General features: G+C 44.8%; 61 protein-coding genes and 1 riboswitch (2 of these 62 cut by a window edge). Of the genes, 6 read left to right on the top strand and 55 right to left on the bottom strand.

Annotated elements, in window-relative coordinates; all coding sequences use genetic code 11:
• Both CEF13_RS11315 and CEF13_RS11310 read right to left on the bottom strand, forming a co-directional pair.
• Positions 1 to 92, bottom strand: partial view of a genetic competence negative regulator gene (locus tag CEF13_RS11315; RefSeq protein WP_102710776.1) — the 5' portion only. The gene continues 523 nt to the left of window position 1, outside the view; 92 of the gene's 615 nt are visible here — the first part of the coding sequence; it begins with the start codon at positions 90 to 92; its stop codon lies off the left edge, out of view.
• A 202-nt stretch (positions 93 to 294) separates the two neighbouring features.
• A complete protein-coding gene (locus CEF13_RS11310; protein ID WP_102710775.1) occupies positions 295 to 618 on the bottom strand; it encodes a hypothetical protein in 324 nt (107 codons plus the stop codon).
• Between the two features lie 170 nt (positions 619 to 788).
• On the opposite strand from CEF13_RS11310, the gene CEF13_RS11305 reads away from it, so the two are divergent.
• Positions 789 to 1622: a polysaccharide deacetylase family protein gene (locus tag CEF13_RS11305; RefSeq protein WP_102710774.1), complete on the top strand. Its 834-nt coding sequence runs from the start codon at positions 789 to 791 to the stop codon at positions 1620 to 1622.
• Here the strand turns inward: CEF13_RS11305 and CEF13_RS11300 are convergent.
• Together CEF13_RS11300 and CEF13_RS11295 are read right to left on the bottom strand one after the other, a co-directional pair.
• Complete coding sequence (locus CEF13_RS11300; RefSeq protein ID WP_102710773.1) at positions 1612 to 1842, bottom strand: hypothetical protein; 231 nt, start codon at positions 1840 to 1842, stop codon at positions 1612 to 1614. The genes CEF13_RS11305 and CEF13_RS11300 overlap by 11 nt on opposite strands.
• The gene (locus CEF13_RS11295; protein ID WP_102710772.1) at positions 1839 to 2432 is read right to left on the bottom strand and encodes a CPBP family intramembrane glutamic endopeptidase; all 594 of its coding nucleotides are present in this window, start codon (positions 2430 to 2432) and stop codon (positions 1839 to 1841) included. The genes CEF13_RS11300 and CEF13_RS11295 overlap by 4 nt, the downstream gene beginning before the upstream one ends.
• Positions 2433 to 2535: 103 nt before the next feature.
• Here CEF13_RS11295 and CEF13_RS11290 point away from each other — a divergent pair, with 103 nt between their 5' ends.
• The gene (locus tag CEF13_RS11290; protein WP_102710771.1) at positions 2536 to 3450 is read left to right on the top strand and encodes a hypothetical protein; all 915 of its coding nucleotides are present in this window, start codon (positions 2536 to 2538) and stop codon (positions 3448 to 3450) included.
• Positions 3451 to 3471: 21 nt separating this feature from the next.
• Here the strand turns inward: CEF13_RS11290 and CEF13_RS11285 are convergent, their stop codons facing one another.
• Positions 3472 to 3798: a rhodanese-like domain-containing protein gene (locus CEF13_RS11285; protein WP_102710770.1), complete on the bottom strand. Its 327-nt coding sequence runs from the start codon at positions 3796 to 3798 to the stop codon at positions 3472 to 3474.
• 238 nt (positions 3799 to 4036) lie between these two features.
• On the opposite strand from CEF13_RS11285, the gene serA reads away from it, so the two are divergent.
• The gene (gene serA / locus CEF13_RS11280; protein ID WP_102710769.1) at positions 4037 to 5626 is read left to right on the top strand and encodes a phosphoglycerate dehydrogenase; all 1590 of its coding nucleotides are present in this window, start codon (positions 4037 to 4039) and stop codon (positions 5624 to 5626) included.
• A 136-nt stretch (positions 5627 to 5762) separates the two neighbouring features.
• Here the strand turns inward: serA and CEF13_RS11275 are convergent, their stop codons facing one another.
• The 35 genes from CEF13_RS11275 to CEF13_RS11105 form a co-directional block, all read right to left on the bottom strand.
• Entirely contained in the window at positions 5763 to 7226 is a 1464-nt protein-coding gene (locus CEF13_RS11275; RefSeq protein ID WP_102710768.1) for a HAMP domain-containing sensor histidine kinase, read from the bottom strand.
• A complete protein-coding gene (locus tag CEF13_RS11270; protein WP_102710767.1) occupies positions 7227 to 7943 on the bottom strand; it encodes a response regulator transcription factor in 717 nt (238 codons plus the stop codon).
• A gap of 26 nt (positions 7944 to 7969) precedes the next feature.
• Entirely contained in the window at positions 7970 to 9229 is a 1260-nt protein-coding gene (gene ccsA / locus CEF13_RS11265) for a cytochrome c biogenesis protein CcsA (RefSeq protein ID WP_102710766.1), read from the bottom strand.
• Entirely contained in the window at positions 9226 to 10884 is a 1659-nt protein-coding gene (gene resB, locus CEF13_RS11260; protein WP_102716344.1) for a cytochrome c biogenesis protein ResB, read from the bottom strand. The genes ccsA and resB overlap by 4 nt, the downstream gene beginning before the upstream one ends.
• A gap of 17 nt (positions 10885 to 10901) precedes the next feature.
• Positions 10902 to 11429: a redoxin domain-containing protein gene (locus CEF13_RS11255; RefSeq protein WP_102710765.1), complete on the bottom strand. Its 528-nt coding sequence runs from the start codon at positions 11427 to 11429 to the stop codon at positions 10902 to 10904.
• Between the two features lie 88 nt (positions 11430 to 11517).
• Positions 11518 to 12261: a pseudouridine synthase gene (locus CEF13_RS11250; RefSeq protein WP_102716343.1), complete on the bottom strand. Its 744-nt coding sequence runs from the start codon at positions 12259 to 12261 to the stop codon at positions 11518 to 11520.
• A gap of 55 nt (positions 12262 to 12316) precedes the next feature.
• Positions 12317 to 12853: a spore maturation protein gene (locus CEF13_RS11245; protein WP_279588887.1), complete on the bottom strand. Its 537-nt coding sequence runs from the start codon at positions 12851 to 12853 to the stop codon at positions 12317 to 12319.
• Entirely contained in the window at positions 12846 to 13505 is a 660-nt protein-coding gene (locus CEF13_RS11240) for a nucleoside recognition domain-containing protein (RefSeq protein WP_102710764.1), read from the bottom strand. The genes CEF13_RS11245 and CEF13_RS11240 overlap by 8 nt, the downstream gene beginning before the upstream one ends.
• A 71-nt stretch (positions 13506 to 13576) precedes the next feature.
• Positions 13577 to 14770: a D-alanyl-D-alanine carboxypeptidase family protein gene (locus CEF13_RS11235; protein WP_102710763.1), complete on the bottom strand. Its 1194-nt coding sequence runs from the start codon at positions 14768 to 14770 to the stop codon at positions 13577 to 13579.
• Positions 14771 to 14900: 130 nt separating this feature from the next.
• On the bottom strand, positions 14901 to 15335 hold the full coding sequence (ytfJ, locus tag CEF13_RS11230; protein WP_102710762.1) for a GerW family sporulation protein: 435 nt from the start codon (positions 15333 to 15335) through the stop codon (positions 14901 to 14903).
• A complete protein-coding gene (locus CEF13_RS11225) occupies positions 15308 to 16003 on the bottom strand; it encodes a DUF2953 domain-containing protein (protein ID WP_102710761.1) in 696 nt (231 codons plus the stop codon). Before CEF13_RS11225 ends, ytfJ begins: the two co-directional genes overlap by 28 nt.
• A 61-nt stretch (positions 16004 to 16064) precedes the next feature.
• Positions 16065 to 16667, bottom strand: coding sequence for an SMC-Scp complex subunit ScpB (scpB, locus tag CEF13_RS11220; RefSeq protein WP_102710760.1), 603 nt, complete (start codon positions 16665 to 16667; stop codon positions 16065 to 16067).
• Positions 16636 to 17415, bottom strand: a complete 780-nt coding sequence (locus CEF13_RS11215) for a segregation and condensation protein A (protein ID WP_102710759.1) — start codon at positions 17413 to 17415, stop codon at positions 16636 to 16638. Before CEF13_RS11215 ends, scpB begins: the two co-directional genes overlap by 32 nt.
• A gap of 34 nt (positions 17416 to 17449) precedes the next feature.
• Positions 17450 to 17920: a 6,7-dimethyl-8-ribityllumazine synthase gene (ribH, locus tag CEF13_RS11210; RefSeq protein WP_102710758.1), complete on the bottom strand. Its 471-nt coding sequence runs from the start codon at positions 17918 to 17920 to the stop codon at positions 17450 to 17452.
• A 21-nt stretch (positions 17921 to 17941) separates the two neighbouring features.
• Positions 17942 to 19177, bottom strand: coding sequence for a bifunctional 3,4-dihydroxy-2-butanone-4-phosphate synthase/GTP cyclohydrolase II (locus CEF13_RS11205; protein WP_102710757.1), 1236 nt, complete (start codon positions 19175 to 19177; stop codon positions 17942 to 17944).
• Between the two features lie 740 nt (positions 19178 to 19917).
• The gene (ribE, locus tag CEF13_RS11200) at positions 19918 to 20577 is read right to left on the bottom strand and encodes a riboflavin synthase (RefSeq protein ID WP_102710756.1); all 660 of its coding nucleotides are present in this window, start codon (positions 20575 to 20577) and stop codon (positions 19918 to 19920) included.
• Positions 20578 to 20742: 165 nt separating this feature from the next.
• Positions 20743 to 21846, bottom strand: coding sequence for a bifunctional diaminohydroxyphosphoribosylaminopyrimidine deaminase/5-amino-6-(5-phosphoribosylamino)uracil reductase RibD (ribD, locus tag CEF13_RS11195; protein ID WP_102710755.1), 1104 nt, complete (start codon positions 21844 to 21846; stop codon positions 20743 to 20745).
• Positions 21847 to 22066: 220 nt separating this feature from the next.
• Positions 22067 to 22274, bottom strand: a riboswitch (FMN riboswitch).
• Between the two features lie 33 nt (positions 22275 to 22307).
• Positions 22308 to 22739: a peptidylprolyl isomerase gene (locus tag CEF13_RS11190; RefSeq protein WP_102710754.1), complete on the bottom strand. Its 432-nt coding sequence runs from the start codon at positions 22737 to 22739 to the stop codon at positions 22308 to 22310.
• Between the two features lie 53 nt (positions 22740 to 22792).
• Positions 22793 to 24124, bottom strand: coding sequence for a diaminopimelate decarboxylase (gene lysA / locus CEF13_RS11185; protein WP_102710753.1), 1332 nt, complete (start codon positions 24122 to 24124; stop codon positions 22793 to 22795).
• 138 nt (positions 24125 to 24262) lie between these two features.
• Positions 24263 to 25894 (bottom strand): spore germination protein, encoded by a 1632-nt coding sequence (locus CEF13_RS11180; RefSeq protein ID WP_102710752.1) that lies wholly within the window; start codon positions 25892 to 25894, stop codon positions 24263 to 24265.
• A gap of 23 nt (positions 25895 to 25917) precedes the next feature.
• The gene (locus CEF13_RS11175) at positions 25918 to 26346 is read right to left on the bottom strand and encodes a stage V sporulation protein AB (protein ID WP_146022701.1); all 429 of its coding nucleotides are present in this window, start codon (positions 26344 to 26346) and stop codon (positions 25918 to 25920) included.
• Positions 26339 to 26992, bottom strand: coding sequence for a stage V sporulation protein AA (locus tag CEF13_RS11170; protein WP_102710750.1), 654 nt, complete (start codon positions 26990 to 26992; stop codon positions 26339 to 26341). The genes CEF13_RS11175 and CEF13_RS11170 overlap by 8 nt, the downstream gene beginning before the upstream one ends.
• A 114-nt stretch (positions 26993 to 27106) precedes the next feature.
• Positions 27107 to 27862, bottom strand: a complete 756-nt coding sequence (gene sigF / locus CEF13_RS11165) for an RNA polymerase sporulation sigma factor SigF (protein WP_102710749.1) — start codon at positions 27860 to 27862, stop codon at positions 27107 to 27109.
• 19 nt (positions 27863 to 27881) lie between these two features.
• Positions 27882 to 28328 (bottom strand): anti-sigma F factor, encoded by a 447-nt coding sequence (gene spoIIAB, locus CEF13_RS11160; RefSeq protein ID WP_102710748.1) that lies wholly within the window; start codon positions 28326 to 28328, stop codon positions 27882 to 27884.
• The gene (gene spoIIAA / locus CEF13_RS11155; protein ID WP_102710747.1) at positions 28325 to 28678 is read right to left on the bottom strand and encodes an anti-sigma F factor antagonist; all 354 of its coding nucleotides are present in this window, start codon (positions 28676 to 28678) and stop codon (positions 28325 to 28327) included. Before spoIIAA ends, spoIIAB begins: the two co-directional genes overlap by 4 nt.
• A 154-nt stretch (positions 28679 to 28832) precedes the next feature.
• Entirely contained in the window at positions 28833 to 30008 is a 1176-nt protein-coding gene (locus CEF13_RS11150) for a D-alanyl-D-alanine carboxypeptidase family protein (protein WP_102716341.1), read from the bottom strand.
• A gap of 274 nt (positions 30009 to 30282) precedes the next feature.
• Complete coding sequence (locus tag CEF13_RS11145; RefSeq protein WP_102710746.1) at positions 30283 to 31614, bottom strand: pyrimidine-nucleoside phosphorylase; 1332 nt, start codon at positions 31612 to 31614, stop codon at positions 30283 to 30285.
• A gap of 23 nt (positions 31615 to 31637) precedes the next feature.
• Complete coding sequence (locus tag CEF13_RS11140) at positions 31638 to 31808, bottom strand: aspartyl-phosphate phosphatase Spo0E family protein (protein WP_102710745.1); 171 nt, start codon at positions 31806 to 31808, stop codon at positions 31638 to 31640.
• A gap of 108 nt (positions 31809 to 31916) precedes the next feature.
• On the bottom strand, positions 31917 to 32756 hold the full coding sequence (locus tag CEF13_RS11135) for a purine-nucleoside phosphorylase (RefSeq protein WP_102710744.1): 840 nt from the start codon (positions 32754 to 32756) through the stop codon (positions 31917 to 31919).
• A gap of 51 nt (positions 32757 to 32807) precedes the next feature.
• Positions 32808 to 33698: a site-specific tyrosine recombinase XerD gene (gene xerD / locus CEF13_RS11130; protein WP_102710743.1), complete on the bottom strand. Its 891-nt coding sequence runs from the start codon at positions 33696 to 33698 to the stop codon at positions 32808 to 32810.
• Positions 33699 to 33808: 110 nt separating this feature from the next.
• Positions 33809 to 34042, bottom strand: coding sequence for a DUF4227 family protein (locus tag CEF13_RS11125; RefSeq protein ID WP_102710742.1), 234 nt, complete (start codon positions 34040 to 34042; stop codon positions 33809 to 33811).
• A 91-nt stretch (positions 34043 to 34133) separates the two neighbouring features.
• Positions 34134 to 35264 (bottom strand): alanine dehydrogenase, encoded by a 1131-nt coding sequence (gene ald, locus CEF13_RS11120; RefSeq protein WP_102710741.1) that lies wholly within the window; start codon positions 35262 to 35264, stop codon positions 34134 to 34136.
• 777 nt (positions 35265 to 36041) lie between these two features.
• The gene (gene fur, locus CEF13_RS11115) at positions 36042 to 36521 is read right to left on the bottom strand and encodes a ferric iron uptake transcriptional regulator (RefSeq protein WP_102710740.1); all 480 of its coding nucleotides are present in this window, start codon (positions 36519 to 36521) and stop codon (positions 36042 to 36044) included.
• Between the two features lie 90 nt (positions 36522 to 36611).
• Positions 36612 to 37229 (bottom strand): stage II sporulation protein M, encoded by a 618-nt coding sequence (spoIIM, locus tag CEF13_RS11110; protein ID WP_243864589.1) that lies wholly within the window; start codon positions 37227 to 37229, stop codon positions 36612 to 36614.
• 310 nt (positions 37230 to 37539) lie between these two features.
• Positions 37540 to 38103: an NUDIX hydrolase gene (locus CEF13_RS11105; protein WP_102710738.1), complete on the bottom strand. Its 564-nt coding sequence runs from the start codon at positions 38101 to 38103 to the stop codon at positions 37540 to 37542.
• 97 nt (positions 38104 to 38200) lie between these two features.
• On the opposite strand from CEF13_RS11105, the gene mciZ reads away from it, so the two are divergent.
• Positions 38201 to 38365: a Z-ring formation inhibitor MciZ gene (gene mciZ / locus CEF13_RS11100; protein WP_102710737.1), complete on the top strand. Its 165-nt coding sequence runs from the start codon at positions 38201 to 38203 to the stop codon at positions 38363 to 38365.
• A gap of 96 nt (positions 38366 to 38461) precedes the next feature.
• Here mciZ and CEF13_RS11095 read toward each other — a convergent pair whose 3' ends face one another.
• Positions 38462 to 39595, bottom strand: coding sequence for a M20/M25/M40 family metallo-hydrolase (locus CEF13_RS11095; protein WP_102710736.1), 1134 nt, complete (start codon positions 39593 to 39595; stop codon positions 38462 to 38464).
• Between the two features lie 76 nt (positions 39596 to 39671).
• On the opposite strand from CEF13_RS11095, the gene prli42 reads away from it, so the two are divergent.
• Complete coding sequence (gene prli42, locus CEF13_RS29675) at positions 39672 to 39788, top strand: stressosome-associated protein Prli42 (RefSeq protein WP_424991970.1); 117 nt, start codon at positions 39672 to 39674, stop codon at positions 39786 to 39788.
• Here the strand turns inward: prli42 and lipB are convergent.
• From lipB to lpdA, 5 genes are all read right to left on the bottom strand, one after another.
• Positions 39777 to 40484 (bottom strand): lipoyl(octanoyl) transferase LipB, encoded by a 708-nt coding sequence (gene lipB, locus CEF13_RS11090; protein ID WP_102710735.1) that lies wholly within the window; start codon positions 40482 to 40484, stop codon positions 39777 to 39779. The two genes, prli42 and lipB, sit on opposite strands and share 12 nt — an antisense overlap.
• A 16-nt stretch (positions 40485 to 40500) precedes the next feature.
• On the bottom strand, positions 40501 to 41835 hold the full coding sequence (locus CEF13_RS11085; protein WP_424991969.1) for a dihydrolipoamide acetyltransferase family protein: 1335 nt from the start codon (positions 41833 to 41835) through the stop codon (positions 40501 to 40503).
• A gap of 105 nt (positions 41836 to 41940) precedes the next feature.
• Entirely contained in the window at positions 41941 to 42924 is a 984-nt protein-coding gene (locus CEF13_RS11080) for an alpha-ketoacid dehydrogenase subunit beta (protein WP_102710733.1), read from the bottom strand.
• On the bottom strand, positions 42924 to 43958 hold the full coding sequence (locus CEF13_RS11075) for a thiamine pyrophosphate-dependent dehydrogenase E1 component subunit alpha (RefSeq protein WP_102710732.1): 1035 nt from the start codon (positions 43956 to 43958) through the stop codon (positions 42924 to 42926). Before CEF13_RS11075 ends, CEF13_RS11080 begins: the two co-directional genes overlap by 1 nt.
• A gap of 96 nt (positions 43959 to 44054) precedes the next feature.
• On the bottom strand, positions 44055 to 45482 hold the full coding sequence (lpdA, locus tag CEF13_RS11070) for a dihydrolipoyl dehydrogenase (RefSeq protein WP_102710731.1): 1428 nt from the start codon (positions 45480 to 45482) through the stop codon (positions 44055 to 44057).
• A 227-nt stretch (positions 45483 to 45709) separates the two neighbouring features.
• On the opposite strand from lpdA, the gene CEF13_RS11065 reads away from it, so the two are divergent.
• Positions 45710 to 46003 (top strand): DUF2627 domain-containing protein, encoded by a 294-nt coding sequence (locus tag CEF13_RS11065; RefSeq protein WP_102710730.1) that lies wholly within the window; start codon positions 45710 to 45712, stop codon positions 46001 to 46003.
• 12 nt (positions 46004 to 46015) lie between these two features.
• On the opposite strand, the gene coaD is transcribed toward CEF13_RS11065, so the two are convergent.
• The 9 genes from coaD to essC form a co-directional block, all read right to left on the bottom strand.
• The gene (gene coaD, locus CEF13_RS11060) at positions 46016 to 46492 is read right to left on the bottom strand and encodes a pantetheine-phosphate adenylyltransferase (RefSeq protein ID WP_102710729.1); all 477 of its coding nucleotides are present in this window, start codon (positions 46490 to 46492) and stop codon (positions 46016 to 46018) included.
• Positions 46493 to 46667: 175 nt separating this feature from the next.
• On the bottom strand, positions 46668 to 49415 hold the full coding sequence (locus CEF13_RS11055) for a hypothetical protein (protein WP_102710728.1): 2748 nt from the start codon (positions 49413 to 49415) through the stop codon (positions 46668 to 46670).
• 9 nt (positions 49416 to 49424) lie between these two features.
• Positions 49425 to 50258 (bottom strand): copper amine oxidase N-terminal domain-containing protein, encoded by an 834-nt coding sequence (locus CEF13_RS11050; protein ID WP_102710727.1) that lies wholly within the window; start codon positions 50256 to 50258, stop codon positions 49425 to 49427.
• 49 nt (positions 50259 to 50307) lie between these two features.
• The gene (locus CEF13_RS11045) at positions 50308 to 52239 is read right to left on the bottom strand and encodes an Mbeg1-like protein (RefSeq protein WP_102710726.1); all 1932 of its coding nucleotides are present in this window, start codon (positions 52237 to 52239) and stop codon (positions 50308 to 50310) included.
• Positions 52239 to 53072: a hypothetical protein gene (locus CEF13_RS11040; protein WP_146022700.1), complete on the bottom strand. Its 834-nt coding sequence runs from the start codon at positions 53070 to 53072 to the stop codon at positions 52239 to 52241. Before CEF13_RS11040 ends, CEF13_RS11045 begins: the two co-directional genes overlap by 1 nt.
• A 34-nt stretch (positions 53073 to 53106) precedes the next feature.
• Positions 53107 to 54369 carry a lipase family protein gene (locus tag CEF13_RS11035; protein ID WP_166742829.1) on the bottom strand — a complete coding sequence of 421 codons (1263 nt, stop codon included), beginning with the start codon at positions 54367 to 54369 and terminating at the stop codon, positions 53107 to 53109.
• Between the two features lie 83 nt (positions 54370 to 54452).
• Positions 54453 to 54752, bottom strand: coding sequence for a WXG100 family type VII secretion target (locus CEF13_RS11030; RefSeq protein WP_102710723.1), 300 nt, complete (start codon positions 54750 to 54752; stop codon positions 54453 to 54455).
• A gap of 29 nt (positions 54753 to 54781) precedes the next feature.
• A complete protein-coding gene (locus CEF13_RS11025; protein WP_102710722.1) occupies positions 54782 to 55114 on the bottom strand; it encodes a WXG100 family type VII secretion target in 333 nt (110 codons plus the stop codon).
• A gap of 56 nt (positions 55115 to 55170) precedes the next feature.
• Positions 55171 to 57671, bottom strand: the 3' portion of a protein-coding gene (essC, locus tag CEF13_RS11020; RefSeq protein WP_102710721.1) for a type VII secretion protein EssC. It continues 1351 nt past the right edge of the window; only the last 2501 of its 3852 coding nucleotides appear in the window; its start codon lies beyond the right edge, outside the window; its stop codon occupies positions 55171 to 55173.

Here is a 57671-nt window from a genome sequence, read left to right as displayed (position 1 = left end):
CACATGTCGTCCTTCTGGATCCCTCGTTCCAGCAGGTCGTCGAACGTCAGGAAAATCCGTATCTTGTCCTGACTCAGCCGTTCGATTTTCATGACAGGATCCTCCTCTGCAGCATCTGTTGTAACAGCGTATGAAATTTTTAGTAAGATGTGATCGAAATGATCAAATCGTGCTATGTAACTACTTTATCATGTCTTTTGATCGAATGCACTAGCATTGAATGAAAAAAAGAATCGCGGAAGCGCTTCGCATCACTGCCAAACGTTACTGCGATTCCAAAATACATTGCCGCTATTAATGAGCGAATGCAGACGATTCCGCTTTTATCTTATCTGCTTCTTTCTTCAATTCAGGGTCGCTGTTCACGATGGACTCAATTTGACCCCATGCAGCTTCGGATTTTTCGGCGGTACCGTCTGAGTGCTTTGGGGCTAGAGCTGTTGCCTTTGATGTAAAGCTTTTACTCATTATTTTGGACATTGATTTTTTCGCAACGGATGAGCCAACCTCAGAAGCAGCGTTTGCTGCCCATGTGACAAGGCCCGGCTTCCTGCGAGACAAATACACAGTTGCTGCGGCGCCAATTATTCCACCAATTAATAATCCCCTTAATCTCATGACCCTTCGACACCTCTTTCCTATTCGTGTTCATGAATTAGTTTGACCGGGTTCATGTACAGTCATTCCATATAAAATAAGGAAATCATTCAGGCCCCATATTTGGGCAAATATGATACAATGATGTCGATTTAAGACGACCACATTCACAACAACGGAGGCACACCATTATGAATCGTATAGCCTATGGATTCGTTTTACTTTTTCTTGGAGCGCAGTTGACCGCCTGCAGTTCTTCCAGCCAAGGCGTTAACCTTGACCATAGCGCTTCAAACCGTCCGGCAGCAGAAGCTGCATTAGTTCAGCCCGTGACAACACCAGAAGCATCCGAAGAGGCAGCGCCTGTTATCGAACAGCCGCAAGAAGCTGCTCCCCTTTATCGCATGAACAATGTATATCGCTTTGAACCAATAACTGATGGAACAACCGACAAGGTTGTATTACTCACCTTTGATGATGGTCCAAAGGACGAAACCGTAATCAGGAGCATTCTTGATACCCTCGACAAGCATCACGCAAAGGCTATCTTTTTCGTTAATGGTTATCGGGTTAAGCAGAATCCAAAGCTTCTGGAACTAATCCATGAGCGTGGTCAAACGATTGGCAATCACTCCTGGGACCATATTAATTTAAAGAACGAAAAAGACGATGTTATCGAAAAGCAGATTGGTGATTTGCAAACAGAAATCCAAACGCTCATTGGCGAGAAACCTTTATTTTTCCGTCCGCCATACGGTTCGGGTGGCGATTCCGTCAAAACCATTGCAAAAAACCACGGCATGCTTTACATGACGTGGTCTAACGGTTCGCTTGATTGGGATAAATCCGCAAAAGGCAAGCCAGATGAAGTGATTCGCAATGTAATGGAGCAGCTTCATCCCGGCGCCAACATCCTTATGCATGAACTGCAATGGACAGCTGATGCCCTTGACGAATTATTAACTAAGCTCGAAGACAAAAACTATGGGTTTATCGATCCAGCAACCATTGAGATTACTCACTGAATTTCCAGCCATACCAGAACAAACCGACTACCAAAAAAACAAACATAAAGAATAGAAGATTATAATACCATTTTGTTACCTTATGAGCACTTGAAGGAAACTTCTTGCTGCGAGGCGGCAGTCCCCCTTCATTGGAACCCGTTCCGATGCTGGACGGTTCTGCCGTCCTTTCTTGTTGTCTAGCTGCTGACGAGCTTCCAAACTTTTCTTTCCTGCTCATGGCTCCCTCCTAAAGCGAATGATTAATCCCATTATTAAATCAATTAAGAAATGAGCAATAATTGGTGCTAATATGGAACCGGATTGGATATAAATCCAGCCTAGTCCATAGCTGATCGAAAAAACTAAGCCTGTTGGTATCCAGTGTTTCAAATAACGGACATGAATGGTCGCAAAAACGATGCTTGTCCAATATGGACCCATAGCATGCTGCAATGCTCCCCTAAAGAGCAGCTCCTCGCAAATGGCGACGACCAATGAAATTACTGCTATATGCCAAATGGGGCGAGTTCGGAAAATACGTTCATTTACACCGCCGTCGTCACTTGCTTCTTCCGGTACAAAGCGAGAGATCAGCAAATCAACAATTATAACAGCAGCTGCTAGTCCAATGCCCCACCATAGAAATTCAAGTTCCTTTGGAGGAGTAAATAATGAAATTACATTTTGGCGCTGAAATAAAACCCATATCAAACCGATAATAAGAGTAAAAGCTTGTGTTGCATATAAATTAATAAGGAGCATGCGGTCGTCAAGCTCGTCAACGGACACCTTGCGAACGCGAATTTTTCGAATATCAAACTTCTTCATAGCTTCCCGCCTGTCTGCAACATTCGTATTTTCTTTTTTTACCGTTTCCCCTATACTGGTAGACAATTCGACAACATATTTTTTTACATAGAAGGAGATAACAATGGAAAAGCGTTTAACAACAACAGCAATGTTATTTAGTGTAGGATTTGTATTCATGCTCATATGCATGGTAGGTGCATTCTTCTATGGGCTTCAGCTTGGCACTGAGAAGACTGAAGCAAAGTATAAGGTCGATGATAGCACTCATTCATCTACAGCAGCTAGTCCCTATCAGCAGCAAGACTTAGTATCTTTCTATCATACTGTATTTTTACCTTATCGTGAATTTCAAAACGAATGGTTTGCAGCTATGAACAAATTATCGCAAGGAAAAGCAACGGAAGCAACCTCAAGTTTCAAGGATTTGTCACATCTTGCCGAATCGAAAGCCAAGGAAGCAAGCTCAAATGATTTGCAGAAATCTCCTTTGCTTGGACAAGCGCAGCTAAACTACATTAGAAGCCTGAAGCTATTTAAGGAAGCAGCCGATAAAGCAGCAGCAAGCGCTAAGACGCTTACATCCAATGACCTGAAGCTGCATATTGAACAAGAAAAAACGTATCTCTCAGCCACTTCATTTGCTTTGACTGCCCAGCAGGACTATTATTCCGCAATGCTGAAATGGGCTGCCACTGTTGATTTAGCAGTGCCATCGGAATATAAGGCACCTGCCCAATTAGAACTTGCACAATGGAAACAGCTGCCCCTTACTGTGAAAAATAAATTAATGGCCGACCAGCTTGTCGCTCATAATAACCTTACTGCTTATTATCCGCAGGATCTAACTAGTAGAGTCGATGAATTTGTTGCATCTGGACAAGCAGCCAGCATGAAGCTGCGAACGATGTCTGACGTTGTCGATCTGCTTATCAATACGAAAGCCATTCGAACTGGCGATTTCATGGAAAGCAAGTCCCGGTTGTATAAGCAAGCGTTATTGCCTCAGCTCCCGTTTTTCTCCAATGATGCAGGCTGAATGACGTCTAGTCTACTACTTTTAATCGTACTGGAATCCTTTCAATAAGGCTATGGCAGCCATCCCGCCGGAAACGTTGTGGAGGTTGCTATAGCCTTGTTCTTCTAAATAGTCGCATACTGCTACGCTGCGGACGCCATGGGCGCAAACGATATATAAAGGCCTCGTGTCATCCAGCTCACTTAGTCGAGCCGGTATCGTATTCATCGGGATATGATCAGCTGCTGCTATATGATAGAAGTCCCACTCAAATTGTTCTCTCACATCTATGAGCTGGATTGATTTAAATTGTTCTCCCTCTAGCAATTCAAGCATCGCTTGGGGAGTCACATCCTGCCATTTCATCATTTCAAAAAACCTCCATGTCGCTTTTTGTTGCTTATGATGCTTGAATCATAACTAAATTTTCAAATTTGATCAAGTTTGAGCATTGCATTTGTCCACTCCCTTGCTATAAAATAGAAAGGTCAATGTTTTAAGATCAAACTCTCGACCCGCTGCTGCACAACGGTGCCGGGTCGAGGGTTTTTCTGTACATATTAATCGGAGCTATAAGCTTCGACCCACTTTAGGAGGCATAATTCTCATGTTTAAAGTGTTAGTTTCAGATCCAATCAGCGATCTAGGCATCCAGCAGCTTGTTGATGCAGCAGATATCGCAGTCGACAAAAAGCCTGGACTAAGCGAAGACGAATTGGTTGCCATTATTGGTGAATACGATGCATTGCTCGTACGCAGCCAAACGCGTGTAACAGCAAAAATTATGGAGGCTGGCAAACAGCTGAAGGTTGTTGGACGTGCTGGCGTAGGCGTAGACAACATCGATTTGGATGCTGCAACACAGCGCGGTATTATTGTAATCAATGCGCCTGACGGCAACACAATTACGACATGTGAGCATACATTTGCTATGATGATGGCTGTTGCCCGTCATATTCCGCAAGCGTATATGAAAACCGTTAATGGCACATGGGATCGCAAATCTTTCCTTGGCGTTGAGCTCCGCAACAAAACGCTTGGCGTTCTTGGCATGGGCCGTATCGGAAGCGAAGTAGCGAAACGCGCGAAAGCTTTCGGCATGGAAATCATGGGTTATGATCCGTTTATGACTGAGGAAAGAGCAGAGAAAATCGGTGTTAAGCTTGCGAGCGTAGATGATATTGTCCGCAATGCAGACTTCATGACCGTTCATACACCACTTACTCCAGAAACTCGCCATATGATTGGCAAAGCGCAATTTGGAGTCATGAAACCAGGCATGCGCATTATTAACTGCGCACGCGGCGGCATTATTGACGAAATCGCACTAGTTGATGCGATCGACCAAGGCATTGTAGCCGGAGCTGCTTTTGACGTCTTTGAAGTCGAGCCTCCAGCTGAGGATCATCCATTCCTGACTCATCCGAAAATTATCGTAACACCTCACCTTGGCGCTTCCACTGTCGAAGCACAAGAAAACGTAGCGATTGACGTATCCGAGCAAGTAATTCATATTTTGCGTAATGAGCCGTTCAGCAACGCTGTTAATATGCCTCCGATTCCAGCTAACCTGCAAAGCATTCTACAGCCGTATTTCACGCTTGGCGAGAAGCTTGGCAGCTTCATAGCACAATCTACAGACGGTGCTGTGACTGAAATTGTTGTCGGCTACGCTGGCGAGCTTGCAGAAGTGGATACACAGCCTCTCACCCGTCATATTGTACGCGGTGTACTTGCACATCATCTTGGCATTGAGCAAGTTAACGTGGTTAACTCCCTCCACCTTGCGAAAGTTCGTGATGTGAACATCGTGATCCAGAAATCGCATGCATCGAAGGATTTCACAAATCTTGTAACGGTTGCACTTCGCACGAAGAAAGAGGAGCGCATCGTTTCTGGAACACTGTTGACTGGCTATGGCCCTCGAATTGTTAATATCGATAAGTTCCCTGTTGATGTAACGCCGGAAGGCAATCTGATTCTTATTTCACATAACGACAAGCCCGGAATTATCGGTCGTGTCGGCACGCTGCTTGGCAGCAACGATGTGAACATCGCTACGATGCAAGTTGGTCGTCAGCTTGAAGGCGGATCAGCAATCATGGTACTTAGAGTAGATAAACGCACACCAAAAGATGTGTTAGAACAGCTTGCTAGCTTGCCTGAAATCAACACAGCGCAAGAAATTATTGTTTAGTGCTAAAGTAACTAAACATCTCTTAAAATAATAAAGAGCCAGCCGGTAATCCGGCTGGCTCTTTATGTTTCACGAACAACAATAATAATCTGCTGTTTTCTACAAAAAAAGCGCTCCATAGGGAGCGCTTTGACAACTACTGATGAGCTTCGACAGGGAGTACCAGCGTAAATGCTGTGCCTGTGCCGGCCGAGCTCTCAACTACAATTCTGCCGTGATGAAGCTCGATTAAATTTCGAACAATCGCAAGCCCAAGGCCAGTGCCGCTTGAGGAACCCCGTTTGCGTGATTTATCCGCTTTATAGAACCGTTCAAATATATAAGGAACATCTTCTGTTGGTATGCCTTGTCCCTCATCCTTCACCATAAGCTGAACATATTCAACATCATTCTCAATCACTAGTTTGCCTGATATGGTTACCGCTTTACCAGAGGGCGTATGACGAAGCGCATTATCCATTAAATTCGTCAGCACTTGTTCCAGCCGATCCTCATCCGCTTCCTTAACCAGCAGCGGCTGGTCAGGCAGTTCAGCGAACAGCCTGACTTCCCGTTCCTTAGCAAATACTTGAAATTTACGGTGTACACGTTTCACAACATGTCTAAGATCGATTTCTTGAAAATTCATGTCGGTATGTCCAGCTTCCATTCGAGCGATATCCAGAAAATCATTGACCAGCCTTCCCATTCGAAGAGATTCATCGTGAATCACTTGAACAAGATCTTTCCGATCTTCCGGCGAGACGACGATGTCATCAAGAAGCGCCTCGCTATAGCCCTGGAGCATGGAAAGCGGTGTTCGGATCTCATGAGATATATTTGCTACGAAGTCTCTTCTCAGCTTCTCAAGCTTGTGCTCCTCGGTCACATTACGCATAACAGCAACAGCACCGCGAACAACGCCTTTCGATTGAAGCGGGGCCATAACGACTGACCACACACTGCTCAGCACATTTATTTTATCGGTGCCATCACAGCCCTCTTCCATTACTTTATGAAACAATTCTCGTAGCGGAATAGGTACCTCTGAGTTGGAAGCTCCATTATCGAATAAATCCTCTTGCCAGGCGAACTCGATTCCCGACCATTGATTAATAAGCAGATGCCCGCTTGGATTTGTTAGAATAACCTTCCCCTCAGCATCAAAAGTGATAACCGAATCACCCATGCTTCGCAAAATACTGGATAAGTGATTCTTCTCATGATTAATATCATGAATCAGCTTATCGAGCTGCTCCGTCATATGATTGAAGGTATTCGCTAATTCGCCTATCTCATCGGAGGAGCGAATGTTTACCCGTGTGCTGTAATCTCCTTGCGACACAGAATCAGCAGCCTTCTTTAGCTGAAGCAGCGGTTGCTGAATCTTCGTAGATAAGAAAAAAGCAAAGAAGGTGGATAACAGAAATCCAATGACGGCAGTAAGAATGAACAGAAACTTTACTTTATAGGCATCGTCGAACGAAATAATATCGACATATTGGATCAAGAATCCTCCGACGATAAGCAAAACAACGGCAACAAGCAGCATAATGCCGCCCCACAGCTTCACCACTACACTGCGGAGCAGCTTTCCGAACGTACGGTGCCACAAGTTCATTTACTTAGGCACCTCAAGCTTATAGCCGACGCCCCATACGGTTGTAATCATTGCAGCAGCATCAGGGGATACTTTGTTGAGCTTCTCGCGAAGCCGCTTCACATGCGTGTCCACTGTGCGTAAATCGCCGAAAAACTCATAATTCCACACATCTTTGAGCAATTCCTCACGAGAGAACACTTTATCCGGCGATACGGCCAAGTAATGAAGCAGCTCATATTCCTTCGGAGTGAGACTTACCTCTTGTCCTCCTGCCGATACTCGGTGCGCATCATGCTCAATGACCAAATTCGGAAAAACGATATTATTGCTTGAATTAATTTCTTTCGTCAGAAACGCAGTTGCTGAAGAACGTCGCAAAATGGCTTTGACGCGATAAATAACTTCACGCGGACTAAATGGCTTTACAACATAATCATCTGCTCCAACCTCAAACCCTTGCACGCGATTCATTTCTTCGCCTTTTGCCGTGAGCATAATGACAGGTGTTGCCTTGACCTGACGCAGACGAGAGCACACCTCAATACCATCGATGCCCGGGAGCATCACATCAAGCAATATAAGGGCGTAATCTGTACTTGACGCTAACCGCAGCGCCGTTTCGCCATCTTCGGCCTCATCAATCGTGTAGCCTTCCTTCTCTAAATACATTTTGAGAAGTCGACGAATTCTTTCTTCATCATCTACCACTAGAATACGACTTGAATAATCAGACATTCGGCATTACTCCTCTTCATTTTGGATTATGTTCCGGAATACGAGTGCAATCCAGCAATTACCAGGTTAACCCCAACTAGGGTGAACAATACAATGACAAACCCTATTACTGCAAGCCATGCGGAGCGGCGTCCTTGCCAGCCGCGCGATAAGCGGAAATGCAGATAGGCGCTATAGTACAACCATGTAATAAGAGCCCATACTTCCTTCGGATCCCAACCCCAGAAACGTCCCCATGCGATATTCGCCCAAATCATCGCAAATATGAGTGCACCAAGCGTAAAGATTGGATAACCAATAGCTATCGCGCGATTGCTAATTTCATCCAAGTCTTCAGGGTCAATACCCTCCATCATCGGATGAATAACAGCACCAAGCGGTTTACGGAACACGAGACGCAATAAACCATACAAGATTGAGCCGGAAATGATGGACCAAATGACTGTGTTCAGCTTACGGCCTGAGTTCACGCCAGTCATCCAACTAGGTGCTTCAAACAACGGCTTATCCATTCCAAGGAATGACTCATATTTGACGATATCACTATTATACGGCTTAACAATAGACGGCATGTAATAAATAACCGTTTCCGATACGGTTGACTCTATCCCTTTAGCGTCAATCGTCGATTTTTCTTGAATAAACTCCGTTTCATAGCCCATACCGCGGAAAGCGAATACGGCAATGATGAATCCAACAAGAAGTACAATGGAATACAAGGAAAACTCTACCCAAAATTCGGCTCTTTTTTCTTCTTTTGTTTTCCCTTTGAAATCAATGACCCGAAGCAGATACATCAATCCAGCGGCAAAGCCGACTGCAAAGAATGCTTCACCAAGCGCTGCCGTCGTAACATGCACCTTCAGCCATACCGAGCTAAGCGCTGGAATAAGCGGCTGCACATCCTGAGGAAAAACGGATGCATAAGCAACAATGATAATCGTTAAAGGCAAGGCGAACATACCAAGCAGCGCTTTTCTGTAAATAGCGTATACAATTGTAAAGGCAATCATAATGGCCATCCCTAGAAAAGTCATAAATTCATACATATTACTTGTTGGAATTTGACCGCTGCCCGCCCAGCGAGTGAAGAAAAATGTAAGATGTGCGGCTAATCCAAGACTTGATGTAATGAAAGCAATTCTACCCCAGCGCTTCTCATGCTTTAGCGGGTCACGGTTGCTCCATTTCTTGCCTGCAATGGCAAGCACATAAAAAAGAAATGCAAAACAATAAAGAAAAAATGCGGTTATAAACGCATCACTGCTAAAATCAACTAAACTCACGCGTTGTTCCCTCCGTTATCAAGCGACTTCGAATCTACGGTTATTCCTATTTTTTGAAGCGCCCATGCAACATCAGAGCGCATACCGTACCAGTTTTTATTTGTATGTGCTCCTAAGGAAAGCTGCCCGTCATCCACACGAAGCCAAATTCTACGATGCTGCCAATAGGAACCCATTAGAAGGCCAATCATAGAAAAGGTTGCTCCAATCCATACATAAGGAAGTGCCTTGTCCATTCGTACATTTAAATAAGTGGACGCTTCTGAAAAATCGACATTTTCCATCCCATCGACTTTAATTTCGATTTTGTCAGATATCGCTTGATTTAAAGTATCCTGCGAGAATCTCACTTTATCCTTCTGCATTGGGAAATAGATGTACGGCTCTCCTTCAGGAGCAAGACCCGGCCCTCTAACCGTAAAAATAAATGCAGGTGCAACAGGATCCCGTGACAAGGTTGTCGGTTCACCGTCGTCGCCTATTGCAAACTCCATATAATTGGCATACAAATCAAGCGTATAAGGCCCAAGCTTATGCTGCAGAGCAGAGTCCTTCATAGGCAGGTCCATCGGACCATACGTTTCGCCAGTTACTTTATTCACAAGTACAGGATGAACGGCGTTTAAACGAGGTGTCAAATCGAAATCAAATTGGTACAGCTTTAGCCCTTTGTATTTAAGCGGGTCGTTCACAACAATGTTGTGGCGCTTCACTTCGGCTAGAACCGGCTTTTCCTTTGGATCATTACAGTTGCTTGTACATTCGTATAGCACCGCTTTGGTCTCAAACAGCTTGGCTCTCGCTTTACCCTTCAGCTTCTCAGGCAATTCCTCATCTTTATAAAATTCAACCGTAAACTTTTCGTTTTTCACAAAATAATTCGTTTCCGGTATTTGAACTGTATCCCCGTCCGATATCGTTATGTAGCTGTCCATTTGCCAGTCAGGAATACTGCGCGCCAATATCGCGAGTAGAAACAGAATGAGACCAATATGATTAATATAAGGGCCCCAACGGCTAAATCGATTTTTCTCCGCCAAGAGCGCTGTTCCTTCTGTATGAATACGGTAGCCTTTTCTTTTCAGCTGTGCGCCAAACTTCTCAACCCATTGCTCCGAATCGCCTTCAATGGTTTGCTTGTAAACCGTTTTTTGACGATGTATAAACTGCAAATGCTTACGGATTTGCTGCTTATTGAGTGCGCGGTATAGAGGCAATATTCGGTCAAGACTACAAATAACCAAGGAAGTTCCAATCATGACAAGCAATCCAATAAACCACCAGGACTCATAAGTATGCGATAATCCAAGCAAATAATAGATCTTGCCCGGCAATCCATAGGCATCCTCATAATAAAACGAAGGATCAAAGCTGTTAATGAACGTATTCTCTTGCGGAAAAATAGTGCCCAGCATGGCAGTTAGAAATGTCAACACAATCAAATAAATCGCAATCTTCACAGACGAGAAAAAATTCCATATACGATCAATAATATTTGGATTACTCTTCTGTGAACGGCGGGCGACTCCGTCATAACGCATTTCTAAAGGCAAATCTGGGCTATCATTATTCTCGAGAGGCTTGCCGCAGCTCTCGCATAATACTGTTCCGACCGCATTCTGATGGCCGCACTCGCATTTTGTGTTTTCTAGCACTGACACCGTAAAACCTCCTACAGCTTAAGCAGTCGTTCAATTCGCTCATCAATTTCCACTTCAGTCATACCGCCTACCATAATCTCCATAATTGAACCGTCCGGTTTGATGAAGAAGGTTGTTGGATACGATTTCAGTCCATAACTGCGCTCAGTCTTGCGATTCATATCGCGTAGAATTGGATAATGCAAATCAAAGCGGCGAACAAAATTGTTCACCGTTAACGTATCCTCGCTTAAATTGATCGCTAGGACGATGAGCCCTTGGTCTTTCCATTTCAAATACTGACGCTCAAATTCAGGCATTTCCTTTACGCATGGCGGACAGAAAGTACCCCAGAAATTTACCACTACCGCTTTCCCTGCATAATCCGACAATTGCTGCTGATTGCCTTCTAAATCCGCAAGCTTGAAATCCGGCGGTTTGCTGCCTTCCTTAAGAAGGGTATTGCCCGCGCCAAATAAGGTAGATCCGATTGCATACCCACCTATAATCAAGACGGCGATTAATATTCCGATTTGCACCGTCTTACGCGACTTTCCCATAATTGAAATCACCACCAGCTCTATGTCTACACAGCTACGAATACTACCATTATAACGAAAAGTCGACGGCAATAACTGCCGCCGTCGATTACTTTTTATGAACTTTATGTGTCTTGTTCGCAATGTCAAGCAATTCTTTCACTTCAACCGGAGTGAGATGACGATATTTCCCTCTGCCAAGGTTTTCGAGTCCGAGTTCCCCGAACCGAATTCGCTTCAGTCTAATCACTTTATGTCCAATTGCTTCGAACATACGGCGTACCTGACGGTTGCGGCCCTCGAATATCGTAATTGTAATCGTCGCTTCATTGCCCTCAGTATCCACATCATGATATTCGACTGATGCAGGAGCAGTCATGCCATCCTCCAGCTTGATCCCCTTCTCCAGCTTCTCCAAATCGGTTCCGTGCGGAACTCCTTTGACTGTTGCACGATAGGTTTTCGGAACATGATGGCTTGGATGTGTTAACAAATTGGCAAACTCGCCGTCATTTGTCAGAATAAGAAGCCCTTCCGTATCATAATCCAATCGACCGACAGGATATACTCGCTCTTTAATGCCTGGCAAGAAATCGGAAACAATCTTGCGTCCTTGCGGGTCCTTCGCGCTTGTTATGACTCCTTTGGACTTGTTGAGCATGAGATAGAGCTTCTTCTCACTCCGAATCGGCTTCCCATTAACCGAAATCGTATCGACTGCAGGATCAGCCTTGACTCCAAGCGTCGTTACTTTCTCACCATTGACCTCAATCATTCCTGCCAAAATCATTTCTTCGCATTTGCGACGGGATGCTACACCCGCTGCGGCTAATATTTTCTGTAAACGTTCCAATGCTTTCACCTCAACCTCCATCATAAACGATATGGAGAACAAAGTACAAGCTTCTCTATCTGAATATGTACAAGCAAATGAAAATTGCTGCCAAAAAACCGACTAAATCAGAAAATAAACCTACTTTTAATGCGTAACGCGTTTTCCGTATGCCGATTGCCCCGAAATAAACAGTAAGCACATACAGCGTCGTATCCGTGCTGCCTTGAATGGTAGAAGCAATTCTTCCGATCATCGAATCCGGCCCAAAGGTTTGAATGAGATCTGTCGTAAAAGCTAACGATCCTGCACCGGTTAATGGGCGGAGAATGCCTAGCGGCAAAACCTCGCTCGGAATGTGTAACCAATCAAATAGAGGCCGAACCGCAGATAGCAATAATTCCAATGCACCAGAAGATCGAAACATGCTAATTGCTACCATCATGCCTACTAAATGCGGAATGATATTAATAGCCGTACCGAAACCGTCTTTTGCACCTTCCACGAACGTTTCATACACAGGCACTCTGCGTCTAAGAGCGGCATAAAGCGGTATAAATACAATGATAGCAGGAATCATCCAGGCTGATAAAGTGGTAAATAAGTTATACAATCGGCTCACCTCCTGTATGCGCAGGAGAGGTCTTTATTTTCGATTGTTTGGACTGAGATGGATGTATCGGAGGAGGAGGGGATTTGCGTCTATACCACCTGTCGGCAAGTATTGCAGCCGAGGTAGCGATAAATGTAGCTGCCAGCGTTGTTCCGATAATTTCCGACGGATTTGCTGATCCATAGTTCATTCTTATGGCGATTAGTGTAGTTGGAATAATCGTAATGCTTGATGTATTCAGAGCAAGCAGCGTACACATTGCAGGCGTTGCAGTCGTTTCATCTGGATTAAGCTTCTGCAGCTCCTGCATCGCTTTGATCCCCATAGGAGTAGCCGCATTGCCTAGACCGAAGAGATTAGCGCTCAAATTGCTCATGATATAGCCGATAGCCGGATGATTGCGCGGCACATCAGGAAATAGCATTCTAACAATGGGACCCAGCATGCGCGCCAGCTTGGACAATAACCCCGCATCCTCGGCAATTCGCATCATGCCAAGCCAGAACACCATAATGCTGATTAATCCAAAGCTGACGGTGACGCCAGATTTCGCCCCTTCAAAAGCAGCTTGCGTCACCGCATCCATTTTACCTGTTATCGCAGCAACAATTACACTCATTACGATAAAAAACAACCAAATCCAATTTACCATAGAAGCCGCCTCCCCCAACTTTTACGTTCCTTGCACTTTGAAAGACGCAGCGTCTCCCGCGCTGGCATCCGTCATTTATGATTAAATAATGCTTCTATTGCTTTAACAAAAGTAGCTCGAGCTGACGACTGGCCTTTATATTTCGAAGCCTTTTTAAAGTCAGCCAGAGATTGCAATGTTTTGGGCGATGTTGACGATAGCTTAAGCCTGCTGCTCGATAACTCATATATAGGAACTGACCCGATTTTCTCATTCTTTAAATACCAGTCCACTTTCCCCCGTTCTCCAAGAGAGAAGCGAATTGTATTCTCCTCAAATGTTACTAATTTTGATTCAACCTGCAGAGCTTCCTCCTTAGTTAAAGGGAATTTAAAAGCTTGACCAACCGCATATGGATACCCAGCAACCTCTTGGCCTTTTACAGCAAGCTGCTGCAGCGGATAATGCTCAAAGCCCCAATCCAGCATTTTACGATGATCTGCCCAGTCATCACTGTCATTTATCGTTACTGCCGCTAGCTGTTGTCCCTCCCTTGTAGCAGAGCTGACCAAGCAGCGCAGTGATTTTTTGGTATAACCGGTCTTCACGCCATCAGCACCCTCATACATGCTAAGCATTTTGTTTTTGTTGGTATAGCTGTAATCCCATTTATCATGCGGATTGGGTACTTTCTTCACGCGGGTGCTTACAATTTCAGCGAAAACTTTATTTTTTAACGCATAAGCGGTTAATTTAGCCAAATCATTCGCAGAGGAATAATGGCCATCCTCATCCAGCCCATGAGGATTTTTGAATTGGGTATTGTTCAAGCCAAGAAAAGCAGCTTTTTCGTTCATGAGGTGAACAAAGCCCTCCTCTGAACCGCCAACATGCTCAGCTATAGCAGTCGCTGCATCATTTCCTGATCTAAGCATCAAACCATACAGCATATGGGATAGGCTCATTTCCTCATTAAGCTGAAGATAAATAGAAGAGCCTTCTTTACCCACAGCACGCTTGCTTACCTTTACCATATCCTTCAGCTTCCCATGCTCAATTGCAACAATGGCCGTCATTATCTTTGTCAAACTCGCTATTCGCATTGAAGTATTGCCATTATGGCTAAACAATACTCTCCCTGACTCCACATCAATAAGAGCGGAAGCTTTGGCATTCGTTTTCATTGGACCCGGGGATGCGCTCGCAACTGAAATGGAGCTTGTCCCCATTATGAAGGCTAGCAGTAAGCTAAGCGCAATAATTCGCTGCAGCTTTAGGAAAACCATCATTACATGCCCCTCTCGCCATGTTAGTTGTACTTGCTTCTGCATGCGTAATTAAGTATATGCCTGTACACCATGCTCTAGACGAAAACGTCTAACAAAAAATGAAAAACTGCCCTTGCGGGCAGTTATGTCACAAGAGTTCATCATGGCTGACGGATGGCTGCTTTATCAGTGACTGAATCTTATCAAATACATACGGTGCAGAATCAATGACACGCTCGATGAGATGAGTCTGATTATCAAGCGGCACAATTTTCACTCCTTGCGTACCAACGACTAGAAATGCGATTGGCGTTATGGAAACCCCGCCGCCGCTTCCGCCCCCAAAGGGCAGTGATACGGTTGCATGATGCGCATCAGACTGCGAACCTTTGTTTTTCTCAGATTCATCTAAGCGAATATCACTGCCGCCGGCTACAAATCCAAATCCCACCTTTGAGATTGGCATAATAATACTGCCGTCAGGGGTTTGTACGGGATCACCCACAATAGTGTTTACATCGACCATTTCCTTAATGTTTTCCATCGCGGTTTGCATTAAGCCTTGAATAGGATGTTCTGCCATGCCTTGACGCCTCCTTTCCCTTTCTTCCTGCGAACTAATAGTTGAAGTCCGGCAAGAATAGCATAACCGAAGCGGATTTGAGCTATGCATGTCCACTCTGTAGTAAAAGCAGGCTGCTGATAAATGGGTTCCACACTCATTTGGGGTTCTGCCTTTAGCTTGACCATTTGAGATAAAACGCCTAGAACCGATGTTTGCACAGACCATACCAGACCAGTTGCCATCGCTGTCCACATCGCATCGCCAGTGCCAACCGAGGTAGACCATTTCCACTCAATAATGCTCACCTTAGTCAACGTTTGCCTAACCCAACCCATTAAATTTTTTGTCAGCTGCAGTACCTGCTTCATTTTGTCGATTCCTTTAGCAACCTTATCCGCATCAATCTCATTGTCATTTTGCTCAGAAGAATCCATTCCGGCACTAATCGAAGAAATCTGCTCCTTTAGCTGCAAAGTCGAACCGGTGAAGTGGATGGCTGGCACTTTATAGTGGTATTTTATCATCCCATATAAAGCCTTAATACTAATTTGGGCATCATCATTTTGTTCTTCTCGCCGAAAATTCCCAATGATGACAACATGAGAGCTAAGGATAAGCGCAATTGCAAAAATGACCAAAAAAAAGAGACCTGCCGCCGTTATCCAACCGTAAGGGTGACCAAGCATCACAATGCTTCCTCCGTTTCCCTAATATGGGTTGAATATAGTATGACCCGGCGGTCAAATCTCATTCCTTAATTTCATCAATTGTCATTTGCTGATTCTCAAGCCGCTCGAATAGCAGCTGCGTTTGTTCTTCAAGCGCATCTTCCAAGTCGACGTTACCCGGCTCAGGCAGTTCTTTTATAGATGGCAAACCAAAATAATCTAAAAATGATTTCGTCGTTCCGTATAAGATAGGCCTACCGATCGCATCAGCACGTCCTACCTCTTCGATCAGGTCCTTCGATACAAGCGACTGAATCGCTCTATCGCTCTTCACTCCACGAATCTCTTCGATTATTATTCTTGTAATCGGTTGGCGATAAGCGACAATGGACAATGTTTCTAGCGCTGCCTGAGAGAGCTGAGAGCGTGTCGGCGTGTAAGCCATTCGCTCAAAATAAGGCGCATGCTCCGGATGGGTGGTAAGTCTATAAGAAGCTGCTACCTCTGAAATTTGAACGCCACGGCCTTCCCGTTCCAAATCACGCTGCAAATCATAAACTAAATCGGATGCAAGGTCGGCATCCAATTCTAAAATATCGGCAAGCTGACGCTTGGTAAGGCCCTCGTCACCTGCCATGAATAGCAATCCCTCAATAATCGTCTTCAATTTCTGATAATCCACTTTCCGAAGAATCCCCTTTCCAATGAATGACGATGTCTTCAAACAAATGATTCTGGAAGCAGCGAATATGCTTCATCTTCATAAGCTCCAGAATCGCCAGAAAAGTAACGACAACCTCGTGCCTATCCATATTCTCACGAATTAACCGTGAGAATCGAACTGTTTCAAATTGTTTCAGCACTTCCACAATATCGCGAATGCGGTCCTTCACCGAAATTTCATCACGCTGAACGGTGGCCACAATATTTCTTCTTGAGGCACGCCGAAGCGCCTTTTGGAAAGCCGAAATTAAATCTGCTAAATGCAATCCCTCAACTGGATTTACCTTCTCTTCCTTCATGAAAGGAGTCATATCCTCAGGCTCGCGAGAATAAATGAGGCTGCGCTCGAATTCCTTCTCGCGCAGCTGTTCAGCAATTTGTTTGAATTTGCGGTATTCCATGAGCTTCTGTATGAGCTCATCCCTCGGATCTAACTCGTCTTCTACCCAATCATCGTAATCTTCCTCAAATACGGGAGGCTTCGGAAGCAACTGCTTGCTCTTTATCGCCAACAAGGTAGCCGCCATGACTAGGAACTCGCTAGTAACCTCAAGCTCCAGCTCTTTCATAGCATGCAAGTATTCCATATATTGAATTGTAATCTCGCTGATCGATATTTCATGGATATCAATTTCGGCTTTGTCGATCAAATGCAGCAATAGATCAAGAGGCCCCTCAAAAGAATCCAGCTTGTAAAGCACAGACACGCCTTTTTCCTCCCGCCTAGATGAGCTTTCCTGCTTAACCTTGCAATTGTTTCGTTAAATTCGCCATTTCAATTGCGCTGGTAGCAGCTTCATAGCCTTTGTTTCCTGCTTTAGTGCCCGCACGTTCAATGGCTTGCTCAATAGAGTCGACAGTCAATACACCAAATATGGTTGGAATGCCTGTTTTTAATGCGATTGCAGATACACCCTTAGCTGCCTCGTTGCACACATAATCAAAGTGCGGCGTTGATCCTCGAATAACAGCGCCTAGCGTAATAACAGCATCATACTTGCCGCTTTCTGCCATTTTTTGCGCGATCAAAGGAATTTCAAAAGCGCCTGGTACCCAAGCCACTTCCACATCCTCGTCTTGTGCGCCATGACGTTTGAAAGCATCAAGCGCTCCGCCTAGAAGCTTGCTTGAAATAAACTCGTTAAACCGTCCTACTACTACTCCATATTTTAAACCTTCCGATACTAAATGTCCCTCGTAAACACGTGCCATTTATAATCATCCTTTCATTTCTTAAATTGTATAGTCTGTATCTTCAAAGCGCAATAAATGTCCGAGCTTGGATTTTTTTGTGCGTAAATAGCTGTTGTTATCTACCTTCGCTTCCATCTGAATGGGAACCCGCTCAACAACCTCTAATCCGTAGCCTTCAAGCCCTTTAATTTTGCGGGGATTGTTTGTCAGCAAACGCATTTTGCGAACGCCAAGGTCTTTCAATATTTGTGCGCCTATACCATAATCGCGCAAATCAGCCGGAAAGCCAAGCTTTAAATTTGCATCGACTGTATCAAGGCCCTCTTCTTGAAGCACATAAGCTTTTAATTTATTAATCAAACCAATGCCTCTGCCCTCTTGGCGCATATAGAGCAGCACACCGCTGCCTGCTTCGTCAATCTGCTTCAAAGCTGCTTCCAGCTGTGGTCCGCAGTCGCAGCGATGCGAATGGAATACGTCGCCTGTTAGACATTCCGAGTGGACGCGAACAAGTATATTACTATCCGGATCAATCTCGCCCTTTACGAGCGCAACATGCTCTTTATTATCGATCACATTTGTATATGCAATTGCCCGAAAAGTACCGTAATCCGTCGGAAGCTTCGCCTCTACCGCTCGTTCAACTAGCTTTTCCTTATCATTGCGGTATTCAATCAGCTTCTGGATCGTAATAAGCTTCAAATTATGCTTCTCTTTAAAAGCTATTAAATCAGGCAAACGAGCCATCGTGCCATCTTCATTAATAATTTCACAAATGGCACCAGCCGGCTCCGAGCCGCACATGATCGCTAGATCGATTGCCGCCTCTGTATGTCCAGCGCGACGAAGCACGCCTCCGGATTTGGCAATCAGAGGAAATATATGGCCTGGTCTGCGGAAATCAGCTGCTTTGGTTGTCGGATTAATTAGCGCTTTAACCGTTTGCGAGCGTTCGAAGGCCGAGATTCCTGTTGTAGTCTCTACGTAATCGACGGACACCGTAAAAGCTGTACCATGATAATCGGTATTGCGTGCGACCATGGGAGGCAATTCAAGCTCCTCTGCTCTCTCCTGTGTGATTGGAACGCACACCAGTCCCCGCGCCTCCGATATCATGAAATTAATAATTTCCGGCGTTGTTTTGTCCGCCAGCGCGATCAGATCTCCCTCATTCTCGCGATCCTCATCATCTACTACGATAACCGGCTTACCTTGCTTTAGGTCATTTAACGCCTCTTCGATTGAATCAAATGTATAGTCTTCTGTATGGCTCATATGGGAATTCCCTCCTTTGTAACAACCAACCTTACACATAAAGCAACCAACCATACTAAGGCTCCTACCCTGGCCCTAGCAAGGGTTAACCAACCTTTGAAAGGCTTAACCAAACCTTGAAAGGCCTAACCAAACCTTGAAAGGCTTCTACCGGACCTTCAAAGGACCCATTACCAATCCTTAAAGGCTTCTAACGGACCTTCAAAGGACCCATTACCAATCCTTAAAGGCTTTCGAACCCACCCAAACCCTCCCTTCCAAGGGAGGGCCCCAAGGACTGCGTCCTCTGGACTCCTGCAACTGAACTAACCTTGACCATACAATGCACTCTTTATCTACGTTTGCTTATGGCTCGCTTTCGTCCTGTCGGACACGCTAACTTTTAGAACTAGATTGGTTTGTTGGACTAACCTTGACCAAACAATGCACTCTTTATCTACATTTGCTTATGGCTCGCTTTCGTCCTGTCGGACACGCTAACTTTTAGAACTAGATTGGTTAGTTTCATTATTTGCAATTAATGGTGTGTTTAACTGATTTATTTATGCTTTAGTTTCAGCTAATGACGTTAATTGGGTGTTTGGTGACTCATTTGGTTTGTTTATCAGGTTTTAGTTTCAAATAATGATACTGTTTCTAATAATCAATTGTGATTATCATAATTAGTTTCAGTATTTGATATTAAAAGTTAGTTAGTCTCTTGTTTCTTTTACAAATGGATTAATTGATTGGACGATATTTTAAAGAAATCCATTTTCCATTAGGAATGCAGTGGTTAGCTTGGATTTTGGAGCTGCTGATTCCGGCTGCTTGTAATGCAGCAGGTGATCGACATATTTGCCAATGACATCACATTCAATATTTACATTATCGCCTGCATGCTTATACTGCAAAGCAGTTTGGCTAAGCGTATGCGGGATTATGGAGACAGATAATGTATTTGCTGATGTGTCGATTACGGTTAAACTGATGCCGTCTATGGTGATAGAGCCCTTCGGAATCACATAGCGCAACAAATCTGAATCATTGATTTGAATTGTATAGACAACGGAGTTGGCATCTGTTTCTCGAGTTACTATTTGTCCAGTACCGTCTACATGCCCCTGCACGATATGCCCGCCAAATCGCGCCCCCGCCTGCATCGCACGTTCCAAATTCACTTGATCACCGGGACGCAGCTCGTGGAGGCTGGATTTACGATACGTTTCCGGCATGATATCAGCCGCAAACGAGGCTCGGTCAAATGACGTAACCGTTAAACACACGCCATTAACGGATATACTGTCGCCAAGCATAACACCCTCTGTTACATGGGTTGCCCCTACGATGATGTGCATTGCCTCACCTTGCTTCGTTATCCCTTTCATCTTTCCCACTTCTTCAACTAATCCGGTAAACATGAGCTTCCTCCTAAAGGGTTTGCGAATGCAAACCCACTTCGTAAGCATTAGCTTAGGGTTTGTGAAACAAACCCACTTCGTAAGCATAAGCCTAGGGTTTGCGAATGCAAACCCACTTCGTAAGCATAAGCTTAGGTTTGCTGTACACTCAAACCCGCAGCAGCTTTAATTATTGTAGACGGGGTAGCCGGATACGCAAATATCCTCGCCTGCCATTTCTACGTTCACGCGGTCGAGCTGGATGGCGTCTGCCATCTTCTCGATCCCCGCAAAGGTGAATGTACCGGGTGCTTCGTTTCCGCCGATAATTTTCGCTGCGTAGTAAAGTATGATTTTATCGATAAGACCTGCCTCCAGCATCGCACCGTTTAATTGACCGCCGCCTTCGAGCAGAATGGAGCTGATTTCAAGCTCTCCGAGCTTCTGCATCGCTTCTATTAAGTCTACCTTCTCGCCAGTGCCGCACGCGACGACCTCCACCCCTGCAGCTTCTAAAGCTAGACGTTTATCAGTCGCTGCTCGGCCCGATGTCAATACGATCGTCCTAATGGATCGGTCGGTTACTACTCTGGCACTTAAAGGCAATTGAAGCGATGAATCAACAATAATTCGAACTGGATCGATAGCCGGAACATCGGCTCGTGTATTCAATAATGGATCATCCGCCAACACCGTTCCGATACCGACCATAATCGCCTCATGCTGATGCCGCAGCGTGTGTACCTGCTCACGAGCCTCAGTACCGGTGACCCATCGGCTATCGCCGGTTCGAGATGCAATCTTTCCGTCCAGCGTACTCGCTGTTTTTAAAGTGACGAACGGAAGCTTGGTCGTTATATACTTATTGAATTTTTCATTCATTTGCTGCGAACGCTGTTCAAGAACACCGACCGTTACATCGATTCCCTCTTCACGCAGCCTTGCAATACCGCTCCCTGAAACCTGCGGATTCGGATCCGTGCTGGCAACTACCACTCTTGACGCTTTCGCTGCAATGATTCGCTCACTGCATGGAGGCGTTTTGCCGAAGTGACTGCATGGCTCCAGCGTTACGTATACGGTAGCGCCTTCCGCTTCCTCACCAGCCATTTGCAGAGCATGAACCTCTGCATGGCCAGTTCCCCGCTTCAGATGCGTCCCTATACCAATAATGCGTCCATCCTTCACAACTACACAACCAACGACAGGATTGATGCCTGTTTGCCCAGATGCTTTGGATGCCATTTCTAAAGCAAGGCCCATATAATACTCATCATTTAAAATGTCCACAAACAAAAACACCCCTATCGGCATGCTTACCGAAAGGGGTGATGAAAGAATTGTTCGAGAACTACGACAAAACCGATCAACGTTGTCGGCTTTAGGAGCCGATCGCTTACACTGCCTAAATACTGCAGTGACGGTTTGTAAAATACGCTAAAGAAACAAGCCTATTACGCATGTGAAATAAAACACATACAAATAAGCATGAATATAATAGCTGTCGAAGCATCTCCTTCTCCCATCCAGACTGTACTGTCGGTCCCGGAGTTACACCAGGTCCACCGTTCCAAAAGATTTCTATTTGCTCATGGCTGTAAGAAATCAATTAGACCGGGTCACGGACTGACGAGAAATGCAGGAAATTCGGATGTCCGATCCTCCCTGCACTACTCGATCACCGCCGGTTAGGAATTTCACCTACCCCGAAGGAAAGCTGCACTTACATAATTATAGTTAGTATCTTAACATTAAATCGTTTCTACTTCAACCTTTTCCATTTTGTCTCCGCCTTTAAAAGCATCAACAAACTCCATACCCTTCGACACTTTGCCAAAAACGGTATGAGCGCCATCCAAATGCGGCTGTGGTGCATAGCCGATATAGAATTGGCTTCCGCCTGTATTGCGGCCAGCATGTGCCATCGCTAGTGATCCGCGCTCATGCTTGTTAGGGTTGATTTCACAATTGATTTGATAACCAGGACCGCCTGTACCAGTACCGTTCGGGCAGCCGCCTTGTGCGACGAAGCCAGGAATAACACGGTGGAATGTTAGGCCGTTATAAAAACCTTCGTTAGCAAGCTTCTCGAAGTTTGCTACTGTGTTCGGCGCGTCTTGATCAAATAAATCGATTACGACTTCTCCGCCGTTTGCTAGTGTGATTTTTGCTTGTTTTGCCATTGCTGCATCTACCTTTCTTTTATCCGAATAACACTACGTTACCAATATCGCCCTTATTTCGCAAGGGGGGATTTTTGAAGTCTTGCCGGAATAACGTCATTACATACAATATTTTCAAGCGATTCGCGTTTAACAGCAAGGTCTGCTTGACCATCTTTAACAAATACGACAGCCGGACGACGGATGCGGTTATAGTTGCTCGCCATGGCATAATTATAAGCACCTGTACAAAAAACAGCAAGCAAATCGCCTGATTCCGCTTTAGGCAATTCCAAATCCCAAATGAGCATATCTCCGCTTTCGCAGCATTTGCCAGCAATGGATACCGTTTCTTCTATTGGATCATTCGCACGGTTAGCAAGCACCGCTTCGTATTCGGATTGGTAAAGCGCTGGACGAGGGTTGTCCGTCATTCCGCCGTCAACAGCAATGTATTTGCGTACGCCAGGAATTTCTTTGCTTGTACCAACGGTATACAATGTCGTACCCGCGTCACCAACCATGCTCCGGCCCGGCTCAACCCAAATTTCAGGTAGCGGGTATTCAGCATTTGTGAAATTCGAAATGATTGCACCAGTAATCGCAGCAACATATTCGCTGATTGGAAGCGGCGTGTCGCCCTCTACATAGCGAATGCCAAAGCCTCCGCCAAGATTGATGACTTTGAATGCATACCCAAGCTCGTTGCGGATCGAAACTGCAAACTCAGCAACTTTGTCAACGGCCATGCGGAAGCCCTCAACCTCGAAGATTTGGGAGCCGATATGGGAATGCACGCCTAAAGTAATCAAGTTAGGCAAAGCTAGAGCTGCTTGAACGGCTTGCTTAGCGGACCCGTTGCCAAGATCGAAACCAAACTTCGAATCGGTTTGGCCAGTTGAAATGTAGTCATGTGTATGTGCTTCTACGCCAGGCGTAATACGAAGAAGTATGTTCACTTTCTTGCCTTTGTCGCCAGCTAACGCATTCAGAAGCTGAAGCTCCATGAAATTGTCAACAACGAAGCAGCCGATGCCTGCATCAAGCGCCATGTTGATTTCGTCAGGAGTCTTGTTGTTGCCATGGAAATGAATACGTTCTACCGGGAAACCCGCTTGCATAGCGGTATAAAGCTCTCCGTCGGATACAACATCAAGCGATAGGCCTTCTTGCTCAGCGATGGCACACATCGCCATTACACTAAAGGCTTTACTTGCATAAGCAACCTGAAACTTAAGTCCAGATGCTTTAAAAGCTTCTACGTACTCGCTTGCACGCTTACGTACAAGTGCTTCGTCCACAATATATAGCGGCGTGCCAAATTGGCTTGCCAAATCAGCTACATCGCAGCCTCCAATTTCTAAATGTCCATTCGTGTTAATTTTACTAGTTCCATGCAGGTACATATAATTTTCCCTCAGCTTTCTCCTATCTGCATTAAACAGATAGAACGGATAGAATTTGCATCAATAGCAACAGTATAACGCAATCTACCCGCACTGCGAAATGGATAAATCCACATTTCATTTGCATTTTTTGTGAAACTAATCGGTTTGCGGCATTCTCTCCTGCTGCTGCGTCTTCAGAATGATAGGTCGAGAACGGTTGTAGAGCACCGGCTTCCGGACCATAATGCCCCATAATGCATTCAGATCAAAAGGAATAATCGGCCAGAAATAGGGGCGATTGAAGGAGCGCTCGCAGATCAGCATCAGCATAATCCCTGTCGTCCCAACTACGAAACCCGGCACCCCGAATGCAGACACGGCAATAATTAAGACCAGCCTGACAATTCGGTTGGCTAGCCCCAGCTCATAGCTGGGAGTAGCGAACATGCCTATGGCCGCAATGGCCATATACAAAATGACCTCGTTGATGAATATACCGGTCTTAACCGCAATGTCCCCGATTAAGATGGCAGCAACCAGTGACATGGCCGTTGCCAGCGAGGTAGGTGTATGAACGGAGGCCATCCGCAGCAAATCCACACCGATCTCCGCTAGCAGAAATTGAACCAGCAGCGGCAGCTTTCCTGTTTTAGTCGGCCCTATAAATTCAAGCGCCATCGGCTTAAGTTCCGGATGCAGCACAAATAGCAGCCAGAGCGGCAGCAAGAACAAGGACGCAAAAATACCGAAAAACCTTACCCAGCGTAAATATGTGCCTATAAACGGAGTTTGGCGATTTTCCTCTGCATGCTGAACGAGATCCGCATACGTCGTCGGTAAAGTCATAACACTTGGAGAAGTGTCAACGAAAATAGCTATGCATCCTTCAAGTAAATGTGCAGATACGGTATCTGGCCTTTCTGAATAGCGCACAAGCGGAAAAGGACTAAATCCTCTCTTGACGGTAGCCTCTTCAAGCTGCTTATCAGCTAGTGGCAATCCATCAATTTTGACCATTTTAATTTTGCTCTTAATCGATTCAAGCATTTTTTTATCCACGATATCATCAATATATGCGATACATACATCCGTTTGTGTTCGGTCTCCTACTTGCATGATTTCGTAGCGAAGCTGAGGATCACGCAATCTTCTTCGAACTAATGAGATATTAACCATTAGGGTTTCTACAAAACCATCCCTACTGCCGCGAACGACCTTTTCCAGAGACGGCTCCTCCGGACCGCGGCCAGGAAATTTTTTGGCATCAATCATGAGAGCAGTAGCTTCACCCTCCATAAATAACGCCGTAACGCCTGATAATGCACCCGTTAACATCTTATTCCAGTCATTCTCCAGCCTCACCTGAGAGGCTGGAACATAAAGCTGGAAAAAGGAATGAAGCGCATCGCTTGACATATCGTCTGATTGCAAATAGGATAGCCGTTTCAAAATCTCAGTAAGCAAATCTTCACTTACGAGACCATTCATGCACAAGAGCAGAGTCCGTTTTTTGCCGAAGGTCATTTCTCTAACGACAACATCGAAGCTTGTCTTATAGCCGATTTCACTCTCTAAACGTTTACTAATTTCATCGATTTCTGTTGGTATTTCCTTCGTATGCTTCTCCCTTGTAGAATCGGCGTTTCCTTCGTCTTTATGCTTCAACTTCCTTTTTTTCTGCTTGGGCGTTGATCTAGATTCCTCCTGTAACTGCTCATCAGGCATGTCTATTGGGGGGGCATTGTCTTTTCCTTCTCCCCGTTCTTTTTCAGCTTGCTCATCCAACATCTCTTCACCTCATTTAGGAATAATCACCATTGAAAAACGAGCCAATCAAATAAAGAACCCAATGTTTTGCCTAGAACCATAGCCATCACAAGTGAAACCATAAATTTAGACAAATTCATTCTTTTGGCCAAAATAGGAAGAACGTTCATCACCTCAGTCAACGCGGCTGCCAGCATGCCGACAAAAATGCCGTCGAACAAACCGATCGTGCTAAGCCAAGCTCCGGACGGCATCGCAAGCTTCCAATCCATAAAATCAAAGAACGTCCAATACAAGGAGCCGGATATGACTGCTGTCTCATACCAAATGGACATACGATAAGCATTGGCGATCTGAGCCAGCCTAGGAATAATATCCAGCACGATTAACAAAGCTACTAATCCGCTGCCAACTGCCAGCCCTCCGGCAAGTCCAAGCAGTGCAATGAATATATTCTCAAGTCCGTTAATCATTCGGATTACCTTGCTGCGTGAGGTCGTAATCTGATTTTTTTCGCATTTCATCCGCAATTACATAAGCGTTTACGTTTTCTTGATACATATATAGCTCCACTTCAAGCGGATTAGGCTCCTCGTTAAACCTTTTGCGAAATAGATGGTTAAAGAAAAGCACCATGCCAAGACCGATACCGAACGAATACGGAATTTGAAACCACAATGGGTGCTCTATTCGCTTTCCTGTAATGAGCTCGACAATTCGGATATGAACCTCCTTCATACTGACATCTGTATGAAAATTCATGATGGCTAGCCCTGCACCAAAAAATAAAAGCAGCCATGAGAAAATAAGAATCGGAATTCGAGGCTTGACCGCTTTCTCTGAGATCATAATGAGAACATGTGGATCTCCGTATGCTTCAACCGTCAACTCTGGATCTAGCTCTCGTATGGCTTTCACAATTTGCAGCAAATCGATCACAACCCGATTGCCATCCGCTTTATTGTGCTTGTAGAGAACAAGCCCCTTTAATCGCTGCTCAAGCAAATCATCAGCAGCAAGCAGCCTAGCTGCTTGTCCTAATGTAACGCGATGATTTGGTTTGATATATATTCTCTTTTTGAGACGCAGATAAAGGATTGAATGATTGGAGGTTCCCATCTGTCAGCTTCCCTTCTGCTTATGCTTTGGTGTTTGTTTCCCTTTTAGTATGATGAAAGGCCTCAAAGGATACTCATGCATGAGAAGGTAATAAACGGAAAAGACCAAATCGCCTCAAAGGGCGATTTGGTCTTTGATAGACTGCAATATTTTCTTCTCCAGCCTTGATACCTGAACTTGTGAAATACCAAGCCTGCTCGCAACTTCGGATTGTGTTTTGTCGCGGTAATAGCGTAAGTAAACAATGAGCCGTTCACGCTCATTGAGACCCTCTATCGCTTCAACAAGAGCTAGCTTATCAAACCAGCGCTCTTGTGATTCATCTGCGATTTGGTCCATCAATGTAATGGGATCGCCGTCATTCTCGAACACCGTTTCGTGAATCGAAGTGGGGGGCTTATTCGCTTCCTGAGCAAATACAACATCCTCTGGCGTAATGCCGAGACGTTCGGCTACTTCGCCGATTGTGGGCAGCCGGCCTAAGGTTTTGGACAGCTCATCCTTCATTTTACGAACCTTATTGGCTGTTTCCTTCAATGACCTGCTAACCTTCAACGTACCGTCATCACGCAGAAAACGTTGGATTTCCCCAATGATCATGGGAACCGCATAGGTCGAGAACTTCACATCATAGGACAAATCGAATTTGTCCACTGACTTAAGCAGGCCGATACAGCCAATTTGAAATAAATCCTCCGGCTCGTAGCCACGATTAATAAATCGCTGTACAACGGACCAAACGAGTCTTATATTGCAATGAACAAGTGTATCTCTTGCAAGCGTGTCGCCAGATTGGCTTAGTGCAATGAGCCGCTTTACTTCCGCATCCTCTAAATAAGGCTGGGCCGTTTGTTTCAGATTGACATCCATGAGGTTCAACCCCTATGCGCTAATTGTAGAGCGCTTTTTTCGATTCGATTCGCTTCAGCATCATGACGCGGGTTCCGCCGCCCATCAAGCTTGAAACCTCGAAACGGTCCATAAAATTTTCCATAATCGTAAAACCCATTCCTGAACGCTCAAGCTCCGGCTTTGAAGTAAAGAGCGGCTGACGCGCAAGCTCTAAATCCTCTATGCCACGACCATTATCCGACACGGTAATGGAGACACAATCCCCCTCGATTGTCGCCTCTATGGTTACTTTGCAAGACTCATCGCTTTCATAACCGTGTATAATCGCATTAGTGACGGCTTCGGACACGGCTGTCTTCAAATCATTCAGCTCCTCCAGCGTCGGATCAAGCTGAGACACGAATGCAGCAACCGCAACTCGTGCAAAGGCTTCGTTCTCCGAGCGGGCGCTGAAGGAAAGCGTCATTTCATTCATACCATTCATGACACCACCTCCAAACTGGAAATTGCGCTGCGTTCATTGTCGTGAATCGTTAAGATTTTGAACAGACCCGAGAGCTCGAACAAGCGATGTACGCTCGGGTTGACGTCGCAGACAACCATTTTACCGCCCTTGCTCTTCACCTGCTTGTATCTGCCCAGAATGACGCCAAGACCGGAACTGTCCATGAATTGCAGTTCTTTCAGACTGAGAATGACATGCACGCTGCCTCCTCGAAGGATAGCCTCCTCCATCTTATAGCGCACGACATCAGCCGTATGGTGATCGAGCTCGCCGCGAAGGCGCACAATCAACACGTTGCGATATTGCTCCAATTCTGCTTGCAGACTCATTACGCTGTTCATCTCCTCTAGGTTTTTTTCCTGATGATAGAACTAGCAATTCTCCAAGTTGGAGACTAATTCCTGCATGCCGACAAAACTAGAAGCAGACCCCTAGCAACTGACAAATTGCGTGTCTTGCCGCGCATCTAAGCTAGAGAGCTGTTTAAGCAAATAGTCCAGAAAACGATCGCTTCAGCAATTTCCACCAGCCCGCACGCTCAACGGAGATCGGTGCATCAACATCAAATTCCTTAAGCACCTGATCACCCTGATACACAACTAATTTGCCGATTGGCTGCCCGATTTGAATTGGCGCCTTCAATGGCCCGTTAATTTTCAGCTCATGACGAATATCCTTTGTTTGGCTGCCTTTTTTGAGAAGAACGCTATATGTATGCTTTGCAACAAGCGGCAGCTCCGGTGTCGTTCCCTTTTCTATTTGCAAGCTTCCCATCGATTCGCCTTCATTAATAATGGAATGGTTCATGTATTGAGCGAATGTATAGTCGAACATTTGGGAAACTTCAGCATTTCTTGTCTTCGTATTCGGCTCGCCCATTACGACGGCTATAACGCGCATATTCTCTCTCTTAGCCGTAGCGGAGAGACAATATTTCGCTTCACTCGTATAGCCCGTTTTCAAGCCGTCCGCCCCGCTATAGAAACGAACTAGCTTATTCGTATTGACAAGCCAGAATGGCTTCTCAGACGTTTTGCGCAAATAATCCTGATAGAGCCCTGTATATTTAGTTACTTCGGAATGTTTGAGAAGCTCCCTCGACATAACGGCTATATCATGCGCGGATGTGAAATGGTTTGCCACAGGCAAGCCGTTGGGATTGGCAAACTGCGTATCATTCATACCCAGCTGCTGCGCGCGCTCATTCATCATCGCTACGAATTGCTGTTCCGTGCCTGCCAGCTTCTCTGCCATCGCCACAGATGCATCATTGCCTGAGGCAAGCGCGATGCCTTTCAACATATCTTCTACTGTCATTTCTTCGCCAGCTTCAAGAAAGATTTGCGAGCCTCCCATTGAAGCAGCGTAATCACTTGTCCGCACCATATCTGACAATTTGATTTTGCCATCATCAATCGCCTCCATAATTAGCAAAAGCGTCATAATTTTCGTAATGCTGGCCGGAGGCAGCTTATCATGGCTATTTTTCTCATAGATGACTGTTCCGCTGTCTGCATCCATAAGGATGGCAGAGCGAGCAGAGGGCGCTAGATTAGCCTCGGGCGCTAGTTTAGTAGGGGCGGGCACTTTAGATGGCGTAGGCTCTACAGCCGCAAACACTGCGGTAGGCAATGCCACCGCTATTGCGAGAATTAGCATAAAGAGCTTGATCGTACGATTTTTCAACAGAAACTCCTCCTAGATATGGATGGTGGCTGCAAGTGCAGTCTAGTAAACGGGTACGGAAGCCAACACTTTATTTGGTAAAGCCAACTACAATTACGGCACAAGAAGGTTATATATTCCTTTTCAGTGTTGACGCGAAAGATGCAAATTATTCCAAACGCTAATCAAATAGTTTTTTTATATGCGCAAAACGCAAAAAATCCGTCCCTATAATCGGAACGGATCAATTACTATTTATAATATTTAATCAGCTATAACGAGTAATGCCTCGCGAGGTAACGACAGATAGTATTAGCTTTCTAACGTTCGGCGGTTCTGGGCTAATTGTAAAAGCTTGAAAAACACGTCTGGATACTTCCTCTGAAAGCTCATTCTGCTCATGCAAATGGAGAAGCGCCAGGCATTCTCCTGCTTTCACAGCATCGCCAATCTTCTTGCGCAGCGTTAGCCCTGCCGCATAATCAATAGCCGCATCCATTGTTACTCTACCCGCTCCAAGGTGCATGGCTGCAAGGCCGAGCTGTTCCGCTTCAATAGCATGGATATAGCCGGAAGCCTCCGCCTTTACTTCCATTATGCAAGATGCATGAGGAAGCATGGATGGATCATCCACGATCGATGGATTGCCTCCTTGCACGGAAATAAAGGCTTTGAACTTCGCAAGTGCTGCCCCACTGTCAATTCGCTCCTGCAGCTGCTCTTTCGCCGCTTCATAGGAATCCGACTTGCCGCCTAAGACGACCATATGGGCTCCTAGAGTCAGGCATAGCTCGGTTAAATCCTGAGGTCCAATTCCTTTTAGCGTATCAATTGCTTCCTCTACCTCAAGCGCATTCCCTATGGCAAAGCCAAGCGGCTGGTCCATATCACTTATTACTGCTGCCGTGCTGCGTCCAACCTCTGTCCCAATATCGACCATGGCTTGAGCCAGCTTCTCCGCATCCGCCAACGTCTTCATGAAAGCACCGCTGCCTGTCTTCACATCGAGCACAATCGCATCCGCGCCTGCCGCAATCTTCTTGCTCATTACTGAACTTGCAATAAGCGGAATCGACTCTACGGTAGCCGTAACGTCACGCAGCGCGTATAGCTTCTTATCAGCAGGTGCAAGGTTCTCACTTTGTCCGATAACGGATAAGCCGATATCATTCACTTGCGTCATGAAGCGTTCTCTTGATAGCTCTGTACGGAAGCCTTCAATCGATTCCAGCTTATCAATCGTGCCCCCAGTATGGCCAAGTCCTTTTCCTGACATTTTGGCAACTGGGATACCCATCGATGCGACTAGCGGCGCCAAAATCATAGTTGTTTTATCTCCAACTCCGCCTGTACTGTGTTTATCCACTTTAATTCCACTAATCGGACCAAGATCAACCTGATCACCAGAATTAGCCATAGCAAGTGTGAGCGAAGCTGTCTCCCTTGGCGTCATTCCACGAAAAAACACAGCCATCGCCCAAGCAGAGAGCTGATAATCCGGAATATCACCGCGCGTATAACCATCAATTAAAAAGATTAATTCCGATGGGGTCAGCTCGACGCCATCTCTTTTCTTCTGAATGATATCTACTGACCGCATTTGCTCCCCCTTATTCGCCAAATCTAAATTTGCGCGCTTAAAGCACGATGCTTTCGCTGCACTTGATTAATGATCTCATCAAGCGATTGGCTTAAGGAGATCACATCAAGATGCTGAAGGCTTTCGTTTACCAGAGCTGTTTCTACCATCTCTTCACGCAACTTTTCCATCTGCGTAAGTAATTGCTTGTCCATTTATTGTCCACTCCATCATTCTATAATCATGGACATTATACGACGTACAATAAAAAAACACTGTCATAATGAGTCGACGCTTATATTACATTTGTGTGACAAAAAAAGTTAAATTGCAGCGATCAATGCATTCACTAGTCCTAAAAATTGGGACTTTACACGTTCAGTCGTTTCCATAACTTCAATATGCGACAGCGGTTGATCCAAAATACCCGCAGCCATATTGCTTATGCACGAAATACCGACTACCTCAATGCCCGCATGGCGTGCGGCGATAACTTCGGCAACGGTCGACATTCCGACAGCATCAGCTCCAAGGGTGCGCAGCATGCGAATTTCTGCAGGCGTTTCGTAAGTGGGACCGAGCAGACCTACATAAACGCCTTCACGCAGCGTAAAGCCTTGGCCTTCTGCAATATCGCGTGCAACGGCACGCAGACGCTTGCTGTACGCTTCTGACATATCAGGGAAACGCACGCCAAGCGAATCATCATTGGGCCCGATTAACGGATTTTTGCCTGTTAGATTAATATGATCAGATATGAGCATTAAATTGCCTGAATCAAATTGTAGATTAATGCCTCCGGCTGCATTAGTAACGACTAACGTTTTGACGCCAAGCGCCTTCATGACACGAACCGGGAAAGCCGTCAGCTCAGGTCCGTAGCCCTCATACATGTGAAAACGACCGCGCATTAAGATAACCGTTTTGCCAGATAGCGTACCAATCATCAATTCACCAGCATGGCCCTCAACCGTAGAAATCGGAAAATGAGGAATATCATGATATTGTATGGTCACTGCATTCTCTATATGGTCACCTAGGACGCCAAGTCCTGAACCCATGATCAGACCGATTTCCGGCCTTTGCGAGGTCTTCTCCTCAATATATTGGGCTGCCTCATTAATATGTGCTGCTGATAGTCCTGCTGCATGAATAGTATTCATCCTATTTACCTCCTAAAATTATGAAAGCTAGCTCGCTTCGTAATCACTTGCTTAGGCTCGCGGGTGAGCACGACTATATGTATCCTTCAAGCGTGTCTTAGAAACTTGAGTATACTTAAGCGTGGTCGAAATATCCGAATGCCCAAGCATCTCCTGAACAGCGTGGATATCTGCTCCATTTTCCAATAAATGAGCCGCTACGGAATGTCTTAGTGTGTGAGGAGTAATCTCCTGCTCGATTCCAGCTTCTTTCGCATATTTCTTAATGGTTTTCCAAAAGCCCTGTCTTGTCAAACGTGTGCCAAGATGATTCAGAAACAAAGCTGAACCCGCATCCCTATGCGAGAGCAATTCATCCCTGCCTGATTGGAGATAATCCGTCATTACTTCCGCGGCTTGCCTGCCAATTGGAATGATTCTTTCTTTAAAACCCGTTCCCATGCATTGAACAAAACCGAGCTGCACATGAATATGTTCTAAATTGAGGGAAACAAGCTCGGTCACTCTTATACCAGTAGCATATATAAGCTCCAGCATCGCCTTATCGCGTTTGCCGGCTGGGCTTGTGCTGTTTGGAGCTTCAAGTAAGGAATTAGTCAGGGCTACGCTCAAAATACTGGGCGACTTCTTCTCCTGCTTGGGCGCCTCCATAAATAAAGCTGGATTTTGCAAAATAATGCCTTCCACGATCAAATAATGAAAGAAAGCGCGCACCGAAACTATATGACGAGATATAGTTGCAGACTTTCTACCTTGTTCTTTCAATTGATGCATATACTTGGAAATATGGATTCTTTGCACTTCGACTAACTCGGTTAAGCCCTGCTCCTCTACAAAGGAAATAAATTGATTCAGATCCCTCTCATAGGATGACAAAGTATTTGGAGATAGTCTTTTTTCGATCTTCAAATATTGAATATATCGATTTAATTGAGCTTTCATCGGACTTCCTTTCGCTTCTGGCACATGACTGACAAGCTTATTCTACAAAATTCAACATTCAGCTCATTAAATCCTGCTTGAAAAGCGAATCTGTACTATGTACAGCTCCATTACTCGCCGTACCAATAAAACCAACGTAGTCGATCTGCAGCATGTGTACTGTCTGGGGATTCTGGGTCAGTCAAAAATACTTTCATAGCAGCACCTTTAGGTTCTTGGTAGGGATGAACAGGAGAAACCGCATCAGCAAGCCAGCGATAACCGCCTGTAACTGCTAATAGTAATAATGCAAAAATTAAAAAAAACACGATGCGGCTCGTCCATTTTCGAATCGAAAAAACCATGCACATCAGCCTCCTCATTATGCTGATACCTTTGTCTATCCGTATCACCATATGAGAAGACCGATGCGAATATGCTTACGTTAAGCAGCATTTAACCGGTAGGTATATTGTTTACATATTTATCAATCGGTGTGAAAGGCAAGCCAGTCGCGGACGCTACTGGCTCATAGGTTACATGGCCTGCATGCGTATTTACGCCCTTTTGAAGCGGAACGCTCTTGCGAACAGCATCCAATCCCTGATTGGCTAATTCAAGCGCATAGCTCATCGTTACGTTCGTCAACGCAAATGTAGAAGTTCGTGGAACAGCGCCCGGGATGTTGGCTACCGCATAATGAACGACACCGTGCTTCATATATATGGGGTCTTTATGCGTAGTCGGTCGATCAACCGTTGCGATAGATCCGCCTTGATCTACTGCTACATCTACAATAACAGCGCCTTTCTTCATCGTCATGACCATTTGCTCCGTCACAAGGTGCGGCGCCCGCGCTCCCGGAATAAGAACAGCACCAATTAGCAAATCCGCCTTCGTGACTGCATCGGCAATTTGATAAGCATTGGACATAAGCGTCTGGATACGGCCGCCAAACACATCATCAATATAGCGTATTCGATCAGCGCTTTTCTCCAAAATAATAACATTGGCGCCCATGCCAAGCGCAATTTTGGCGGCGTTTGTACCTACGATGCCACCGCCAATAATAACTACATTTGCTGGCGCTACACCTGGAACGCCTCCAAGGAGCACCCCTCTTCCGCCATTAAACGCTTCAAGAAACTGTGCCCCTACCTGGACTGACATTCGGCCGGCCACCTCGCTCATCGGCGTTAGAAGAGGCAGGCTTCCGTTTGGAAGCTGGATCGTTTCATAGGCGATAGCCGTTACTTTCTTATCAACTAATGCCTTCGTTAATTCAGGAGCAGCAGCCAGATGCAAATAAGTAAACAAAAGCAAGCCTTCGCGAAAATAGTTAAATTCCTCTTTCAGCGGTTCTTTTACCTTCATAATCATATTTGCTCGAGCCCACACATCAGCAGCTTGATTTATGATTTCTGCGCCTTCCCGCTCGTAATCTCCGTCTTCAAAACCGCTGCCGCTCCCTGCACCCGCTTCAACGAGCACTAGGTGGCCTGCTCCTGTCAGCATAGCGACACCGGCCGGTGTCAAGGCAACACGATACTCACTTTGTTTAATTTCCTTCGGAACCCCGACAATCATAACCCATACCTCCTCAAAACATATCTCGCTTATTATAGCTGCTCAAATAAGCTCTTCCTATGTTGTATGAACAACAGCGACGTTTTGATCGTCACTGCACAAAGCTAAATCTGAAATTGGCATCCAATTTATGCTTTGTTATATTTCGAAAAATATGTGTGGAGGTGGTGAACTTGCATCAATCTACTTTAAACGTATCCCTCATACTCACTTAACTGGAAAAGCTACATCTAAATTAGCGCTAATGTGCTCTTTTATCGCATTTTAATGGAAATACTGCTGTTAATTTTGCTCTAAACATAAAATTCGAATGAAAATCACCGAATTAGATGTAGTATTTACAGGTACAGCATTAAAACTGGTCTTATCAGGAAAAATTAACTGTAGAATTTCCAGTTACTTGACTCCATTAAAGAGCTTCTTACCGACACCCATCAATAAACCATCGAAGTTTAAGCCGCATGAAGATTATTCGCATAACTTATGATGCGACCAGCCATAGAAGAGCATTTATTCGTAGCGTTTGTATAGTATTTTTTCATCAGCTTATCCGCTGAAGATGACACTAGGAAACACAAAAAAACACACATAGGCTGTGTGCTAATCAAGCAACTATTGAGAAAATTATTACTTATACTTAAATAGGAAATAAAAGCTTAGACCCTCTCGCAGAATTTTAGTCTCGCATTGCTTTTTCCAATCCAACGCCCCCAAGCTTCCTCCCTTAAAAACGCCAAAACGGCTTCGCCGTCCCAATTCGATGGACAGCTTAGCCGTTTATGATTGATTTTCAGTTGGGTTTGGATTTGCAAGGTCGTTTTTTGCTTTGCAACGGTGGCACACGCCTTGAAAGTCCAGACGATGGTCAATGACGAAAAATCCGTATTCCTGCTCAAGTCGTTCTTCTAGCGGCAAAAGCCAGTCTTCCTTAATTTCATCCATTGTTCCACATTGCACGCATATTAAGTGATGATGATGATGCTTGTTGCTGTCTGTACGCAGATCATACCGCGCAACTCCATCGCCGAAATTCAGCTTTTCGACAACATGCATTTCGCTTAGCAATTCCAATGTCCGATAAACCGTTGCTAATCCGATTTCTGGGGCTTTATCCTTAACTAGCATAAATACATCTTCAGCGCTCAGGTGGTCGTCTTCATTCTCTAGTAAAACACGTACCGTTGCTTCACGCTGCGGGGTTAATTTGTAGCCCTGCGACTGCAACTGTTGTTTAATTTTCTCAATCCGGGCTTCCATGATTTCCCCCCTACCACATCTGCGCCTTTTTCAGTTAACGTTTCCCTCCATTATAGGTGCTAACCTCTAATAAAGTCAAACATTTTGGTGTCAGATTGTGGCGTTCGCGGGCGATAGAAAGGGTGATACCCAGCTAATCATCGAAGGAGAAACATAAGCTTCAAACAGCGCCGCACCAGCGAACAGAAGCAGCATTAGCAATGCTGTAGAGGTAAATGCGCTTAACTCCGGCGCTAGCTTGCCCTTCTGCTGAAGAAGTCTGTTTTTGACGACAAACATCGAGAATGAAAGAGCAGCCGCACTTGTAATAATCATAGCTGGTACGGTTATCATGTTTTGCGGAGCAATGGAGACGAGCGAGAACAGGACACCTTTCCAAGCATACTGATTAATAAGCGTCCCAACAGAAAATCCTACCAATGACCCTTTCAAGAAATTTAAGGCGAGCACGCCGGGAATGCCGACAACTGTAATGCCCAGCAGCCACAAAACAATCAACCACTTGCTGTGGAACATCAAACGTTCCCAGAACGTTTGTGCTTCCCCAGAGCCGCTTCCTGCATTCATCATTTGAACATACTGATCCATTTCTTGCGCTAGCTTCTGTTGCTGCTCAAACGTAAGCGCATTGACCATTAATGCTCCAAAAATAACGCCGACAACAAACAAGACGGATACAAACACATAGAGTGACAGCTGGTTTTTCAAATAAGAAACCTCCAACCTTAACAAAGATTTTCGAGCCCGCCGATCCCTCTCTTCCAAAGGAGGTTCCCAAGGGGCTGCACCCTTTGGACTCAAGGACTATCTAAGGCTTTAGAACGGTATGAAAAAATGCGTTTGCTGTGAATCGCTTTCGTCTCTTCGTGACACGATTAAATGTAGTAGGTAAGGAAATATTTCAATGGGTTGTCTCTCTAGTGTATGAGGGATTAATTAGAGCTATGACGAGGGCTTGTATCAACTAGTATCGGAGGTATCATGAAAATTTTCGATTGGCAAATTTAGAGGGGGTCGGTTAGATCTGACCCGTTAGGATGTATAGCTTCCACGCGTAAACAGCGAGAATGGTTTTGGCATCACTGATGCGGCCCTGTTGAATATATTGTTCAGCTTGCTCAATTGTAATTGCGTCTACTTTGAGGTCTTCGTCTTCATCGGGGTTTTGTATGCCCAATTCAACTTGATCGGTGAAATATACATACAACTTCTCGTCAGCAAAGCCTGGAGATGTATAAAAGGCACTTAGAAGCTTCAGATCATTGGAGCGGTAGCCTGTCTCTTCCTCCAACTCACGGGCTGCTGCGGTCATTGGATCTTCACCGGGGTCGAGCTTGCCGGCCGGAATTTCGATTTGAAATTTCTCCAGCGGTTTTCTAAACTGCTCAACGACAAGCAGTTTGCCATCCAGCAATGCCATAACCGCTGCTGCGCCTGGATGCTTGACGATTTCCCTTGTTGCCGTTCTTCCATCCTCAAGCGTAACAGTATCCACCTGTAGACTGATCATTTTGCCTTTGAAAATTTCATCAGTCTTAACCGTTTCTTCACGCCATAAGCCAACTGCATGCTGCTCTTCCATAATGAACCGTCTCCTTTAATTACCAATATAATATTCCGCATAACTTGTCCTGTCTGAGCATAACTATCATTATACAAAAACGACAGGAGCGGTTTATATGAAACAATATGTATCCTTAAATCATTTACGACTTGTAGGAAAAGGCTGGGAAATCCGGCATCAGCTGCGCAAGCTCTCTGCCTCTACCTTATCAAGAAGCCCGATGTCCGAATACACCAATGTGATCAGCGTGCGCCGTGTTCAGTCTGAGAAATCGAATTAATTAATTTTAGCATTTAAGCAAAAACCCTCCGTCCTCGTTCAGTACTACTGAGCCATAGGATCGAAGGGCTTTCTGTGTTTCGAAAATATGGCTTAGCTACTCTGCAGAAGCTGCCTGTCTAATTAGCTCAACAACTAGCTCCGTCGTTTTAACCAAATCCTCTACCTTGATTTGTTCCTTAGTCGTATGAATATGCTCATAACCAACAGCTAAATTAACCGTTGGAATACCCAGGCCGTTGAATATGTTAGCGTCACTGCCGCCGCCGGAATGAAATGTTCTTGGCGTAAGACCAATTGCTTGTATCGCTTTTTTGGCTAGCTGTACAACCGGAGTTTCATCTGAATGCTGATAAGCTGGATAGATGATGTCGCTCTCCAACTCGCCACGCGCGCCATACTCCTCCGCTGCGCTCTCCACTGCTTTGCGCATAGCTGCAATCTGATTATCCAGTTTGTGCTGCACGATACTCCGAGCCTCGGCATCGAGTCTGACAAAATCACATACGATATTCGTTGCGCCTCCGCCTTCGAAACGGCCAATATTGGCTGTTGTTTCTTTATCTATACGACCGAGCGGCATTCTAGCTATCGCTTTGCCAGCTACTTGAATCGCACTTATTCCATCCTCTGGATTGACACCGGCATGTGCCGAACGACCATACATTTTGATCGTAACCTTGGCCTGCGTCGGCGCTGCAACCGCAATGTCGCCAACTGAGCCATTGGAATCCAGCGCATAGCCGAACTTCGCCTCCAGCTTCGATGCATCAAGCGAGCGTGCGCCTAGAAGGCCTGATTCCTCACCGACTGTTATGACAAATTGAATGCGTCCATGCGGGATAGATTGTTCCTTGACGACGCGGATCGCTTCAAAGATAGCTGCAAGACCCGCTTTATCATCCGCACCGAGAATCGTTGTGCCATCGCTGCGTATGTACCCATCATCATCCAGCTGCGGCTTGATGCCAACGCCCGGCGTTACCGTGTCCATATGGCAGGTAAATAGAACCGTCGGTGCTGAAGAGTTCTCTTCGGAAGCCTCCAAGATCGCAAATAGGTTTCCTGCACCGTGACCCGTTTTTGCCGCAGCATCATCCTCGCTGACAAGTAAACCAAGCGCTTCAAATTTTTGCTTTAACACAAGGCTGATCTCCTGCTCATGCTTGGTTTCACTATCAATCCGCACTAATTCCATAAATTCATCCACTAGTCGATTTTTTGTAATCATTTACGTTTCCTCCATCCATATTTTTCGTATACAATAGAGTAAAGACAAGCCCACATACAAATAAAGCTGTTCCAATATGAAAGGAGTTTTCTTTATGCGCAGACAACGACTTATACGTTTCGTAGCTATCCTGCTTGTATCCGCTCTGTTATTATCTACCCTGGTAGCAGGCTTAGGTTCATTATTTTATTAATACAGTATTTAAAGCCTTGAATTCTTTGACAAAATGAGGGAGCAGTTGATTCGCCGCTTCCTCAACCGTCAAGTTTTGCCCTGTTAAATCATTAAACGAAGTTACTCCGTACTGCTCAATTCCACACGGAATAATACCGCTAAACCCTTCACCAGCAATGCCTGCTTTAATGTTCAAAGCAAACCCATGACTCGTAATGAAGCCTCTGCGCTGCCGTGCTTTATTGAATTTCACACCGATGGCAGCAATCTTCTGATCGCCAACCCATACACCTGTATATTCTTGTTTTCTGCCCGCTTCTATACCATACTCTGCAAGCCAATTAATAATGACTTGCTCGAGACTGCGTAAATATGCATGTAAATCAAGACCTTCCGCATCCAAATAAAGCAGAGGATAGCCTACCAGCTGACCTGGACCGTGATAAGTTATATCTCCGCCGCGATCAATCTGAAATAACGTTATTCCCCGCTCCTTGAGATCCGCTTCACCGAGCAGCAAATGCTCTGGATGCTTATCAGACCCCATCGTATAAGTCGGTGGATGCTGAAGAAGGAGCAGCGTCTGTTCGCGCTCCCCCTGATCAATTTGTTTCACATATGCTTTCTGCAGATCCCACGCTTTCGCGTAATCGAGCATTCCAATATAGTGGGCTTCCAACCGTCTTAAGCTACTCGAGCTATTCGCCTCAGCCATGTCGGTCCCCTCGTTTCTAATACAATTTACTTTCTAGATTAAAGCTTTCTAAATTATCCTTTACACGCTGCAGGAACCGGCCGCAAATGACGCCGTCTAGAATACGGTGATCCAGCGACAAGCAAAGGTTCGCCATGGATCGTACAGCCAGCATATCATTAATGACGACTGGACGTTTTACAATCGATTCAAATGTCAGGATAGCAGCCTGAGGATAGTTTATGATGGGATAAGATAAGATTGAACCGAAAGAACCGGTATTGTTGACAGTAAAGGTTCCACCCTGCATATCAGAAAGCGTCAGCTTTCCTTTACGGGTTTTACGGGCTAGCTCTTCTATTTCCTTAGCCAAGCCGGCTACATTTTTGTGATCGGCATTTTTGATGACTGGTGTCAGAACGGAGTCCTCTGTACCTACCGCAAGCGAAATATTGATATCGCGCTTCACAATAATTTTGTCCACTGCCCACATGGAGTTCATGATCGGGAAGTCTTTAATCGCATTGACGACTGCCTTCAACAAGAATGCCAAGTACGTCAAATTGATGCCTTCGCGTTTCATGAAATCATCTTTGAGCTTGTTCCGAAGCAGAACCAGATTGGTTACATCAACCTCGATCATCGTCCATGCATGAGGAATTTCGGTCACACTTTGTCTCATATTGCGGGCAATTGTGTTCCGAAGCGGAGTTACGTCAATAAAGCTATCGCGTCCCGATCCGGAGAAGCCTTCAACCTCAATTTTCGGCAGTCTAGGCGTTTCTGAGAAATGCAAGCCTGAGGAACGAACCTGTGCATTCGAATCTACAGCCCGAGGTGCAACCTTTACCTCTGTGCCGCTAGCAGCTTGAGCTGATTGGCCGGCTCCAGAAGCTACATAAGCGAGAACATCCTTGCGAGTAATGCGGCCGCCAAGGCCTGTTCCAGGCACATCAGCCAATCGGATTGCATGCTCGGCAGCTAATTGCTGCACAGCAGGAGAATACCGATTGCGCATTGGCGCATCTTCTGTATTCACTTGAACGGCAGCAGTTGGCGATGCCGACACTGAGCCCGTATAATCAGGACTCGAACTTGTGTTTCCTTCATCCCCTGCGCCTTCGACTTCGATTAGACAGATAGCTGTTCCTACCGGCACAGTCTCTCCCTTGCCAACTAATATTTTTACGAGCTTTCCAGCAACTGTTGACGGCAGCTCTGCATTTACTTTGTCCGTCAAAATCTCACATACCGGCTCATATATGTCTACCCAGTCACCCGGCTGTTTTAGCCATTTATCAATAGTGGCCGACACGAGTGACTCCGCAAGCTGCGGCACGACGATTTCCGTCAGTGATTTCATGTATCCCATCTCCTAACTGGTGCAAGCTTAAACAGCTCCTGCTAATCTGTTTAAGCCTGCTTCGCTATGACCTATAAATAGGATAGAAACGTATGGATGATACGTTCCTATTCTTTAATAAAGAGCTAAATTCCGCATAGCCTCTTTTACTTTTTCTTTATTTAGCATAAAAAATTTCTCGCCAGGCGGATTAATCGGCATAGCCGGAACATCCGGCCCGCATAAACGCATGATAGGCGCATCCAGCTCATAGATCAGCTCTTCAGCTATAATGGCTGATACCTCCGCACCTACACCGCCTGTCTTATTATCCTCATGAATAATAAGCACCTTGCCTGTTTTGCGAACTGCTTCAAGAATTCCTTCTTTATCAAGCGGCTGAAGCGTACGCAAATCAAGAATATGCGTTTGAATGCCTTCGCCTGCAAGCTCTTCAGCGGCCTGCTCCACGAAATGCAGCGGCAAGCTGTAAGCGATAACCGTTAGATCATCACCTTCGCGAAGGACATTTGCTTTACCGATAGGAACGATATAATCCTCTTCCGGCACTTCACCGTTAATAAGCTTGTAGCATTTTTTGTTTTCGAAATATAGCACCGGGTCCGGATCGCGCACAGCCGCTTTCAGTAATCCCTTTGCATCATAAGCTCTGTAAGGAGCTACAATTTTCAAACCTGGCGTTCCAAAAAAAACAGATTCTGGACATTGTGAATGATAGAGGCCACCAAACACGCCTCCGCCGATTGGTGCACGGATAACGAGCGGGCAAGTCCAGTCATTATTGGAGCGGTAACGAATCTTTGCCGCTTCGCTTATAATTTGATTGGTCGCAGGAAACATGAAATCGGAATATTGCATTTCTGCAATGGGCTTCATTCCATACATAGCCGCTCCAATGGCAACGCCAGCTATTGCTGACTCTGCAAGGGGCGTATCCATTACGCGCTGCTCGCCGAACTGATCCATTAGCCCCTTAGTCGTCGTGAAGACGCCGCCTTTAACGCCGACATCCTCACCAAGCACGAACACATCTTCGTCTCGTTCCATTTCTTCCTTCATTCCAAGACGAATGGCATCAATATAGTCCATAACAGCCATTAATTATTCCCTCCTTGCTCAGTATCATCCGCATACACATGCAGCAGTGTAGATTCTGGCGTTGGGAATGGCGCTTTGTCGCCGTATTCAGTAGCCTCATCGAGCATTTTACGTATTTGAGCCTGGAGCTCTGTATCAAGCTCCTCGGACCAAATGCCGCTATCTATCAAATACTGCTTATATTTCGGTATGCCGTCCTTAGATCGATTGAAATCTACTTCTTCCTTGGTCCGATAAGCAAGATCGTTATCCGAGGTGGAATGAGGAGATAGACGGTACATGAGCGCTTCAATTAAAGTAGGCCCTTCACCTGCAATCGCTCGCTCCCTTGCTTCCTTGACGATTCTGTATACTTCAAGCGCATCATTGCCATCAACCTGCAAGCCCGGGAAGCCGTATCCAAGCGCACGATCAGCTACTTTACCGGCAAGCTGTTTATGAATAGGAACTGAAATGGCATATTGATTATTTTCGCACATGAAAATAACCGGCAGCTTATGCACTCCCGCAAAGTTACAGCCTTCATGGAAGTCCCCCTGATTGCTGGAGCCTTCACCAAACGTCACGAAGCTAACGAGCGGCTTCTTTTTCATTTTTGCAGCTAATGCAATGCCTACTGCATGTGGAACCTGCGTTGTAACAGGGCTGGAGCCCGTCACGATACGCAGCTTCTTAGAGCCGAAGTGGCCTGGCATTTGCCGTCCGCCGCTATTAGGGTCCTCCGCTTTGGCGAACACGGACAACAGCAAATCACGGAGCGTCATGCCTACCGACAATACGAATCCATAATCACGGTAGTAAGGTAAAAAGTAATCCGTTTCACGGTCCAGCGCATAGGCCGCCGCAACTTGTGCCACCTCTTGGCCGACACCGGAAACATGGAAATTAATTTTACCGGCACGCTGCAGCAAGAGCATCCGCTCATCAAACTTGCGTGCCATTACCATCGTTCTGTACATATCAATTGCTTGCTCATCGCTAAGCCCTAATTCTACATGACGAACATTTTGCCCAGTAGAAGTAAATTGGGTCATAAGGTGTTCCTCCTTTTACCTGCTATTATAACCTGGTACTAAGACTTGATCATATATATTATAACTCCATTTGCAGCAAAAAGAAAACCGTCTATATTAGAAAGAAATTGCTTTGCCGTCAACAGCCAGCATAGCCTCGCCCAGCGCCTCTGAAAGTGTCGGATGGGGATGGATCATTTGGCCAATCTCCCACGGGGTTGCATTGAGTACACCTGCCAGCGCTGCTTCTGAAATCAGCTCCGTCGCGTGTGCTCCAATGATGTGGACACCAACAATATCATTGGTCTTGCGATCAGCAATAACTTTAACAAATCCATCTTTATCTCCATGCACAAGCGCCTTGCCGATGGCTTGAAACGGAATTTTACCCGTCTTAATATCATGGCCCTTGGTGCGCGCACCGTCCTCCGTTAAGCCGTAGGAGGCAATTTCCGGTCTGGAATAAATACAGCGCGGAACTAAATGCTGCTCTACTGCTGCGGGCTTCAAGCCGCTAATGTGCTCGGCAGCAACTAATCCCTCATGTGCAGCAGCATGTGCCAATTGCACCCCGCCTATCACATCGCCGATCGCATAGATATGAGGTTCGCTCGTTTGACCAAAGCTATTTACTTCAATCATGCCGTTTTTCGTACGAATATCTGTATTCTCAAGTCCGATGCCCTCTGCATTCGGCAAGCGACCGACAGAGACAAGTAGCTTCTCAGCAGTTAGAATAACATCACCGTCCGGTGTGCCTGCAGAAATCGAAATTTCGCCATTTTCCCCTTTGTAGGTATCGGTCTGAAGCTGAACGCCGGTCAATATGCGAACGCCGCGACGACTGAGCAAACGAGCCAGCTCCGCCGACACTTCTGTATCCTCACCTGGCAGCAGACGTGATCCCGCTTCTACCAGTGTGACCTGCACGCCGAAATCCTGAAGCAGCGACGCCCATTCCACACCAATTACGCCTCCGCCTACAATGAGGATTGAGGCTGGAAGCTTCTCCATAACCAACGCCTCATCGCTTGTTAGTATATATTCGCCATCTGGTGAGAGACCATCAAGCACACGCGGCCTTGAGCCCGTCGCAATAATCAGGTTGGTGGATACGACCGATTCCATTTCTCCATCTGGAAGCTCAACAGCGAGCGAACCGCTGCGCGGCGAGAAAATCGAAGGTCCGATTACTCTTCCCTTGCCTTGAATAATCTGGATTCCATTCTTCTTCATCAAGCTTTGAAGACCGCGATAAAGCTGCTCAACCGTCCCTTCCTTCCGAGCTTGAACCTTATTGAAATCAAGTGAAATGGCACCTTCTGTTACCTCTACACCGTATGTACTCGCATCCAGCAATGTTGAATAAACCTCAGCACTGCGAAGCAGCGACTTACTTGGTATACATCCTTTGTGCAAGCATGTGCCGCCCAGCTTGTCCATTTCTATAATTGCTACCTTCTTGCCAAGCTGCGCTGCGCGAATCGCTGCGGTATAACCGCCAGGCCCGCCGCCCAGTATAGCTACGTCTACCTCTATAGCCATCAAAATTCATTCCCTTCTTTATACGTGCATGATGTCATATGATATGCTTGTACCCTCAGATATGTATCGTACGCTATGATCGATGCGCTTTGCAAACCTCATTCACCTTCTTATTGTAACTGTTTTTATCATTGTTTACATCGCTCTTTTGCGAAATAGACACTCACAGCCGAAAAAGGTATGATAGAACTAACTGTATATTTAATCGACAAGGAGACGCAGCATTTATGAAATTAGTTACTGCCCGTTTTATTGCTATACTACTGCTAGTTATTCCCGGTCTGCTGGCTTGCTTTGGATTTCTCAAGATGAAGGATTCCGTATTCCTTTATTTCTCTGATTTCGGAAATGATGCTATCACACCCCACTTTCAGTGGCTGAAGTTTCTGCTCGGATTTATTATGTTCGCTGCCGGAGCAGGTTTCATTGCAGGCTGGACATTCTTCCGAGACCGCAAGCGCAATTATGTAGCACCTCGCTTCAAGCAGAAGAGGCCTCGCCCTCCAAAACCGCAAAGCTAGCTTCTTCCTTCCTTATTCCACATATTCCAGCATTCGCAGATACGCTTTCGGAACCATGTAAGAGGCAGCTAGTTCAGTTTTATCCGACTTCAAGAACATGCGTACGAGCGAGCTGCTGGTTTGCATATAATGCGTGTAAGGCGATAAATAAATAGTGTCCGCCATTGTCGTATTTCGAATATACTGCTCCAGCTGCAGCTCATATTCAAGATCGGTTGCATTTCGAATGCCGCGGATAACTACATTAATGTCATTATCATTAATATAATCGGCCACGATTCCTTCAAATGGAACAATGATCATCTTTGCTTCCTGACTTATCGACAAGCTGACAAGCTCCGTTCGCTGATCAATCGTGAAGTGATGCTGCTTCGCCCGATTATTGGCGACAATAATATGAACCTCGCTGAATAAATGGAAGGCTCGTTCGATAACCGAAACATGTCCGAGCGTAATGGGATCAAAGCTTCCTGCATATACAGCTCTCATGGAATCACCTCAAGTTACAGTTTAACATTGCAAACAAACAACCTAACAATTACATAATTAAAAAAATTCATATCTCTATAAAAACAGAATCCATACGTTTAATCAAGAATGATGAAGAAGGGGCTTTCCTTTCAAGTAGATGATCTACTTATAGGACAGCCCCTTTTTTTTGACTTTAATTATTCAAATCATCGTACATAGAGCCTGTAACATTAATCTTAATCGCATCCAACGGTTTAATCCCAACCAGCTTACCAAGTGTTTTGTATGCATTGGTGCTATTGGAGAGCTCCAGATCATCAATCCATGCTTGGACGTAATATTCTCCATTCGGCATTTGCGCATGAGTATAAACATTTGTATTGTCTTTATTAATGATGATGGATACCTTCGTCTTTTCTTTAATCTTATACATCTTCTGACCGCTCTCCACATATTCTCGGTACTTGAAGTTGTCAAAGCTGCCCAATGTACTGGACTCCGGGTAGCCTTCAAGAACCAGCTTCCAATAAGGATGCGTTTTGTTATCCACAGATTCCTCCGAATGATAAATTTCCTCAACCGATTTGGAATATCTCGAATCCTCAACACTTCGGTCAATAACCGTTAAGAGAACGGCAGAATCTACACCTTTCTTCTCTTTTACGCTCAACGCAGCCGCTTTCTTCACAGGGGCATTCCCTTTTTTGCCTAACGGCTCATTAAAAATATTTACAGCCACTTTTTTGTTGTTAATATAAATCAAGTCTGTTTCATAACGGAAGGAATCAATAACTGCGTTGACAAGATCTTTATGATCCTTTGTATCAGTTTGTGTTTGCTTGAATGTTTCAGTTTCCACAGTAAAGGTATATACGCCCGCTGGATTGAAATAGTAACCGGATTTGATCGGATAATCATACTTTTGCAGCTGCTTGTCAGTCGCGAATACGGCTTTATCATACAATGTTTTATTGTTTGTCATTTTTCTTGCCGCATCTCTGCCTTGTTTGTATTGCTGCTCCATCGTTTTTTCGTTTTGCCAATTCACTTCACCTCTGGCCTGCTGGATAAAGGTCCGTTTATATTGTCCAGGGACAGTCGTCCATTCATAGAGCTTTCCGTTTTCATTCTCATTTGCCATCCAACGAATAACATCATAGGCGTACGGCTCATTCGTCCAAAACAAACTTTTTCTCAGATCGCTTATGGTGTTATTCTCTAGAACATCCTTGTACGTTTTAGCTGGAACGGTCTTTATGCCATTGTAGATCTTAGCTTTAACATTTTTAACATCGACACCTGGACTGAAAGGCGCAGATGTTGAGCCGGGCTCTTTTTCTTCAGTACAGGTAATCTGCTCTTCACCAAAATGATCCTTGGATGTTGTACATACGGACAGGGTTCGGATATAGTTTCTTGTTACCGCGCCTTCGAAGCTAATCGTTCCTATGTTTAGCTTAGCGTCATTGGAATTGGGCCAATTGAGCCATTTCCTATTCTTTGGATCATCCCCGAAATCAGATCTTAGAAGACTGGTCGTTATCACCGGTTTTCTCACGATGCTCGTGCCTGCTTCATTCACCGGTGGATTATTCGACACCGTAAAGGAACGGAATACATTGGCTGATAAATTATTCACATGTAAAGCGCCGAATGCATTGCCATCCCATGTGGATTGGCTTGGAAGACTTAAATGAGCTGTTATCGCGGCTCCTCCGGACAACGGAAACGTCACTATTTTCTTTAATACATTATAATCCAGCTCATATTCCCCAGTAACAGTAGGCAGAGCCGTAACTAATTTGATTGCTGCAGGAGGCAGTACATTATTCTCGTAGGATGCTTCCTTCGGCGAATTTTTGTCTTTATTTATGGTAAACCCAATCGTCACATTGCCTTTAGGCATCGTAAACGAAGCATACAGCAGCCTCTCTCCGTTCGCAGGAATCGTTATTAATCCTGATTCCGTTTTGGCATGGCCTGCATAGTTGATGGCGAGAGCCTCTCCACTGCTAGTTTTGACATTCCAAGCATAATCCGTTTCTTGATCCGTAGTGAAGGAAGAATTAAGCTTGATGCCTACTAATACTTCTTCACCTTCGACAGCTCCGGACGGCAGTGCCTCGAATTGTGCAGAGAGATCGTCGGATAATAAGATAAAGGGAGCAATAGGTATTCCAAGGTAGGTATAAGCACCCGATGCGCCTTTAATATAAATCCGTCCCTCTCCCCAAGACAGATAGGTTGGCGGCTGCAACACATGCACATACTTAACCCAGTCTCCGCCCTTTGGCTTTGCATCTCTGTCGTAGACCACTCTGTCCTTATATTGATCATTTAGGCTTTGATACATAAACTGACTATATTTCTTCCCCGCATAATGATAATTTAATCCTACAAGGATTGCTTGCTCGAAGGTTCCATTCGAGCTCGCTAGAAATTTATGTTTCGTATTGCGATAACCATCATAGCCATTTTTTTTGACCATGTAAACTCTCTGAAGATTGGAATCATCCCATGGGGCTTCAACCATATTAAAGTTCTGTATCTTTGTTCCGCTCCAGCCAGCATACCAAGGTGCGCCATCCGTAGATACCGATTCACCAAACCTGGTATATCCAGAATAAGCATACATGCCTCCTCTATGCTGTAGCCAAGGTCCATGGCTGCTGCCATATACCATCTCATAATTATTATTGTTAACCGCTAACCGGTTTCTCAATAAATCTACCCTTAAATAACCTTTGCTCGTAAACATCTTATAATAATTATCGCCTTCGTCATATAGCTCACTCATATCCTTATTAATATCCGCCACAATCTCCTCTGGGGTTGTTGGCAAGCGATATTCCATACTCGAGTCAGCTTCTGAATATACAAATGAAGCAAGAGCTTGAAATAATAGCAGAGTCATTATACTTGCCCATATCGTTTTCTTCAATTTTGTCACCTATTTCAAAAATATTGTAATTCCGATACCATCATTTTCAGGCGAAATAACTGAAATCTCATATTTTGAATCAGTAAAGAATTTCGTTTTAAGAATATTTTCCACTTTCGTTTTCGTTCTCACATATTTCATAATATCATCCACCACACCGCTTTCTACCTTTTGTCGAAGAATGGCTTCCGCTTCATTCGTTGCTGTAACAGGATCAGCACCCCTCTTCGTGAATCCAATTTCAATATTCATGATAGCTCTGTCTTTTCCTTTATACTCATTTTCCGATACACGTAGTTTGGAGCTCGTAACATAGACAGGATCAATGTTATCTCCCATTTCAACATATTTGATTTTAAAGCCGTGGACCACAGCTTCCTTCTCACCAGTCGAAGGTTCAACGGTAGACTTTGTGCTTATATATACGGTTTTTACAGCATCATCCCAATTCACAGAAACACCTAACCCTTCACTCACGAAGCGAAGAGGGACAAATGTTCTTGTATCATTAAATAAAGCCTCCGTATCCATTTGCTTCGTTTGTCCATCTAATTCATAGGTTTTTTTCCCGATATAAATAACCAACTTCTTTCCGTTATGTGTAATAGTTGCGCTTTTGTTCTTGCCATCCCATACCACTTTAGCTCCTAAGGCTTCGCTTACGAATCGAATAGGTATTTGAGTTCTTTGATTAGCATCAACAAATGGCTGTGCATCAGGAAACGTGATTTTATCTCCATCCACCACTACCCTTAATGGCAATACGGCAGCGAATACAGAGAAGGTTGAGGCAAAAAAGGCAGTTATGATCAAGGCTGAAAATAACGTGATTATACGTTTCATTGGTTGATCTCCTTTCGATTTATAAGCTGGTTAATATTGTGCACACGATTTACCGGATAGTTGGCGCAGCCATTCGAGCAGCGATGGCAATCTTATGTTCTATTTCTCGATATTTAGCGATGGAATAATTTATCCCAGTGATTCTGCGGTTAAGCGTCTCCTCCATGCGCCTCTTCTCTGTTCGAACTTCCTCAGTCGCGCTTTGGACATCTCTTATGCCCGATTGTACGTATGACTCTCCATAACTTCTTCCTACTGTTGAAGAAACATTGCTGGCCTGAGATAAGGCGCGATTTATGATCTCAGCAATATTCTCTCCTCTGCGCTGAATGGTCCTTAACAAACCTTCTAATCTGTCTAGATTGGCAAGGATTTTGGCGCTTCTGGCTACACCAGCTGCTGCTACAGCAATTTTGGCTACTGTTTTTATGATTTTAGCTTTAATACTACTAATGACCTTATCTTTGAATGATTGTACATTGGCGATGAACTCGTCTTTTTTCTTCCGTATGGTTGATTTAACGCTTTCAAATATTTCAACCATCTTTTTGACCGCTTTATCTTTTAGACCAACCAATTTATCCCATTTGGCCTTCACATATACAATCGTATCAGCAACAAACTTATTGAAGCCATCCTTAAGATCAGTGAAAAATTTCGACACCGCGCCCTTTACCTGCTGCTGAAATTCTGCGATTTTACTGCCTATTAGATTTGCTGCTTTAATCGCATCATCTACTAGTCCTTTAATATAGGCTACCGATTCATGGTAGAAAGCTTTAAGACCCTCCGCAATATTTGCAACGCCTTCTTTTATCATCGGAATAAGCGTGTCTATGACATATCCAATGACATACAAGGCTAATACGGCTTTCAAGGCGCCTACCAATGCCGCAACCGGACCAACCGTAATGACCAGCGCAACAGCAGCTGCAGCGAATAAAATATGCTTTAATTCAATTCGTCCATCCCAAATTTTGAATATCTCCGTAATAAGCTGCTCCTTGATGAAATTAGGAACAACCTCTAATCCAACGGTTATATTGTGTACTAAATTTGCTACCAGTGCCCTGGATTGAGATTTCGATTGTATAAAGCTGCTTCCATCCTCCTTCATTTTCAGAGAAAACATCGAGTGATGATCCAACGATGCCTCACCTTCGGATAACGTATCAATATAAATGCCTTTTGTAGGATTCTTAAACAAAGCGGGTACAATATCATACTTATTCCGAAACTCGCTTATTTGGCCGTTCTTAATCATTTCATCAATATAATGTTTGTATTTATTCAGAACATCACCATTGAAGCCCGGAGCGTTAAAGGTGGAGGCGGATACTAGCTTTGCCCGCAGCTCATCTGGCAGAATAAACGATGAGTATAATGCGAGATTGCCCCCTAAGGAATGCCCCGTTAAATACAAATCAAAAATAGGATTTTTCGAATATTTTTGATTAAAATTATTCATATAATTTCTTGCATCCGCCTGCTGGCGTGACTCAAGCTCATAAGCGGTCGTGCCGTTATTTTTCCAGTCATTTCGATAGAGCGGATCCTCCAGTGGCTCGCTTCCCCTGAAAGCAGCAACCTTAGCACCCCCGGTTGTCTCCACTGTGAATGCAACGAATCCGGACTCTTCCTTACCATTTTTGGAATCCACATTTGTTATTTTCCAGTTTCTATATTCCGGTTTATCTAAATCTGCAAGCAGCTCATTCCAGTACTCATATTCATTTCTACCATTCAGCGTGCCGGGGAATCTTTCTTTAATCTTTTCTACACCTATATTGGTGTACTCGAACCTTCCGCCTTTTTTTGCAGTATAATAGTCAATTAAATCACCGACCGTAATTTCATTTTTATTCCGAGAATAAAAACGAGAGAGAGCTGTTTCTAATCCAGTAGAGTCAGTACCTTTTACATCTAAATATACAAGCTGTGAGATTTGCTTAAGCTCTATTTCACTAAGGGATTCGGACATTATGCTCCTCCTCTTTTCTCCACCCAGTTCGTACGGGTTTCTTCCCACCTGTCGAAATCTTCATTTATCTTTTCATCCGACTCTATAATTTGACCGTTTTCATCCAACTTATAGCCGTTCATTGTTATAAAATTCAATTTCCCTTCTTCTTCTTCTTCATTAGTATAGAAATTCATTACCGTTCTTACTGATTGTTGAGCTTCATTAAATCGAGCGTACGCATCTGGTGTAAGGTAAGCTATAATTACATCGCTTTTAACATATTTATTATCTGCGAGCAGTTTAGCAAATTCTTTATACTTTTCTATTTCGGACTCTTGATCCATCTTGCCTTCGCTGTCTACATAGCTGTCGCCTTGCACATAAATCGTAACCAACTGCCAATTCATAGGGTATAGCTCCAAAAACCGTTCATAGGACATATGAATATCCGAATGGTCTGGGTACATCATCCCTGTATCATTGCCGTTTGTCACTTTTACGTCGCCCCAAATTGTTTTAGCTAATTGTTCAATCGGTTTCTCAGCTGCTTTAGCCACCGCTTCATTTAAATAATCGTCATAGACGTTTTTTAAATCCTTCGTAATCTCAACTGCCACACGAATCGACTCGTCCTGCTTAGGGTAAACGATAGCCTTCAACGTATTGCTGTTCATGGTCCCCCAGCCGCCGCCAATTGAATCCAGTACAAACTCTTCTCCGTATTTCTCCTGAAGAGCCTCCAAAATTCTTTTCTCCGCTTTCTGATCCTTAGATTCCTGTGAACCACAGCCAATAAAACTAAACATCGATAACAGCATCATCACGCTAAACACCACCTTTTTCGAATTCAAATTCATTCCTCCCACACCGTTATGCCCCCTTCTATTACAAATCAAATTTTAGCTCTGGAAGCTGCAGCATGCTGTTCATCTTTGATTCGATCATTTTATCGAGCTGTGCGCTCATTTGTTCAGATAACTTATTCATGGTCTCCTCCAAAGCATCTGTAAAGTGATCCAAACCTGCATCCAGCATATTCGATAAGAGCTGACTGTTCGGATCGCTTACTACAAGGATGGATAATACCGCCTCTGTGCATCGATAAATGCTTTCCATCGTTTCTGCTGCATCTAACACCCTATTCTCAGAAATCGCAGCGATCCCATCAGCTAATTCATCGAATGCCAACTGATCTAATTTCTCGTTTATCTCATATCGCCAAACCTTGTATTTGTCCTGGACCAACCGATCAAACCGATATGAGATTTCAGCTAAGGAAGCTCTTATCTTCCCTGCATCCAATTGCTCTATTAGCATCAACAAAAAATAGCCTAAATGATCTTCAGCTTTTTGTTCCAAGCCCCCATTAGCGGCAAAAACATCCATTACTTCCGTGAAAGCCGGCGACTCATCCTCTGTGAGCGAATTCAGCTTTGAAAGTAAGATATAGATTTCACCTGGATCCCCTACGATAACCTTCTCATTTCGGTCAAACATATACCGGCCTTGAACATCATCATCAGAAGAGATAATAGCTGCTGCTTCATCACTTGGTTTCGCAAACAGATGCTCTTCCGCTTGAACACCTGCAGCCGAAATCAGGCTATTATAAGCGATATAGTTCTTAACCTTCAGGCTATCCCTTTGTTCGCTAGTCAATAGCGTGGCTATGCCAGGTGCATCAAATACAACGCCTCCAACGCCCCCCACTGTAGCTGCAGCATATAAAGCAACCGCGCCGCCTAAAGAATGCCCGACTACTGAACAAGCATAATCACCTTTATTTTTCCGTAGAAACTGAAATGCTTCTTGAAATACGCTGCTTTCGCCATTCAGGAAGGTTTGTAAATCCTCCATCCAACTCGAACTCTTGTATGTAAAGATAATGACTCTATCATCATGCTCATTTTTAAAGGAATAGGCTCCCGCGCCGTTAGATTTCATCTTATCCATAAGTTCGAGGCTCCCAATCGCCTCGTCCGCAATGACTTCATTGTACTGGTTTTGCAAATGCCTATAGTTCTCCAGTTCAGCTGACTCTGAAATATGGCTGACTATTTCCTTGATCCTGCGTTGTTTGTACTCGTCAGCAATATTAAATTCTACTATTGTGGCCAGCATCAAGTACTGTTTGTCAGTCAGCTCCACCTTAAGATCCCTCCACATTATTTCATATGAATACAATAGGTAAGCAAGGCAGGTCTGATTAAGCACCCTGCCTTGCTTTCTCATTATCTGCTGCGAAGCTTGCTTGCCATTTCTTGCTCGGCTTGCTGCTTGATGTTTGCGATTTGTGTAAGGTTTTTGCTTATGTTCTCTACGCAAGTAACCAATTCTTTAAAGCTAGGCATTAGTCCGTCAAATTGTTGAACAAATGCGGTTTGCGATTCACCCTGCCACCAACCGCTAACCGCATGAATTTCCTTCTGTAGTTGATTAATAAGTGTCTGAGCATTGCTTGCTTTGCTGCTAATTGACTTAGCTACACCTAGAGCTTGATCAGGATTAAATGTTAAATTATTTCCTGCCATATTTCTCACCTCCTTTCAAATGATTTCCTTCATTTTTTTTGTTTTTGTTTAAGCGCCTCTTCTGCGGCAAGCTTCGCTGCCGCTGCTCTTATCTTCTCAGCTCGTTCGTCATCGGCCCGCCTTACATCGCTCGCCAGTCTATCGACACTGTTCTCCAATCTAGCCAAACTGCTTAGCAATCGGTTGAATTCACTATTAAGTGATGAATATTCATCACGGAAAGTTGTTGATGCATTACCAGACCAGTAGGCCGCCGACTGCGCGAAATCACTTTGTAGAGCATTCGTTTCTCTCTTCGCATCATTGGTTAGATCGTTTATCTGAGCTGCGCTTCTTCTAATTTCAAACGGACTAATCGACATGGTTTCACCTCCACTTTAATCGCTAATAAATTCCTTCTACTCCACTAGTACCCATTTCAAAGCGAGGCACATCTCAATCCTGTAAATTTATTTTTGATAATAAAATAACCGTCGCCTTGTTCCGTATTTTTTTCTTGTTTGCCGAAAGGGAAGCTTACCGAATACAAATTTTGTTCCTTTATTCTTCCGAGAAGAATACCTGTCTGCTCTTCCCGAATTGCCTTCCCTAATGTATCCCAGTTGGAGGCTAAATCACTTGTATTATCAGCGGCAATAACAGCAACCTTCATTCCTCGTTCTTGTTTAATGATCCTCTCCAGCAGCTCGTGAAGACTGTACATATCGTTATTTGTTAATTCACTAAAGCGATCAATTACAAATACGATTTGATGCCATTCCTTCATTATCGCGGCAGAATCGCCGCCAGACATCCTGCACGCAAGCAGCTGGCTGCGCCGTTCATTCAGTTTTTCTTTCACACTGTCTGTGAAATCATTCATATCCTCCACACTGGACAAATCTGTAGTATATGGCTGATTCATAAGCTCATATATGCCCATACCAGAAGAATCCAAAGCATAGACCTCTAGCCCTTTCTGCTTTTCGCTTAGCAGCTTAATCCAAGAAACGAGCAGGGTGCTTTTACCGCTCATCGCCTCTCCCGCTATCATTAACACAGGGGTCGCGTGAAGATCGACAAATACGGGTTGAAGGTCATTATTTCCAAGGCCAATGGCAAGCCTTTCCGTTTCCCTGTTAATCTCCCGCATATCAAGATGTGCGGGCATTACAGGAATAGGTGTAGCTTGAATAACCTCTAGTCCGCCAAACATCTCTAACAGCTGCTCCGTGCTTTGTCCCTCATACTCTGGGAGGGAGGTTTGAAACTCAAGCGGCGGTTTTCCTCTAACTAAGCCTCTGCCGGCAGCCTTAGCAGGCTCTAAACCTTCTGTTCTTCCAACAATTCCGTCATACTCGCTTTTTTCTGTCATTTGAAAACTAATTGCCATCTTGAAATTGACTGAGAATTTGTATCTAACTAATGAGGCATTCGTTGCTGTCGCTACGATATAAATGCCGTATTTAAAGCCTTCTCTCGCAAGCAGCACCATTTGCTCATCAATCGCTTCATATGTTTCCGATAATGCAAAATAATTGTCGATTACGACAACAATGGCTGCCATCCCTTTTCCGCTCTTACGATAATCATTAAAGCCTTCACTGCCTGACTTCTCAAACTCTTCCTTTCTTTCCTCCATTATTCTAAATAGGAATAACATAAATTGATCGATCTTATCCTCTTGCTCCAGAGTCATTATTCCACCAACATGGGGCAGTCTCTCAAATGGTTTTAACGTGTTTCCACCGAAATCCATAATATAAATATGGACATCCTCTGGAGAGTACAATAGCGCCATAGACATGCACAACGTTTTTAAGAAGATAGTTTTGCCTGTTCCCGGTGTACCATAAACAAACAGATTGCCTTCTGCGGCAAAGTCCATTTCCAGCGGCTCTTGCCTTTGACCTCGCGGATCATCCATGAAGCCAATCGGTACTCTCAATAGCTTCTCCTGCTTGGCCCAAGCCCCCTTGCTGTAACCGTTTCGGATCAGCTTGTCAAAGAATACAATATTCGGAAGCGGGGGGAGCCAAGGTCCCTTTATCGGTTCAATGCCAAATTGTGCAGCCGTTCTCGTAATGTGCTCAACCATTGCATGCAATTGCGATGGCAGCTCATTTCTCGCTATTTTCTCTTCCTCCAGCGGATAAATCTGCTCGCTTCTCCCATTCAGTGAAACTTTAAACAGCCTTTTCACTTTGTTTTCGTTCTTTTTCAATTGCCCATTGGGATCATAATCAGCACCTGAATAAGCGGATTGGAACAGCTCGAATATTTCATCGTTTCCAACTTGTATGTATGCTCGTCCCGGTTCCTTAATCATAGCTGCATCTGGTCTTTTGATCACATCTCTGCTGTCAGCTTCATCCTGAACTTTCAAACAGATTTTGAACTTAGAGTTACTCCATATTTGATCATCTACAACTCCTGCAGGCTTCTGAGTAGCAAGAATCAAATGTACGCCTAGGCTTCTTCCAACCCTAGCAGTACTCACAAGCTCCTTCATAAAATCTGGCTGATCCTGTTTTAGCTCTGCAAACTCATCTGCAATCATAATGAGATGCGGTATAGCTGGCATCGACTGGTTGCCATTCTTGCTATAAAATAGCTTCTGATATTTATCTATGCTATTGACGCCGTACTCTGAGAAAATACGTTGTCTGCTCATCAGCTCGCTTTTTATGGAAAGAAGAGCTCTCGTTGTTTGATTGCCGTCTAAGTTCGTTATCGTCCCAACAAGATGCGGCATTCCTTTGAATACATCTGCCATGCCTCCGCCTTTATAGTCGATTAGGACAAACACGATGTCATGCGGGTGATAATGAATAGCTTGAGAAATAATGATGCTTTGAAGCAGTTCACTTTTTCCTGATCCAGTCGTTCCAGCTACTAAGCCGTGAGGACCGTATCCGGTTTCATGCATATCCAGATGAA

Source organism: Paenibacillus castaneae (assembly GCF_002884445.1).
Lineage (GTDB): Bacteria > Bacillota > Bacilli > Paenibacillales > Paenibacillaceae > Pristimantibacillus > Pristimantibacillus castaneae.
Note: the sequence above shows the minus strand (reverse complement) of the source record. Positions and strands in the feature narration are given on the sequence as shown.

Coding starts and splice junctions, on each gene's coding strand:
- CEF13_RS11180 (WP_102710752.1), bottom strand. CDS start 25,894: ATGTTGGATGAGCAAGCTGAAAAAGAACGGGGAGAAGGAAAAGACAAT.
- lysA (WP_102710753.1), bottom strand. CDS start 24,124: ATGTACCTGCATGGAACTAGTAAAATTAACACGAATGGACATTTAGAA.
- serA (WP_102710769.1), top strand. CDS start 4,037: ATGTTTAAAGTGTTAGTTTCAGATCCAATCAGCGATCTAGGCATCCAG.
- CEF13_RS11290 (WP_102710771.1), top strand. CDS start 2,536: ATGGAAAAGCGTTTAACAACAACAGCAATGTTATTTAGTGTAGGATTT.
- CEF13_RS11205 (WP_102710757.1), bottom strand. CDS start 19,177: ATGAGCCATACAGAAGACTATACATTTGATTCAATCGAAGAGGCGTTA.
- spoIIAA (WP_102710747.1), bottom strand. CDS start 28,678: ATGAGTCTGCAAGCAGAATTGGAGCAATATCGCAACGTGTTGATTGTG.
- coaD (WP_102710729.1), bottom strand. CDS start 46,492: ATGAGAGCTGTATATGCAGGAAGCTTTGATCCCATTACGCTCGGACAT.
- CEF13_RS11080 (WP_102710733.1), bottom strand. CDS start 42,924: ATGGCTGTTATGGACTATATTGATGCCATTCGTCTTGGAATGAAGGAA.
- CEF13_RS11025 (WP_102710722.1), bottom strand. CDS start 55,114: ATGTCGATTAGTCCGTTTGAAATTAGAAGAAGCGCAGCTCAGATAAAC.
- CEF13_RS11275 (WP_102710768.1), bottom strand. CDS start 7,226: ATGAACTTGTGGCACCGTACGTTCGGAAAGCTGCTCCGCAGTGTAGTG.
- CEF13_RS11190 (WP_102710754.1), bottom strand. CDS start 22,739: ATGGCAAAACAAGCAAAAATCACACTAGCAAACGGCGGAGAAGTCGTA.
- xerD (WP_102710743.1), bottom strand. CDS start 33,698: ATGAAAGCTCAATTAAATCGATATATTCAATATTTGAAGATCGAAAAA.
- CEF13_RS11225 (WP_102710761.1), bottom strand. CDS start 16,003: ATGCTTGGTCACCCTTACGGTTGGATAACGGCGGCAGGTCTCTTTTTT.
- CEF13_RS11140 (WP_102710745.1), bottom strand. CDS start 31,808: ATGGACAAGCAATTACTTACGCAGATGGAAAAGTTGCGTGAAGAGATG.
- lipB (WP_102710735.1), bottom strand. CDS start 40,484: ATGGCTGAGGCGAATAGCTCGAGTAGCTTAAGACGGTTGGAAGCCCAC.
- CEF13_RS11300 (WP_102710773.1), bottom strand. CDS start 1,842: ATGAGCAGGAAAGAAAAGTTTGGAAGCTCGTCAGCAGCTAGACAACAA.
- CEF13_RS11065 (WP_102710730.1), top strand. CDS start 45,710: ATGAAATTAGTTACTGCCCGTTTTATTGCTATACTACTGCTAGTTATT.
- CEF13_RS11125 (WP_102710742.1), bottom strand. CDS start 34,042: ATGGTTTTTTCGATTCGAAAATGGACGAGCCGCATCGTGTTTTTTTTA.
- CEF13_RS11310 (WP_102710775.1), bottom strand. CDS start 618: ATGAGATTAAGGGGATTATTAATTGGTGGAATAATTGGCGCCGCAGCA.
- mciZ (WP_102710737.1), top strand. CDS start 38,201: ATGAAACAATATGTATCCTTAAATCATTTACGACTTGTAGGAAAAGGC.
- fur (WP_102710740.1), bottom strand. CDS start 36,521: ATGGAAGCCCGGATTGAGAAAATTAAACAACAGTTGCAGTCGCAGGGC.
- CEF13_RS11050 (WP_102710727.1), bottom strand. CDS start 50,258: ATGAAACGTATAATCACGTTATTTTCAGCCTTGATCATAACTGCCTTT.
- CEF13_RS11175 (WP_146022701.1), bottom strand. CDS start 26,346: ATGATTAACGGACTTGAGAATATATTCATTGCACTGCTTGGACTTGCC.
- CEF13_RS11135 (WP_102710744.1), bottom strand. CDS start 32,756: ATGAATACTATTCATGCAGCAGGACTATCAGCAGCACATATTAATGAG.
- CEF13_RS11095 (WP_102710736.1), bottom strand. CDS start 39,595: ATGATTACAAAAAATCGACTAGTGGATGAATTTATGGAATTAGTGCGG.
- CEF13_RS11285 (WP_102710770.1), bottom strand. CDS start 3,798: ATGATGAAATGGCAGGATGTGACTCCCCAAGCGATGCTTGAATTGCTA.
- ribH (WP_102710758.1), bottom strand. CDS start 17,920: ATGGCACGTGTTTACGAGGGACATTTAGTATCGGAAGGTTTAAAATAT.
- ald (WP_102710741.1), bottom strand. CDS start 35,264: ATGATTGTCGGGGTTCCGAAGGAAATTAAACAAAGTGAGTATCGTGTT.
- CEF13_RS11045 (WP_102710726.1), bottom strand. CDS start 52,239: ATGTCCGAATCCCTTAGTGAAATAGAGCTTAAGCAAATCTCACAGCTT.
- sigF (WP_102710749.1), bottom strand. CDS start 27,862: ATGGATGTCAATCTGAAACAAACGGCCCAGCCTTATTTAGAGGATGCG.
- ribE (WP_102710756.1), bottom strand. CDS start 20,577: ATGTTTACCGGATTAGTTGAAGAAGTGGGAAAGATGAAAGGGATAACG.
- ytfJ (WP_102710762.1), bottom strand. CDS start 15,335: ATGGCAGAACATCCTATTCAAGGCTTAATGCAAACCGCGATGGAAAAC.
- lpdA (WP_102710731.1), bottom strand. CDS start 45,482: ATGGCTATAGAGGTAGACGTAGCTATACTGGGCGGCGGGCCTGGCGGT.
- CEF13_RS11150 (WP_102716341.1), bottom strand. CDS start 30,008: ATGCTAATTCTCGCAATAGCGGTGGCATTGCCTACCGCAGTGTTTGCG.
- CEF13_RS11270 (WP_102710767.1), bottom strand. CDS start 7,943: ATGTCTGATTATTCAAGTCGTATTCTAGTGGTAGATGATGAAGAAAGA.
- spoIIAB (WP_102710748.1), bottom strand. CDS start 28,328: ATGAATGGTATGAATGAAATGACGCTTTCCTTCAGCGCCCGCTCGGAG.
- CEF13_RS11305 (WP_102710774.1), top strand. CDS start 789: ATGAATCGTATAGCCTATGGATTCGTTTTACTTTTTCTTGGAGCGCAG.
- CEF13_RS11235 (WP_102710763.1), bottom strand. CDS start 14,770: ATGGTTTTCCTAAAGCTGCAGCGAATTATTGCGCTTAGCTTACTGCTA.
- CEF13_RS11170 (WP_102710750.1), bottom strand. CDS start 26,992: ATGGGAACCTCCAATCATTCAATCCTTTATCTGCGTCTCAAAAAGAGA.
- CEF13_RS11145 (WP_102710746.1), bottom strand. CDS start 31,614: ATGCGGTCAGTAGATATCATTCAGAAGAAAAGAGATGGCGTCGAGCTG.
- CEF13_RS11295 (WP_102710772.1), bottom strand. CDS start 2,432: ATGAAGAAGTTTGATATTCGAAAAATTCGCGTTCGCAAGGTGTCCGTT.
- CEF13_RS11105 (WP_102710738.1), bottom strand. CDS start 38,103: ATGGAAGAGCAGCATGCAGTTGGCTTATGGCGTGAAGAAACGGTTAAG.
- prli42 (WP_424991970.1), top strand. CDS start 39,672: ATGAAAGGAGTTTTCTTTATGCGCAGACAACGACTTATACGTTTCGTA.
- CEF13_RS11240 (WP_102710764.1), bottom strand. CDS start 13,505: ATGGTAAATTGGATTTGGTTGTTTTTTATCGTAATGAGTGTAATTGTT.
- CEF13_RS11255 (WP_102710765.1), bottom strand. CDS start 11,429: ATGGGAAAGTCGCGTAAGACGGTGCAAATCGGAATATTAATCGCCGTC.
- CEF13_RS11085 (WP_424991969.1), bottom strand. CDS start 41,835: ATGGGATACATGAAATCACTGACGGAAATCGTCGTGCCGCAGCTTGCG.
- CEF13_RS11075 (WP_102710732.1), bottom strand. CDS start 43,958: ATGACCCAATTTACTTCTACTGGGCAAAATGTTCGTCATGTAGAATTA.
- CEF13_RS11030 (WP_102710723.1), bottom strand. CDS start 54,752: ATGGCAGGAAATAATTTAACATTTAATCCTGATCAAGCTCTAGGTGTA.